The organism is Thermus sp., from assembly GCF_039793865.1.
Lineage (GTDB): Bacteria > Deinococcota > Deinococci > Deinococcales > Thermaceae > Thermus.
On record NZ_JBAMMI010000018.1, the window covers coordinates 1 to 50,685 of the forward strand.

Consider the following 50,685-nt stretch of genomic DNA (forward strand, 5'->3'; position numbering starts at 1 on the left):
AGGACTTTACCAGGGTGGGCTCTGGCTCTGGCAACGCGGTGGGCTTGACCCCTTGAAGGACCGGCTTCTCCGCTTTCGTTGGGGGAAGGAGGTGCGGCGGGTGCGGGGGCACACGCGGCTTCTGGCCCTGATGCGGTGGGATAGGGGGAGGCGGCTGTTGTGGCCCTGGGGTGGGGTGGCCGGGGAGGGCTACGCCCCGGACCCCCGGCTGGGGGGAGAGGTGCTGAGGCGGTTTCCTCCTTCCGGGGGTTGGCTTTTGGCGGACGCGGGGTTTGGGGGGATGAAGGCGCGGCTGGGTGGGGGATACCTTTGGGAGCGGAAGCCTTGGACGGCCATGGCGCGGGCGCTTTTGGAGCTCATCGCCTACGGCCTTAGGGTTCTTCTCACCCTTCTCCCGCCCCCTCCGGGGTACAAGGCGATTTTCTAGGCAAGCCCCCTTAGCCTTGACCCCTTTGGGGCCAACGTGTATAATCCGAGGAACAACGTGCATTTCTTTGCCTACACCAGACCCCCCAAGACCAAAGGAGCCCGAAGATGACCTGGAAGGAAGCCTACCCGGATATCCCCCTAGGGCGGGACGCTTGCGGCATCATCGCCATGGCGGAGAAGAGCGGCAAGCCCTCTCATCGCATCGTGCGGCGTATCCTGGAAAGCCTATACAGAATGGCCCACCGAGCCGGGGCCATCCGCGGCGAGGGGGATGGGACTGGCATCCAAACCGATATTCCCCGGGAGCTTTGGGCCCGGTTTCTGGAGGGGGCGGGGCTGGATCCGGGCCTAGCCTTCAACCCCCGCTTCTTCGTGGGGCACTTCTTCGTGCCCAAAAGCGAGGAGGGGCGGGTAGAGGAGTTCTTTGCCCTGTTGAGCCGGGAGGGGCAACGGCTCGGGGTGCGCCCCTTGCACTTCCGGCGGGGCGAGGTGGTGAGCGAGGTTTTGGGGCCTGTGGGTCGGCGCACGGAGCCCCTCTTCCTCCAGGTGGCGGGGCTTTCCCCGGACGGGGACGCCCCCCTGTGGGAGCTTGGCCTGAGGCTCGAGGCCCTCTTCCCCGTGCACGTGGTCTCCCTGTCCACCCACAGCGTGGTCTACAAGGTGCGGGGAGCGGCGGAGCTTTTAAAGCGCTACTACCCCGAGCTCTCCCGCCCCGAGTTCAAAAGCCGCATCGCCCTGGGCCACAACCGCTACTCCACCAACACCCTCTCCACCTTTGAGCAGGTCCAGCCCTTCGGCCTCCTCGGCCACAACGGCGAAATCAACACCATTGAGCGCCTGAGGCGGGAGATGGACTTCCTGGGCATCCCCCGCACCGGGGGCTCGGACTCCCAGGACCTGAACCGCATGCTGGAGGGGCTCATCTACCGCTTTGGCCTCACCCTCCCCGAGGCCATGGACCTGGTCTTTCCCCCCGTTTTGGGGGAGATCAAGGCCCTGCCCGAGGACCTCCAGGACCTTTACATGGCCCTGCGCCAGCGCTTCGGACCCTTGGCCCAGGGCCCGGCCGCCATCGTGAGCCGCCACGGGGACGAGGCCGTGTTCGCCACCGACGCCATGGGCTTGAGGCCCCTTTGGCAGTTTGAAACCCCCTATGAAATCGTCTTCTCCTCCGAGCGCGGGGTTTTCAGCGCCGAGGAGTTCGTCTCCGAGCCCAAGCCTTTGGCCCCGGGGGAGAAGGTCTACCTCCGCCTCACCTCGGAAGGCCCCAAGGTCCTGCCCTTTGACCGGCACCAGCGCCTGGTGCTGGAGAGGATGGCCGCCCGCACCCCGGTGGAGGGCTACCGGGTGCACCTGGCGGGGCCCCTCCGCGAGGGCCCGCCCCCCCTGGCGGGAGGAAGCGGGGCCGAGGTGGAGGAAAAGCCCGCCCCGCCCCCCCTGGGCCTGGAGCGGGCCTACGGCTGGGACCGCTGGGACCAGGCCTACCTCGAGGCCCTGGCCAAGACGGGCAACGAGCCCATCGGCTCCCTGGGCTACGACGGGCTCCTCGCCGCCCTCAACCCGGAAAAGCCCAACCTTTCCGAGTTCTTCAAGGAAACGGTGGCGGTGGTAACCAACCCCGCCATTGACCGGGAGCGGGAGATCGAGCACTTCTCCACCCGCACCCTCCTCGGCAGAAGGCCCCTTCCCGACGGCCGGGAGGGGGGAAGGGTGGAGGAGCTCCTTCTGCCCCTGGTGCTGGAGGAGGACCAGGCCCTGGCCGAGGCCTTCGGCACCCTGACCCTCTCCGAGGTCCGGGCCCGCTTCAAGACCCAGACCCTCGTCCCCCAGTTCGCCGTGGAGGAGGGGCTCCTTGCGGGGCTCAAGCGCCTGGAGGAGGAGGCGGTGAAGGCCGTGGAGGAGGGGGCCGAGGTCCTCATCCTCTCCGACCGGGAGGCCTTCCAAGGAGGGGTCTGGATTGACATCGGCCTCGCCGTGGCCGCGGTGAACCGGGCCCTCATGAAGCGGGACGCCGAGGGGGTGGCCCTAAGGCGCAGGACCTCCCTCCTCGTCCACTCCGGGGGCGTGCGGAACCTCCACGATCTGGCCTTCCTCCTCGGCCTCGGGGCGGAGGCGGTGGCCCCGTGGCTTCTGGAGGAGAAGGCCCGGGCCCTGGAGGGGAGGAAGGGGGTGGCGAACGCCCTCGAGGCCCTCCGCAAGGGCCTGGAGAAGGTCATCTCCACCATGGGCATCCACGAGCTCAGGGGCTACGGCCGGATCTTCAGCGCCCTCGGCCTCAAGCCCGAGCTCGCCGAGCTCTTCGGCACGCGAAACTTCTTGGGCTCGGAGGGCGCCGGGTACGGCTTTTTGGAGCTGGAGCGTACCCTCCTTGAGCGGGAGGGCTTCCTTAGGGCGGAGAAGGTCATGCCCGCCAAGGACTTCCGCTTCAACCCCAGGATCTACAAGGCGGCCCAGGAGGTGGCCGCGGGCCAGGCCCCTTACGCCCACTTCCAGGAGAAGGTCCGCGCCCTGGAGCGGGAAAACCCCGTGGCCGCCCGCCAGCTTCTGGAGGTGCGCTTCCCCGAAAGGAGCGAGGTGGCCCCGGAGGAGGTGGACCTCTCCGTGGGGGCCCACTCCCTGCCCTTCGTCATCAGCGCCATGAGCTTCGGCTCCCAGGGGGAGGCCTCCTTCCGCGCCTACGTGGAGGCGGCCAAGCGCCTCAACATGCTGTGCATCAACGGGGAAGGCGGGGAGATCCCCGACATGCTGGGCAAGTACACTCCCTGGCGGGGCCAGCAGGTGGCCTCGGGCCGCTTCGGGGTCCACGCCTACATGCTGAACTCCGCGAGCGTCATTGAGATCAAGATCGGCCAGGGGGCGAAGCCCGGCGAGGGAGGGCACCTCCCCGGCAAGAAGGTCTCGCCCAAGGTGGCGGCCGCCCGGAACGCCGTCCCCGGGGTGGACCTCATCAGCCCCTCCAACAACCACGACCTCTACTCCATTGAGGACCTGGCCCAGCTCATTGAGGAGCTGAAGACGGTGAACCCCAAGGCCCTGGTCTCGGTGAAGGTGCCCGTGATCCCCGGCATCGGCACCATCGCCGTGGGCATCGCCAAGGCGGGGGCGGACGTCATCACCCTCTCCGGGTTTGAGGGGGGGACGGGGGCGGCGAGACTCCACGCCCTGAAGTACGCCGGGCTTCCCGTGGAGCTCGGGGTGCGCCGGGCCCACCGGGCCCTGGTGCGGGCGGGGCTTAGGGACCGGGTGGAGATCTGGGCCGACGGGGGCCTCAAGACCGCCTACGACGTCTTGCGCATGGTTCTCCTGGGGGCCGACCGGGTGGGTATGGCCACCATGGCCATGGTGGCCATCGGCTGCACTATCTGCCGCGGCTGCCAGTTGGACACCTGCCACGTGGGCATCACCACCCAGATCGAGACCCTGGAGGAGGCCCTGGCCCACGGCCTCAAGCGCTTCGTCCCCCAGGACCTGGACCGGGCGGTGGAGCAGCTCGTCCGCTTTTTCGGGGCCAAGGGAGAGGCCCTAAGGGAGCTCGTGGCCGCTTTGGGGGCCCGCTCCCTTCGGGAGCTAAGGGGCCGCTCGGACCTCCTCTACCAGCGGGACCACCTGGAGGAGCTGGACCTGGGCTACTTCTTCGCCCCCGTGGAGGAGCCCGACTGGCTCAAGGACACCTCGGCCCACGTCCTCAGGAAGCCCCTGAACCAGCTCACCCGCACCATCACCGAGGTGGTCATGGCCGCCTACGCCGAGGGCAGCAAGCGCCTCGTCTTCCAGGAAGGCCCCGTGGACTCCACCGACCGGGCCCTTGGGGCCCACCTCGCCGGGGAGATCGCCCGGAGGCGCCTTTACGGCAAGGGGTTTGACGCCGAGGTGGAGCTCCGCTTTGACGCCGGGAGCGTGGCCGGAAACGGCCTCGCCGCCTTCAACGTGGAGGGGATGAAGGTGGTGGTGGAAGGCGGGGCCCAGGACGGGGTGGCCAAGGGCGCCTTCGGCGGCACCGTGGCCGTCCTCAAGGGGCGGAACCCCTACGGGGCCTACGTGGACGGCTCCGTGGGCAAGAGCTTCGCCTACGGGGCCATCGGGGGCCTCCTCATCGTGGAGGGGGTGGCGGACAGCCGCTTCTGCATCCGGCTTTCCGGGGCCGACGTGGTCCTGGGCGGCGAGCCGGAAAGGCCCTTAAGGGACGACCTCGGCAACCTCGCCGCCCGGGCCCAGGCCAAGGGCTTCGCCTTTGAGTACATGACCCGGGGGCGGGCCCTGGTCCTCGGGGACCCCGGGCCCTGGATCTGCTCGGGGATGACCGGGGGGCGGGTCTACCTAAGGCACTGGCCGGAGATGGGCCTCACCGAGGAGGCCATGAAGCGCCGGCTGGCCAAGGGGGCCAAGGTGGCGGTGAAGCCCCTGGACGCCCGGGGCGTGGAGGACGTGCGGGAGCTCCTTACCGCCTACCTCCGCGTGCTTAGGGAGGCCAAGCGGGAGGAGAAGGCGAGGCGGCTGGAGACCCTCCTGGAGAACCCGGCGGAGCACTTCCGCATGGTGGAGCCCGCGAACCAGCAGGTGGAGCAGGGGGTGAGCACGGAGTAGCGGCACCCCATGCCGGCGTAAGCACCCCAACGGCATAAGCTCGGCCGGAGGAGGTAGGCCGAGCTTTTCCATCGCCTTCTTGGGCAGAGGGCCCGCACCCCCTGCCTGGAGCCGGGCCCTTTGCCCTAGACGGGAAGAGCCCGGGAAGGGTAGATTTGTCCCGTGGGCCCCGGGGAGCTTTTGCAACTCCTAAAGCGGCGCACGGGCTTCACCGAGGCCCATGCCGCCCTCCTTAGGGAGCTCGGCGAGGTCATGACCTCTATCGCCCACGAGGTGGCCCTGGCCTTCTACGACTACCTGGGGCGGGACCCGGAGCTCGGCGCCATCCTCCACGCCGAGCCGGGGCGGGTGGAGCGGCTTTACCGGACCTTCGCCCGCTGGTACGGCGAGCTCTTCTCGGGGGCGTACGACCGGGCCTACGCGGAAAGGAGGCGGCGCATCGGCCTGGTGCACGCCCGGCTCGGCATCGGTCCCAAGGCCATGATCCCCGCTATGGGCATCGTGCAGGAGCTTTCCCTGGAGCATCTGCGCACCGCCCTCCGTGGCCCCGAGGTCTACAGCGCCGTGGAGGCTTTTGAGAAGATCGTCGCCATAGAGATCGCCCTTATAGAGGAGAGCTACCTCGAGGCCCTCTCCTTAGGCCTTTCCCTGGGGCACCGGGACCTCGCCCGTGCCCTCAAGGAGGGGGCCTCGGCCCTTCTTTCCCAGGCCTAGGGTTCCTTGGCCAGGTCGTTGAAGCGCACGTGCTGGGCGTGGAACTGCAGCTCCACGGTGCCCGTGGGGCCGTTCCTTTGCTTGCCCACGATGATCTCGGCGATGCCCGCCTTCTCCGAGTGGCGGTTGTAGTACTCGTCCCGGTAGATGAACATCACCAGGTCGGCGTCCTGCTCAATGGAGCCCGACTCCCGGAGGTCGGAGAGCATGGGGCGCTTGTTGGGCCTGGCCTCTACCGCCCGGGAGAGCTGGCTTAAGGCGATCACCGGCACGTCCAGCTCCCGGGCCAAGGCCTTAAGCCCCCGGGAGATGGCGGCGATCTCCTGCTGCCGGTTCTCCCCCTTCTGCCCCCCGCCGGGCCCCGACATGAGCTGGAGGTAGTCTATGATGATGAGGCCCACCCCGTGCTGGCTCTTAAGCCGCCTCGCCCGGGCGCGAAGCTCCATGAGGGTGAGGTCGGGGGTGTCGTCAATGAAGATGGGGGCCTCGGAGAGGCGTCCCGCCACGTCCACGAGCCGGGAGAAGTCCCGATCGGAAAGCTGCCCGCGCTGCACCCGGTTCATGTCAATGCGGGCCTCGGAGCACATCATGCGCAAGGCTAGCTGGGCGGCGGGCATCTCCAGGGAGTAGATCCCCACCCCCACCCCTTCCTTCAGGGCGGCGTGCTGGGCGATGGTGAGGGCGAAGGCGGTCTTGCCCATGGCGGGGCGGGCGGCGATGATGTTGAGGGACCCCGGGGCCAGGGTGCCGATAAGCTCGTCCAGCTCCTTGAAGCCGGTGCGGACCCCGGCCACCTCCCCCTTATTTTGGAAAAGGGCCTCAATGTGCTCAAAGGTCTCGTGGACCAGCTCCCGCATGGCCCGGGCCTCGGTCTCGGTCTGGGTGAGGGCCACCTCGAGGATCCGCTTCCCCGCCTGGTCCAGGATCTCGTCCAGGCTCCCCGCCTCCTCGTAGGCGAGGCGCATGGCCTCGCCTGCGGCCTGGATGAGCTTTCTCAGGGTCCACTTCTCCGCCACGATGCGGGCGTAGTGCTCGGCGTAGGCGGCGGTGGGGGTGGCCTCGGAGAGCTGCACCAGGTAGCTCACCCCGCCCACCCCCGCAAGCTCGTCCCGGCGGGAAAGCTCCTCGGCCAGGGTCACCAGGTCCACGGGCTTCCCCTGGGCCCTTAAGGCCTGCATGGCGGCGTAGATCTTGCGGTGGGCTTCCATGTAAAAGGCCTCGGGGGAGGGGAGGAGGCCCTCCAGCTCGTCCATCACGCCGGAATCCAAGAGGATGGACCCGAGCACGCTCTGCTCGGCCTCGAGGCTGTGGGGAGGAATACGGCCTTCCAAACCCATAGACCCCACCAGGCTACGCCCGCCCCCCCTCTTCCCGCCAGGGTCCTTCCCCTGTGGGAAGGATTGGCTCTTTGCCGCCTCTCAGGAGGAGAGAATAAGCTCTAAGGCGTGCGCTGGCTTCTCCTCTTTCTCCTCATCCTCGCCGCCTGCCGGGCCCAGGACCTACCCGGGCCCTACGCCGCCCTGGAGAAGGGCAACGTGGAGGCCCTCCGCCAGGTGGCCCTAGGGGGCGAGGGGTACGCGGGGCTCCTCGCGGGCTGGCTCGTGGTGCGGGAGGAAGACCTCCCTCTTTCCGAGCGGGCGGAGTACGCCTGGCGCTACGCCCTCTTCCTGGAGGAGGTACGGGCCTTTGAGCCGGGCTGGGAGGCGGAGGCGGCCTGGGGGGTGGCGGCCCCCCTCTTGGAGCGGGCGGGGGACGTGAGGGCCTTCTCCGCCTGGGCGAGGCTCCTCCCTAGGGAGGAGGCCGCCCAGGCCCTCCTCCGCCTGGGCCAAGGGGAGAGGCTCTGGGAGGCCCTTTTTAGGGGCCGGGCGTACGAAGCCCTTCTCAAGGCCCTCCCCGAAGGGCAACGGCCCGACCTCCGCGCCCAGGCCCTCTACCGCCTGGGGCGCTACGAGGAGGCCCTGCCCCACTACCGGGCCTGGGCGGAGGCCGACCCCCGGGGCTACCTGGGCCTCGGGTACGCCCTATGGCGGCTTGGAAGGCGGGAGGAGGCCCTAAGGGCCTTCGCCCGCTACGACCACCCGGAAAGCCGCCTGGCCGAAGGCCGCCTCCTAGAGGCCACGGGGAAAGTGGAAGAGGCCCTGGTCCGCTACCGGGAGGGCCCCCCGGAGGGGCTATGGCGGGCCACGGCCCTTCTGGAGCGCCTAGGGAGGAAGGCCGAGGCCCTTCCCCTCTACCTCGCCCTGGCCCGAGGGGAAAGCCCCTACGCCGACGACGCCGCCCTCCGCGCCTACCTCCTCGCCGGGGAGCTCGGGAAAAAGGAGGCGCAGCAGGAGGCCTACGCCCGCCTCGAGGGGGGCCTCGGCCTCCTCGTGGGCAAGGCGCCGAGCCCACCCCCCCAGGCCCCTGGGGCCCCGATGCCGGAGGTGGCTCCCCTGGTGGAGGCCCTGGCCCGGGCGGGAAGGGAGGCCTGGGCCCGGGGAGAAGTGCGCTACGCCCTCTGGCGGAGGCCCGAGGACTGGCCCGCCCTCGTCCCCCTCCTCTACCGCCTGGGGGCCTACCGGGAGGGGATCCGGGCCGCCTGGCCCACCGCCCTCGCCTACCCCCGGGCCTACCGGGCGTGGGTGGAGGGCTACGCGAGGAGGGAGGGCCTGGACCCCGACCTCCTCTTCGCCCTCCTCCACGTGGAAAGCCGCTTTGACCCCAGGGCCGTAAGCGCCACGGGGGCCTTGGGCCTCGCCCAGTTCCTGCGGAGCACCTGGGCGGACGTGGCGCGGATGCTCGGAGAGCCCCCCGCCGACCCCTTGGACCCCGAAAGCGCCATCCGCTACGCCGCCCGCTACCTCCGCTGGCTCATGGAGCGGTGCGCCGCCTTCTCCGGCGTGGAGCAGCTCGCCTGCGCCCTCACCGCCTACAACGGCGGGATCGGCTACACCCTAAGGGGCGTGGCCCGGGAAGGGGGGCTTTTCGCCTTCCTCCGCTTCCAGGAGCGGGACGAGCCCCGGGAGTACCTCGCCAGGGTGCTCTCCGCCTACGCCGCCTACAAGGCTACTCCTTCGCCCCCTTGAGGCCCGCTTCCGCCCAGGGGATGAGAGGCTTTAAGGCGAAGGGGGCGAAGAGGGTGGTGAAGGCCACCATGAAGAGGACGATGGCGTACTCCTCCTCGTTCACCGCCCCCGCCGAAAGGCCCAAGGCGGCCACGATGAGCCCCACCTCCCCCCGGGGGGCCATCCCCACCCCCACGGTGAAGGCGCTCCGCACCCCTTGGGTGAGGGCCCCTAGGAACCCCCCGAGGATCTTCCCCAGGATGGCGATGAGGGTGACCACGGCTCCCGCCGCCAGGACCACGGGGCTCGCCAAGGCGGCGAGCTCCAACCTCACCCCCACCATGGCGAAGAAGAGGGGGGCGAGGAAGCCCTCTATGGCGAAGACGGGCTCCTCGAGGCGGTACTTCTCCCGGACCTCGGAGAGGAGCATCCCCCCGAGGAAGGCCCCCACGATGGGGGCGAGGCCGATGCTGGCCGCCAGGGCCGCCATGCCCACGCCCAAGGCCAGGGCGAAGCCCAAGGGGCTCCCCACGGGAAGCCTCTCCAGGGGCAGGCGGGCCACCCAGGTGGAGAGGAGGACCGCCAGGCCCACGAAGGCCACGGAGAGGAGGACGAGCTTGAGGATGGCCCCCATCTCCACCTGGCCCGTCTTCGCCACCCCGTTCACCACCGCCAGCACCATGAGGCCCAGCACGTCGTCAATCACCGCCGCCCCCAGGATGATGCGGGCGTAGGGGCGGGAGAGGACCCCGAGCTCCTGGAGGACCCTGGCGGTGATGCCCACGCTGGTGGCCACCAAGGAGGTGCCCAGGAAGAGGGCAGGGAGGGTTTGGAAGCCGATTTGCAGGCCGTAGAGGTACCCCCCCACGAAGGGGAAGGCCACCCCCAAAACGGCCACCAAAAAGGCCTCCTTCCCCACGGCCAGGATGTCCTTGAGCCGGGTCTCCAGGCCCACCATGAAGAGGAGGAAGATGGCCCCAAGCTCCGCCAAAAACTCCAGCACCTCCCCCTCGTGCACGAGGCCCAAAAGGGCGGGCCCCACCAGGACGCCCGCAAGCACCTCCCCGATGACCACGGGCTGGTTCAGGCGCCGGAAGAGGAAGGCCATGACCTGGGCCGCGAGGAGAAGGTAGAAGATCTCCAATAGGTGTTCCGCCCCGTGCATCAGCCCCTCCCCAGGATGAGCTTGAGGAAGTCGCTCCGGGTGAGGAGGCCCACCACCCGGTCCTCCCCGTCCACCACCGGGAGGTGGCGGACCTCGCTGGTAAGGAGGATCTCCAAGGCCTTGCCCAAAGGGGTTTCCGGATGGACCCGGGGGAGGTCGGTGCGCATCACCGCCTTTACCGGGGTCTTCTGGTAGCGGCGGTAGATCTCCTGGAGCACCCCCTCGTCCACCCACTCCCCGAAAAGCTGCAGGGCCTCCACATCGGAAAAGGGGACGTTTTCCGGCCTGGGCAGGAGCTCCTCCACCTGCAAAAGCCCGAGGAGGCGGCCCTCCCGGTCCACCACGGGGAAGCTCCCGTAGCGGGTTTCCAGGAGGCGCCGAGCGGCCTCCTCGAGGGTCGCCTCGGGGCCAATGGTCTCGGGGTTTCGGGTCATGACCTCGGCCACCTTCATGGCCTAGAGTCTACCAGCGCCGCCACCTCCGGGCGAAGCGCGGGGCGAGGAGGAGGCCGAAGAGAAAGCCTCCGAGGTGGGCCCACCAGGCCACCCCGGGAAGGCCAAGGAGGCCCTGGAAGAGCTGGAGGATGGCCCAGTAGCCCAGGTAGAACCCGGCGGGAAAGGTGACGAAGAAGGGGAGGACGAAGAAGACCACGGAAACCACATAAGCCCGGGGGAAGAGGACGTAGTAGGCCCCGAGCACGGCAGAGACCGCCCCGCTCGCCCCGATCATGGGCACGGTGGAGCCGGGCATGGCGAGGCCCTGGGCCAAGGCGGCGGCCACCCCCCCGAGGAGGTAGAAGAGGAGGAAGCGCCCGTGGCCCATGCGGTCCTCCACGTTGTCCCCGAAGACCCAGAGGAACCACATGTTGGAGAGGATGTGGAAAAGCCCCCCGTGGAGGAACATGCTGGTGAGGAGGCGGTGGGCCTGCCCCACGGGGTCCTGGAAGAAGAGGGCGGGGACGAAGCCCAGGGCCTCCACCACCCTCTCGGGGCCCGCGGCGAGCTCAAAGAGGAAGGCGAGGGCGTTGGCCAGGACCAGGCCCCGCACCACCACGGCGGGCCGATAGGCCCGGTTCAGGTCGTAGAGGGGGAACACCTACCGCCCCCCTCCTTGGCGGTAGGGGAGGGGCACGTACTGGACGCTCGGCCTCTGTCCCTGGGCCTGGGGGTAGAGGTCCATGAGCTCGTAGACCTCGAGGGGCATCTCCGTGGAAACCCTAAGCCCCATCTCCCGGGCCTGGGCCACGTCAATGGGGTAGTCGTGGGTCCAGGTGCCCTGGGAAAGGAGGGTGGCCACCTCCTCCGCCCTCTCCTCGGGCATGTGCTTCCTTAGGAGGTTCTTCACCGTGGCCTTCACCTGCCTCAGGGCCTTCTCCGCCACGTCGGCGAGGATCAGGGTCTGGTCGTCTATCTCGGAGAGGGGCTTCTTCTCCAGGACCTTGAGAATGCTTGCCGCCGGGTACTGGCCGAGCTGGGGGTCCACCGGTCCCAAGACGGCGTTTTCGTCCATGACGATCTCGTCCGCGGCCAGGGCGATGAGGGTGCCCCCGGACATGGCGTAGTGGGGGACGAAGACCGTGACCTTGGCGGGATGGCGAAGCAAGGCCTCGGCGATCTGCTCCGCCGCCAGCACCAGGCCCCCTGGGGTGTGGAGGATGAGGTCAATGGGCACGTTCTTGTCCGTGAGGCGGATGGCCCTCAGGACCTGTTCGGAGTCGTCTATGTTGATGAAGCGGGAGATGGGGATGCCGAGAAAGCTTACCGCTTCCTGTCGGTGGATGAGGGTGATGACCCGGCTTTGCCGCTTCCTCTCAAGCTCGGCGATCTTCCGGGCCCGGGCCCCGAGGAGCATCTGCTGCTGCAGGTAAGGGCTTAGGGCCGAGAGGATGAAGAAAAGCCAAAAAAGCTGGAAGAAAATCTCCATATGCGCCTCCAAGAGAAGCATACAGGGTCCTTGGCCTCACGGGGAGGCCGGGGGTTTTCCCGGAAGCCGCTTCCTCGAGGCCTCCCGGTAGAGGCGCTGGCCGAGCTCCGGGGCGAAGCGGATGAGGAGGGCTCCCAGGGGGATGGAGACCAGCACCAAGAGGACGGCCACCTGGGCCACCAGGGGGTAGCCTTGGCCTAAGGCCAAAGCCCCCAGCACCAGGTTGAACTCGCCCCGGGGGACCAGGTAGAGGGCGCTGTAGAGGCGCCGCTTCCGCCCAAGCCCCGCCTGGGCCCCGCCCAGGTGGTTGAGGGGAAGCTTGAGGGCGATCCCCATAAGGGCGAGGGCCAGGGCCCAGGGCGTAAGCCCTTGGAGAAGCCCCAGGGCCTGGGCCCCCACCACCAGGAAGAAGAGGGCCACCCCCAGGTCCCGCACGGGGCCGAAGAGGCGCTCAAGCCTCTCCCGAAGCCCGAGGCTTGCGGCGATGACCCCGGAGAGGAAAGCCCCAACGCCCTCCGAGGCCCCCGCGGCGTGGAAGAGGAGGGCGGTGCCCGCGGTGAAGGCCGCCCCGAGGAGAAGGACCAGCTCATCGGAGAACGTTTCCGCGAAGCGCACCATGGGGGGCCCGAGGAAGCGGGCGAAGAGGAGGTAAAGGAGGGCCAGGGCCACTCCACCCAGGAAGCCCGTGGGCCCGTGGCCGCCCAGGAGGGCGAGGAGGAGGGCGACGACCAGGTCTTCCAGGACCAGGACCCCCAGGACCACCTCGCTTTCGGGGTTGGCGGCCCGGCGCAGGTCAACGATGAGCTTGACGATGACCGCGCTGGAGCTCGTGTAGACTACCCCGGCCAAGAGGGCCGCCCCCTTGAGGTCCAGCCCGGCGAGAAGCCCCAGGAGGAGGCCCAAAGGCAGGGCTAAGGCGTCAAAAAGCCCTGCCCTCAGGGCCTTCCCCGAAAGGCTCCTAAGGCGGTCGGGGCCGAACTCCAGGCCCACGGAGAAGAGGAGGAGCAAAAGCCCAAGGGAGGGCAAAGGCTCCAGCTCCTCCACGTTAAGCCTTTCCCCCACGAGGAGGCCCGTGAGGAGGTAGACGGGAAGGGGCGGGAAGCCATAGCGGTGGACCAGGGCTGCCCCCAGGGCCAGAAGCCCCGCGGCCAAGGTGAAGGCCTCCAGGGAAGGGTGCATCAGAGGTTCCTCTTAAAGGCCTCCACCGCCTCCCGGCTCCCCGCCACCACCAGGGTGTCCCCCACCTCCAGGACCACCCCGGGCCCGGGGTGGGGGAGGAGGGGGGCCCCGGGGCGGTCCACGGCCAGGAGGTGGACCCCAGGGGGCAGGTAAAGGTCCTCCACCCGCTTGCCCGCAAGCTTAGAACCGGGCAGGACCTTGATCCACTCAATGACCTTCTCGGAGAGCTTGCTCTGGGTGTCCCCCACCGCCTCGGGGTGGAAGAGGACGCCCGCCAGGATGGCCCCGATCTCCCGGGCCTCCTCGTCGGTGAGGTCTAGGGCCATAGCGGGCTCGTCCTCCTCCCCGGCCTCAAAGTACTGGACCTCCCGCTTCCCCGAGTGGTGGACCACGATGACCAAGCGGTCGCCGCTTTGCACGGTGATGATGAACTTCCGGCCCACTCCGGGCAGGACCACTTCCTCTACCTTCATGCCCTCCTCCTTTCCGGGGGGAAGCGCACGGCCAGGGTGCGCCCGGCCACCATGGCCAGGATTCCCAGGCTCCAAAGAAAGAGATCCGTTCCGGAAATCCGCTCGGCAAAAAGCAAGAGGAGAAGCTCCCTGAGGGCCAGGGCGATGCCCACCTCCAGAAGCACCTCCAGGCGGACCCGCTCAAACTCAAAGTACTCCACGAAGACCCGGACGAGCTCCAGGACGATAACCAGGGAAAGGACGTTGGTGATAAGATCCTTAAGCCCCAGGCGCACCGTGGGCTCCGTGAGGGTGAGGCCGAGTTCCAAGAAGGTGCGCCCCACCCCCGCGAAGAGGCCCACCAAGAGGGCCACCACCACCAGGTTGAAGACAAGTCGCGTGGCCCCCCGGTAAAGGCTTAAAAGCAGGTCCTGGGACATGCTAAATCAGGAGATTGAAGACCCGCTCGGCCCGCTCGTGGTGCTCCGTCCTCGGGTTCTTGAGGGCGGGGTCCAGCTCCTTGAGCACCCGGGCGTAGGCCACCACCAGGGCCCCGGCGAGCTCGGGAAGGAGGTTCCGCACGTCCTCGGCGACCTCGAGGTCCAAGGGCGGGAGGGCCGCCAGGGCGTCCAGCACAGGCTTGAGCTCCAGGGCGGTGTCCATGCGGCGGAACTCCTTTAGGGTCTCCTGGAGGCCCTTGGTGATGGGCAGGTCGGGCTCAAAGATGAGGTCCCTGCCGTTGTAGCGGGCGTTCCGCTCCGCCACCACCAGGAGGTCGTAGAGCTTGTTGCGCAGGAAGTCGGAGAGGCGCTTCAGGTCGTCCTTGTCCACGTCCAGCCCGGCGGCCATTCGGAAAAGCCTTTCAAACTCGGCGACCTTCATCAGCATGGGGTTTCACCTCCCAGGTGAGTGTACCCTTGGCGGGTGCAAAGGGAAACCCCCGCCCGCGGGCGGGGGTGGGGCCTACTCGCCCCGCACGGGAATCTTCAGGGGCGGCGCCTCGGGGCGCTTTTCCCGCGGGATCCGGACCTCCAGGACGCCCCGGGAGAGCCTGGCCTCTATCCCCTCCCTTTTGGCGTCCTTGGGGAGGAGGTAGGCCCGGTAGATCCGGCCGTAGGCGATCTCGGCGAGGTGCTTGGTGCGCTTCTCCTCCCGCTTCTCCCCTTCTATGACCAGCTGGTCCCCTTCCAGGCGCACCTCGAGGTTCTCGGGGCCAAGCCCCGGCACCTCCACCCGGAGGAGGTAGTGGTCCTCGCGCTCCTCGAGCTCGGAGAGGGGCTCCAGCACCCCTCCTGGCTCCTGGAAGACCTTCTCCAGGGCCTCCTCCACGGCTTTGCGGAAGCGGGACCGGCCAAAGGGCCAAAGCTTCTCCAGCATGGCGCACCCCTAGCGCACGTTCCCCGTCTCCAGCTTCCTCGCCTGGAGGTCCAGGAGGCTGTACTCCCCTTCGGAGAGGTCGCCGGGCACCACCACCCAGCTCGCCCCCAGGGTCTCGTGCTTCTGGCCCTTCCCGGCCACCACCACCAGGAGGGGGTTGTGGGTCTTGACGAGGTGGGCCACCTCGTGGGAGCCTCCCTCTCCTGGGCCTTTGTGGTGGGGCATGGTGTGGAAGAGGAAGATCTTGGGGTAGTCCTTGAGCTCCCAGAGGGCCTTCAGGTGGTACTCGGCCACCCAGGCGGGGTAGCGGAGGGCCTCCTTCTCCTCGGGCTCGCCTTCATCGGTGATCTCCCCGCCGATGCCCGCTACCAGGTAAGGGCCTTTCCAGAAGGTGAAGGTCTCGTGGACGTTTCGCATCTCGGGGCGGACCAGCTCAACGTTGGCCGCCTCCCTGAGGTACTCCCAGATGGGAGCGTCCTGGGGTCCGGGGACGTAGGCCGTGGGCAGGTGGGCCTCGGCGAGGACCCGGAAGAAGGCGGCGTAGTCGCGGCTCCTCGCCGTCTTGGGCATGAGGTTCCCGATCAGGGCGATGGCGTCTGCCCCGGTGTCGGGAGCCACCTTGACGAACTTCTCCAGGGCCTCGAGGTCCCCCATGGGGTTGGAGGTGGCCAGGATATAGCGCACCGTCCGGCGCATACCCCACCTCCTCTAGCCTTCCACCTGCACCTGGATCTTCTTGGGCTTGGTGGCCTCGGCCTTGGGCACCTTTAGGTGCAAGACCCCGTGGCGGAAGCGGGCCTCCACCTTGGCGAGGTCGTAGGTGCTCGGGACGTTGAAGCTCCGGGCGAAGGTGCCGTAGGGGCCCTCGAGGCGGTGGTAGGCCACGCCCTCCTTCTTCTCAAAGGGCCTCTCGGCCTTCACCGCCAAGACGCCCTCCTCCGCCACCACCTCCACCTTCTCGGGCTCCACCCCGGGCAGGTAGACCAGGATGTGGAGCCCCTCCCCGTCCTCCAGGATGTCCACGGGCGGCGCGAACACCCTCGGCCCTTGCTGGGGGGCGGCGAAGGTGCGGGCCAGCCTTTCCTGAAGCTCCTCCAGCTCCTTGAAGGGATCAAACCGGATCATTCTGCCTCACCTCCTACCACCTCAAGAGCGCGGCCATGCCGCCACGCTCAAGAAGCCTCCTTTCGGCCTCGCCGCGCACGAACTCCAGCCTGGCGGCGTACCCGGCGGCGAGCTCCGGCGCCACCAGGGCCAGGGGCTTGGCCTGGGGTTGGTCGCAAAGGCCTAAGGCCTCGGCCTCATCGGCGAAGTAAAGGCCCTCGCAGGCGTAGACGCCGCCTTCCAGGTTCCAGGGAAGGACCCAAAGCTCTACCTGGCCTTCCTGCAGGCGGGCCAGCACCTCGGGGCCGAAGGCGGCCTTGGGGTAGGCCTCCTCCAGCCTCTTTAGGAGCTTGACCTCCTCCCGGCGCTCCACCTCCTCCAAGACCGGCTCCAAGCGCTTCAGCACCTCGCCGGGGCTCGCCCCAGGGTGGGGCAGGGAGGGAAGCTCCGCCACCACCCGCTCCCTTAGGCGTCCGGGGAGGTGGGTGAGGAAGAGCTTGGTGTGCTCCTCGGGGCCCATGAGGACGAGGCGGGTGAAGCCCCTTTCTGCCCAGAGCTTTTCCAGGTCGTGGGCTAGGGCTTTGTAGAAGCGCCCCTCCCAGGCCTCGAGGCGCTTGGCGAAGAGGTCCTGCCCCGCCCCGCCCCGGGCGATGCCCCCAAGGTGGAAGCGGCGCCCTGGGGCGTCCAGGGAGAGGCGGCGCCAGGCCTCCGTGTCCAGGGCCAGGAAGGCGTCCTGGACCTCGGCGATCTCCCCCAGGAAGACCTCAAAGACCCGCCACCGCTCCCGGTCCACGTAGACCACGCCGTAGCGCTCGTACTCGTCCAGGGCGTAGACCAGGGGGAGGAGGAAGGGCTCGCCAAAGTGGGCCAAGACCCCGTCGGTGAGGAGGCGGCTTGCCCCTTCGTCCAGGAAGGTGGTCTTGAGGGCGCTCACCAGGGGTAGCTCCACCTGCAAGGGGTAAAGTTCCAGGCGGGCCTCGTCGGCGAAAAGGGCCAGGGTCTTGGCCTGGATGACCTCGTGCCTGAGAAGCTCCAACACCCTCTCCGCCAAGGCCTCGGGCACCCGGAGGGCCTTCATGGCGTCCTTGGCCCTAAGGGCGTAGGCCCGGCCCGCGTTTTCCGGCTTGGCCGGGTTCACGTCCAGGTAGAGGGAGAGGCTTGGGGTCTTCAGGCCTTCCAGGCTTTCCTTGATGCGGCGGATCTCCTCTTTGCCAATCATAGGCTACCTCCTAAAAGGGCGATGGCCTTGCGCACCGCTTCCTGGTTGAGCCTTTCCTCCTGGCCGAGCCGGGTGAAGAGGGCTTCCAGCTCGGGGTCGGGGAGGGTGCTCTCCAGGTAGTAGGCCCGGTCCAGCCCCTCCTCGGAGAGGAGGCGGAGGAGGCTTTCCCACCCCCTCTCCTCGGGCTTGGGGGCGGGGGGAAGGGAGGCCCCGAGGCGGCGGAGGGCCTCGGCCAGGGCCTCGGCGTGGGCCCGCTCCCGCTCGGCCACCTCCTTGAGGAGCTTCTTGAGGTGGGGGTAGGGAATGCCCTCCGCCGCCCTTTCCGCCCTGAGGGCGTCCAGGAGCTCGTCCTGGTAAGCTTTCTGCAGAACCTCCTCTACCCTCATGGCTTCCCCCTTTAGGCCACCAGACGCTCGGCGGTTTGGAAGGTGAGGCCCGTGGGCCCGGCCTCCACCACCACCCGGTCGCCTTCCTTGACCTCTCCCGCCAGAATCTTCTTGGCCAGGGGCGTCTCCAGCTCCCGCTGGATCACCCGCTTGAGGGGCCTCGCGCCGAAGACCGGGTCGTAGCCCCTTTCCGCCAGGAAGTCCTTGGCGGCCTCGGTGAGCTCCAGGGTGATGCGCTTCTCGGCGAGGCGCGGCCGGAGGTAGGAGAGCTGGATCTCCACGATCTCGCGGATCTGCTCCTTGGAGAGGGGCCGGAAGACCACGATCTCGTCCAGGCGGTTCAGGAACTCGGGGCGGAAGTGCTTCTGCAGGACCCCGAAGACCTCGTCCCGGATCCTTTCGTAGGGCCAGCCCTTCTGGATGCCTTCCAGGATGAGGGGGCTTCCCAGGTTGGAGGTGAGGATGATGACGGTGTTGCGGAAGTCCACGGTGCGCCCGTGGCTGTCGGTGAGGCGGCCGTCGTCCAGGATCTGGAGGAGGAGGTTGAAGACGTCGGGGTGGGCCTTCTCAATCTCGTCAAAGAGGATGACCGTGTAGGGCCTCCTCCGCACCGCCTCGGTGAGCTGGCCCCCCTCCTCGTAGCCCACGTAGCCCGGCGGGGCCCCGATGAGGCGGGAGACGGCGTGCTTCTCCATGTACTCCGTCATGTCAATGCGCACCATGGCCTCCTCGGTGTCAAAGAGGGTGGCGGCCAGGGTCTTGGCGAGCTCGGTCTTGCCCACCCCCGTGGGCCCGAGGAAGAGGAAGCTCCCGATGGGGCGGTTCGGGTCCTTGAGGCCGGCCCGGGCCCTCCGGATGGCGTCGGCCACGGCCCTTATGGCCTCCTCCTGCCCCACCACGCGCTTGTGGAGCTCCTCCTCGAGCCTCAGAAGCTTCTCCCTTTCCCCTTCCAGGAGCCTGGCCACGGGGATCCCGGTCCAGCGGGAGACGATCTCGGCGATGTCCTCCTCGGTGACCTCGAGGCGCACGAAGCGGGCGTTCTTCAGCCTCTCGGAGAGGGCCTCCACCTCGGCCTCCAGCCTGGGAAGTTCCCCGTAGCGGAGCTCCGCCGCCCGGTTCAGGTCGTACTGCCGCTCGGCGAGCTCAATCTCCCGCCTCACCTCGTCCAGGCGGTGCTGGGCCTCCCGGAGCTTCTTCAGGACCTCCCTTTCCGCCTCCCACTCGGCCCGGAGCTTGGCGATCTCCTCCGTGAGCTTGGCGATCTCCTCTTCAATGGCCTTGAGGCGCTCCTGGGAGTCGGGGTCCTTCTCCTTCTTGAGGGCCTCCCGCTCAATCTCCAGCTGGAGCTTCTTGCGCTCCAGGGCGTCAATCTCCTCGGGAGCGCTCTCCAGGGCCATCCTCAGGCGGGCCGCCGCCTCGTCCACGAGGTCAATGGCCTTGTCGGGGAGGCGCCTTTCGGGGATGTAGCGGTGGGAGAGGACCGCCGCCGCCACCAGGGCGGGGTCGGCGATGCGCACCCCGTGGTGCACCTCGTACTTCTCCTTGATGCCCCGGAGGATGGAGATGGTTTCCTCCACGCTGGGCTCGTCCACGTAGACGGGCTGGAAGCGCCGCTCCAGGGCGGGGTCTTTCTCAATCTCCCGGTACTCGTCCAGGGTGGTGGCCCCGATGAGCCTGAGCTCCCCGCGGGCCAAGGCGGGCTTCAGCATGTTGCCCGCGTCCACGGCGCCCTCGGCCTTGCCCGCCCCCACCACGGTGTGGAGCTCGTCAATGAAGAGGATGATCTCCCCTTGGCTCCCCACCACCTCCTGGATCACCGCCTTGAGGCGCTCCTCAAACTCGCCCCGGTACTTGGCCCCGGCGAGGAGGGAGCCCATCTGCAAGGAGACGATGCGCTTGCCCTTCAGGCCCTCGGGCACGTCCCCCTTGACGATGCGCTGGGCCAGCCCCTCCACGATGGCCGTCTTGCCCACGCCGGGCTCGCCGATGAGCACCGGGTTGTTCTTGGTGCGCCGGAGGAGGATCTGGATGGTGCGGCGGATCTCCTCGTCCCGCCCGATCACCGGGTCCAACTTGCCCTCGGCGGCGAGCTTGGTCAGGTCAATGCCGTACTGCTCCAAGGCGTTGTAGGTGCTTTCCGCGTGTTCCGTCTGCACGTTTTTCCCTCCTCTCAGTTCCCAAAGGGCCTTCTTTAGCGCTTCCAGGCTGGGTAGCCCAGGGGTGGCCTCCCCCAGGGCCAGCACCAGGGTGTCCACGGCCACGAAACGGTCCTTGAGCTCCTCCATGAGGGCTTCGGCCCGGTTCAGGGCCCCGGAAAGCCGGGGGGTGAGGTACTGGCCGGCCTCGGCCCCCTCCACCCTGGGCAGCCGGGCGAGCTCCTTTTCCTGGAGCTCCCTAAAGGCCTTGGGATCGGCCCCGGCCTTTTCCAGAAGGCGCCAGGCCAGGCTTCCCGGCTCCTTAAGGAGCACCCGCCACAGGTGGGGCAGGTCTATGGCCTGGTGCTTCATCTCCCGGGCCAGGACCTGGGCCTGGGCCAGGGTTTCCCGCGCGGCTTGGGTCCAGCGTTCCAGGTTCATGCCTTCCTGCCCTCCTTTGCTACATCTAGCATATCCATTGATAACGCTATTGTCAAGAGATATGAGTAAGAAAACCCGAGGCGCTGAGTCCGAAGGCGGAGAAGGGGAGCCGCTACCCTGATTGTAGGGGAAGCCGAAGAGGAAAGATGTCCCTAGCCGCTCTCCAGAATCTCCACCACCAAAGCCGCCCCGATGAGGTTGGCTCCCAGGTCCTTGCGGATGCGCTCCGCTTTGGCCATTCTCAGGAGGTCCTTCTCCCGGAAGTACCAGGTGCCCCCCACCTCCAAGGGCTCCACGAAGCCGATCTCCACGTAGGCCCGCACGGCCCCTAGGGAGAGGCCGTACTGGGGGAGGGCCTCGAGGGAAAGCCACTGGCTACGCGCGAGCATAGTAGGCCTCCGCGAGCTTCTTCCAAAGGGCCTCCTCCTCGGGGGTGAGGCGCTCGGGGATGGTGACCCGCACCTCGAGGTAGAGGTCCCCCCGGCCCCCGGGGCCGGGGAAGCCCTTGCCCCTAAGCCTCAGCTTCTTCCCCGCCTGGGTCCTGGGCGGGATGGTAACCTCCACCGGGCCCTCTAGGGTAGGGGCCCGCACCTTCCCCCCCACCACGGCGATGGGGGCGGGGACGTCCAGGGTGGCGTGGAGGTCCTGCCCTTCCAGGCGGAAGACGGGGTGGGGGAGGAGGCGCACGGTGAGGAGGAGGTCCCCCGGGGGCTCGCCACGCTCCCCCATCCCCGGCACCCGGATCACGCTCCCCTCCTGGACCCCAGGAGGGATGCGCACCGTGACCCGCCTTCCCCCCACCTCCAGGACCCGCTCCCCGCCGTGGAAGGCCTCCTCGAGGCTTAGGGGAAGCTCGGCCCTGAGGTCGCGGCCCCGGCGGGGGCCCGACCTGCGCCTGCCGAAGAGTCCGGCCCCGAAGAGCTCCTGGAAGAACTCGGAGAAGTCTTCCACCTCAAAGCCCGAGAAGTCGTACCCGCCAGGGGGTGGGGGCGGGGGCGGGGTGGTGGTGCCGTAGGTGTCGTAGACCCGCCGCTTCTCGGGGTCGGAGAGGACGGCGTAGGCCTCGTTGATCTCCTTGAACGTCTCCTCGGCCTCGGGGCTTTTGTTGACGTCGGGGTGGTACTGCCGGGCCAGGCGCTTGTAGGCCCGCTTGATCTCCTCTTGGGTGGCGTTTTTGGGCACCCCCAGGATGGCGTAGTAGTCCTTCATGGTTTACTCCAGCTCGGCCTCTTCCGGCTTGGCCTCCCCCACCGCCACCCGGGCCGGGCGCACCAGGGCCTCGCCCAGGCGGAAACCCCGCTGGAAGACCCGGGCCACCTTGCCGGGCTCGCCGGGGAGGAGGCCCACCGCCTCGTGGTACCTGGGGTCAAAGGCCTCCCCCTCCCCCGGCACCTCCTCCACCCCAAGGCCCGCCAGGGTGCGGAAGAAGCCGTCCCGGACCGCCTTCACCCCCTGGCGGATGCTCTCGGGGCTCGCCTCGGCGAACTCCAGAGCCCGGTCCAGGTCGTCAAGGACGGGAAGGAGCGCCCTCAAGGCCTTGAGCACGCCCTCCCGCTCCCGCGCCTTGAGCTCCCCCTCCACCCGCTTGCGGTAGTTGTCAAAGTCGGCGAGGAGGCGGAGGTACCTGTCCTTGAGGCCTCTAAGCTCCTCCTCCGCCGCCTTTAGGCGCTCCTCCAGGGCCTGGGCCTCCTGGCCCACGGCCTCTAGGTCCTTCTCCAGGGTGTTCTCGTGGTTCCGCTCCTCCATGGGCCCTCCCCAAAAGGGGCCCCACCCAAAGGGGCGGAGCCCCCTTCCCTCGCCTTACTCCGCGGGCTTGTAGTCGGCGTCGATCACGTCGCCCTGGCCCTTGCCGGAGGCCGCCCCCGAGCCCTCGTAGGCCTGGACCGCCCTGAGGAGCTCCTCGGTGGCCGCCTTGAGCTCGGGGTCGGGGGCGTCCCGCTCCACGAGCTCCTTGGCCTTGCGGATGGCCTCCTCCAGCCGGGCCTTGGCCTCGGGGGCCCCCTGCTTCTCCTGGAGAACCCGCTCCGCCTGGATGCGGGCCGAGTCTAGGGCGTTCTTGAGCTCGGCGTGCTCCTTGCGGCGGCGGTCCTCCTCGGCGTGGCGCTTCGCCTCCTCAATCATCCGCTGGATCTCCTCCTCGGAGAGGGTGGTGGTGTTCTGGATGGTGATGGAGGCCTCGCGCCCGGTGGACTTCTCCTTGGCGGTCACGTGGAGGATGCCGTTGGCGTCTATGTCAAAGCAGACCTCAATCTGGGGGACGCCTGCGGGCATGGGGGGGATGCCCTCGAGGCGGAAGCGGCCCAGGCTCTTGTTGTCCGCCGCCATGGGGCGCTCGCCCTGGAGGACGTGGATCTCCACGGCGGTCTGGTTGTGCTCGGCGGTGGTGAAGATCTCGCACTTGCGGGTGGGGATGGTGGTGTTTCTGGGGATGAGCACCGTCATCACCCCGCCCTTGGTCTCCACGCCCAGGGAGAGGGGGGTGACGTCCAGGAGGACCACGTCCCGCACCTCGCCCATGAGCACCCCGGCCTGGATGGCCGCCCCCATGGCCACCACCTCGTCGGGGTTCACCGAGCGGTTGGGTTCCTTGCCCAGAAGCTCCTTCACCACCCGCTGCACCGCGGGCACCCTCGTGGCCCCGCCCACCAGGATCACCTCGTCGATCTGGGCGGGGGTGAGGCCCGCGTCCTTTAGGGCCTGCTCCACCGGGCCCCTTAGGCGCTTCAAGAGGGGCTCAATGAGCTCCTCAAACCTGGCCCGGGTGAGCTTCTTCTCCAGGTGGAGGGGGGTCTTGCTCGCCGGGTCCAAAGCGATGAAGGGGAGGCTGATGGTGGTCTCCAGGGTGCTGGAGAGCTCAATCTTGGCCTTCTCCGCCGCCTCAATGAGGCGCTGGAGGGCCTGGCGGTCGGCCTTGAGGTCCACCCCGTACTCCCGCTTGAACTCCTCGGCGAGCCAGTTCACGATGGCGTGGTCCATATCCGACCCGCCCAGGTGGGTGTCCCCGGAGGTGGCCTTCACCTCAAAGACCCCTTCGCCGATCTCCAGGATGGTGACGTCAAAGGTCCCGCCTCCCAGGTCAAAGACCAGGACGGTCTCGTTCCCCTTCTTGTCCAGGCCGTAGGCCAAAGCGGCGGCGGTGGGCTCGTTGATGATGCGCAAGACCTCAAGCCCCGCGATCCTCGCGGCGTTGGCCGTGGCCTCCCGCTGGGCGTTGTTGAAGTAGGCGGGCACGGTGATCACCGCCTTGGTGATCTTCTCCCCGAGCTTCTTGGAGGCGTCTTCCACCAGCTTGCGGAGGACCATGGCGCTGATCTCCTCGGGGGTGTAGAGCTTGCCCTTGACCTCCACCCTTACCCCCCCGTCGGGCCCGGGGACCACCTTGTAAGGCACCCGCTTGGCCTCCTCCTCTACCTCCTCAAAGCGGCGGCCGATGAAACGCTTGATCTCAAAGATGGTCCCCTCGGGGTTCAGGACCGCCTGGCGCTTGGCCATGCGGCCCACCAGGGTCTCCCCGTCGCGGAAGGCCACCACGCTGGGGGTGGTCCGCTCCCCCTCGGCGTTCTCCAAAACCACGGGCTTCCCGCCTTCCATCACGGCGATGACGCTGTTGGTGGTGCCCAGGTCAATGCCCACTGCCTTGGCCATAACGCACCTCTCCCTTCTAGCGTAAGCGGCTCGGATTGTTCTTGTCAAGAGAGTTGAGCGCTATTGTATCATGGTGCCCCAGGCTACCCGGGCTTCCCTCTTTTCGTGTACCTTAGGGAAAGACATGTCCCGTTTGCCTTTGAACTTCCTGATCTTCCTCCTCGGCCTTCTCCTCCTGGCGTGGGCCTTCAGCCTGGCGGGAACCACGGGCGGCACCGGGGGTGGGGTGAACTACACCACCTTCCTCGAGGACCTCAAGGCGGGCCGGGTGAAGGAGGTGGTGGTGCGCTCGGGGGAGACCCGCATCCAGGGGACCCTGGTGGACGGCTCCACCTTCACCACCTACGCCGCAAGCCCCCCGGATAGCGCCACCCTCGAGGCCTGGATGCAAAAGGGGGTGAGCGTGCGGGTGGAACCTCCTCAGGGGCAAAGCCCCCTGGGCTTCCTCTGGCCCCTCCTCCTGGTGGGCCTCCTCATCGGGGCCCTCTTCTACTTCTCCCGCACGGGCCGGGCCGGGCCTTCGGACTCCGCCTTCAGCTTCACCAAAAGCCGGGCCCGGGTCCTCACCGAGGCCCCCAAGGTCACCTTCAAGGACGTGGCCGGGGCGGAGGAGGCCAAGGAGGAACTCAAGGAGATTGTGGAGTTCCTCAAAAACCCCGGCCGCTTCCACGAGATGGGGGCCAGGATCCCCAAGGGGGTCCTCCTGGTGGGGCCTCCGGGGGTGGGGAAGACCCACATCGCCCGGGCCGTGGCCGGGGAGGCCCGGGTGCCCTTCATCACCGCCTCGGGCTCCGACTTCGTGGAGATGTTCGTGGGGGTGGGGGCGGCGAGGGTCCGGGACCTCTTTGAGACCGCCAAGCGCCACGCCCCCTGCATCGTCTTCATTGACGAGATTGACGCCGTGGGCAGGAGGCGGGGAAGCGGGGTGGGGGGCGGGAACGACGAGCGGGAGCAGACCCTAAACCAGCTCCTGGTGGAGATGGACGGCTTTGAGAAGGACTCCACTATCATTGTGATGGCCGCCACCAACCGCCCGGATGTGCTGGACCCCGCCCTCCTCCGCCCCGGGCGCTTTGACCGCCAGATCGCCATAGACGCCCCCGACGTCCGGGGCAGGGAGCAGATCCTGAGGATCCACGCCCGGGGGAAGCCCCTGGGCGAGGACGTGGACCTGGCCCTCCTCGCCAAGCGCACCCCGGGCTTCGTGGGGGCGGACCTGGAGAACCTCCTCAACGAGGCCGCCCTCCTCGCCGCCCGGGAGGGGCGGAAGAAGATCACCATGAAAGACCTCGAGGAGGCCGCCGACCGGGTGATGATGGGCCCGGCCAAGAAGAGCCTCGTCCTCACCCCCCGCGACCGCCGCATCACCGCCTACCACGAGGCGGGGCACGCCCTGGCGGCCCACTTCCTGGAGCACGCCGACGGGGTGCACAAGGTGACCATCGTGCCCCGGGGGAGAGCCTTAGGCTTCATGATGCCTAGGCGCGAGGACATGCTCCACTGGTCCAGGAAGCGGCTTCTGGACCAGATCGCCGTGGCCCTGGCGGGAAGGGCGGCGGAGGAGCTGGTCTTTGAGGACGTGACCACCGGGGCGGAGAACGACTTCCGCCAGGCCACGGAGCTCGCCCGCCGCATGATCACCGAGTGGGGCATGCACCCCGAGTTCGGCCCCGTGGCCTACGCCGTGCGCGAGGACACCTACTTGGGAGGCTACGACGTGCGCCAGTACTCCGAGGAGACGGCCAAGCGCATAGATGAGGCGGTGCGCCGCCTCATTGAGGAGCAGTACCAGAGGGTGAAGGCCCTTCTCACGGAGAAGCGGGAGGTCCTGGAGCGGGTGGCGGAGACCCTCCTGGAGCGGGAGACCCTGACCGCCGAGGAGTTCCAAAGGGTGGTGGAGGGCCTGCCCCTGGAGGAGCCCAAGGCCCCGGAGCCCAGGGAGGAAAGGGAGGCCCCCCGGGTGGTCCCCAAGGTCAAGCCCGGCGGGGCTTTGGGCGGGGTTTAGGCGCCATGAAGGGATAACCCGGGGAGGACTTCCTCCCCGGAGGAAGGGAATAGCTTACTTCTTGACCTTGTCCTTGAGGGCCTTGCCCGGCTTGAAGGCGGGGTACTGGGTGGCGGGGATCTTGATCTTCTCCTTGGTGCCGGGCTTCACGCCGGTGCGGGCCTTGCGCTTGCGCACCTCAAAGGTGCCGAAGCCGGTGAGCTGCACCTTGTTGCCCGCCGCCAGGGCCTCCTCCACCTTGCTCAGGAAGGCGTCCACCGCCGCCTTGACGTCTTTCTTCTTGAGGCCCGCAGCCGCGGCCACCTGGTCCACCAGATCCGCTTTGGTTACCGTCTTCTTTGCTGCCATTCTTTACCTCCTTTCCCTTTTCCCTTCCGGGCGGAATATATCACGCTTTAAGGTCCTCGCGCAATACCCCTGCCCATTTCTATACTTGTGTATAGCTATATGTGATAGCGGAAGCATTGACTCTAGCGGTAGCGAGGGGGGAGAAGTTCCCGTACCCGGGCCTCTATTTCCCGGGTGAGGTTTTCCAGCTCCTGGTGGGTGACCTTGCTTTTCCTTGGAACGGGGATGGGTTCCCCGTAGACCACCCGGATAGGGCGGCGGAGCCGGAAGAGCTTTTTCCCCACGGGCCAGGCCTCCTCCGTGCCGATGACCGCCACGGGCACCACCGAGGCGCCCGCGCGCAAGGCGATGGCCGCCACCCCGGTCTTAAAGGGCTGGAGCTTTCCGCTCCGGCTTCTCGTGCCCTCGGGGAAGATGCCGAAGGCCATGCCCTTTTCCAGGGCGCGGATGGCGCTTTTCACGGCGGAGAGGTCTCCTGTGCCCCGCTCCACGGGGATGGCGTAGAGGCGGGGAAGGAGCCAGGAGAGGAAGGGGAGTCGGAAGACATCCGCCCGGGCGAGGAAGCTCACCGGCCGCCGCACCCCTGCCCCTATCGCGATGGGGTCCAGGATGGAGAGGTGGTTGGCCGCCAGGATCACCGGGCCCACCTGGGGAACCCTTTCCGCGCCCTCCACCCGGTAGCCGAAAAGGAGGTGGAGGAGAAACCGGGCCAGGCGCCAGGCCGCCCGGTAGACGGGGTTGGGCTTCGTGGCCTCCACGCCCCTCAGTCTAAGGCCCGGAGGGCGCGGAGGGCCTCCAGGTGGGCGAGCCTCAGGGGCTCGGGAAGGCGGTAGCGGGTGGGAAGGCGCCTCACGAAGGCCAGGGCCTCCTCCAGCCCAGTTCGGTGTCCCGGGGAGACGTAGAGGGGTTTGGCCCCGGCTCGGCTCCGGTAGGCGTAGCCTATGGGCCTGCCATCCGGGGCGAGGAGGCGGACGGCGCTTCCCGCTTCACGAGGGAGAGGCCTCTCCAGGCGGCCAAAGAGGAGGCTTTTGGCCACGCCGATGCTGGGTAGGTCCAGGTGGACCCCCAGGTGGCTGGCGATGCCTAGGCCCCTAGGGTGGGCGATGCCCTGCCCGTCCACGAGGAGGGCCTCCGGGGCCTCGGGGAGGGCCTTCAGGGCCAGGAGGTAGGCGGGGGCCTCCCGGAAGGAGAGAAAGCCCGGGATGTAGGGGAAGAGCTCCGCCTCGGGGAGGAGGCCTTTCCCCACGAAGAGGGGCCCCCTTTCCAGGTGGTAAAGGACGGCCACGGCCAAGAGGGGCTTCCCCCGCTTGTGGGAGGCGTCCAGGGCGGCGATGCGTTTTACCCCCTCGAGGCTCCCCTCCACCCTCACCCGGGCGGCGAGGGCCTTCTGGAGCCTTGCCGCCTCCTCTAGGCTCCCGGGGCGGGGAAAGGGGGGAATGTCCACGCCTAGCTCGCCTCCCGGAGCCTCTCCAGCACCTCCTGGTCCGAAGGGTCCACCCCGTAGAGGAGGGCGAGGTAGTAGGCGGTCCAGGCCAGGCGGTACCAGAGGGCCATGGCCTGGGCGAGGCGGCTCCCCTCCGGGGCGGGCACCTCGGCGAGAGCGTCCACCCGGGTCTCCAGGATCTCCTTGGCCAAGGAGGCGGCCTCCCCCCCTCCTAAGAGGACCGCCGCCAGGGGGTCCCCCTGCTCGTGGCGGGCCTCGAGGCCCGTGAGGAAGAACTCCAGGGCGCTAAAGGGCGGGGTCAAGGAGAGGTTCTTGCCGATGCGGGCGAAGAGGCTTTGGGCGGCCCCCTCGAGGGGACGAAAGAAGGGGCTATAGAAGAGGGGAAGCCGTTCCAGAAGGGTGTAGGCCAGGAACTTGGCCGGGTTCTCCTCCAGGGGCACCTCGGGGGCGAGGCGCCGCCTTTCCCGGAGGAGGGCCTGGTCCACTTCCTCCAGGGCCTCCTCCCTTCCGGTGGCGAGGAGGAGGAAGCGGAGGTAGCGGTAGGGGCTTAAGGGGCTGGGGGCCAGGTAGACCTCTCCGCCCTCCCGGAAGCCCACCCGCACCACCCGCGCCCTTCCCGACTCCGCCAGGAGGCCCATGGCCGCGGCCTCCCCCAGGTCGTACCCCCCTTCCAGGAGGAAGAGGGTGCCCTCCTCCACCCACTCGGGGAGGGAGAGGAGCTGGGCGGCGAACCACCCCTCCCCGTAGGCCAGGACCCCGTGGGGGCCGGGGTAGGCTTCGGGGGGCACGGGGCCCGTGCTCACCAGGTCCCGAAGCTCCAAGGCCAGGCCCCGGCGGTCGGCCAGGTAGTTTTCCTCCCGGTCCAGGTCGCGCATACCCCTTATGCTAAACCCCGTGCGCCTCTTCGCGCCCAAACCCGTGGCCCGCATCTGGGGAGGAAGCGCCCTGGGCTTCGGCCCGGGGATCGGGGAGGTGTGGCTCTGCGAGGAGCCGCTTCTCGTGAAGCTCCTGGACCCGGCGGAGTGGCTTTCCGTCCAGGTGCACCCGCCCCACGCCTACGCCCTAAGGGTGGAGGGGAAGCCGGGCAAGTACGAGGCCTGGTACGTCCTCTCCTCGGGGGAGATCGTTTACGGCTTTGGCCAGCCCGTGGCCCGGGAGGAAGCGCTGAGGCGGGCGGAGGAGGGCCGCCTGGAGGAGGTCCTCCGGCGGGTGCGGGTGGAGCCCGGCCAGGTGGTCTACCTGCCCGCGGGGGTGGTGCACGCCCTGGGCCCGGGCACCCGGGTCTACGAGGTCCAAACCCCCTCGGACATCACCTACCGCCTCTACGACTACGGCAGGCCCCGGGAGCTCCATCTGGAGAAGGCCCTGGAGGTGGCCCTCCTGGAGCCCACCCCTCTTCCCGAGGCGAGGCCCGAGCCCGTGGAGGGAGGGGAGAGGCTCCTTTCCACCCCCTACTTCTGCCTCTACCGCTATCCCCTAAAGAGGCGGCTTGCCCTGAGGCCGGAGGCTCCCCTGATCCTCACCCTCCTAGAGGGGGAGGCTCGCCTAGGGGAGAGGGTTTTGCGGCCCTTCGCCACCTTTCTTCTGGAGGCCAAAGAGGAGGCCCTCCTGGAAGGGGAAGGGCTCGTCCTGGGGGCTAGCCCAAGAGGCGCCTGAGGAGGGCCTCTACCCTAGGGGAAGGTTTTTCGCCAAGCTCCTCCCAGAGCCGCTTCCGGTAGCGCTCCAGGTGGGCTTGGGCCCGGGCCCGCTGCCCCCGGGCCAGGCACCCCTCCACCAGGGGGAGGAGGGCCTCCTCGTCCAGGGGGTCCAGCTCCAGGAGCCGCTCCAGATAGCGCGCCTCCCCGCGCTTGAGGAGAAGGGCCCGCACCCGGTGGAAGACCTCCTCCCGCTTCCGGTCCAGGAGGGGGTGGTCCAGACCGGGGAAGAGGGGCTCTTGGTAAAGGGCGTAGACCTTCTCTGCGTCCCTCTGCTTTAGGGCCTCCTCCAGGGCGTGGAGGTCGCAGTCCACCCGCCTCAGGCCTTCCTCGCCCAAGTAGGTGGGGACACCCCAGGGCTCGAGGGCCTTCCTGAGACGGTTCAGCCAGACGTAGAGGTTGTTCAGGGCGGCCTCCTCGGAGAGGTCGGGCCAGAGGGCGAAGGCCACCTCCTTCCGGGGAAGCCCCAGGAGGAGGAGGGCGAAGACCGCCTGCTCCTTGCCCTTGAGCTCCACCCCGCCCAAAGGGTTCCTCACCCGGAAGGTTCCCAGGACCTCCACCTGGAGAGGGGGGATTTCGGCGAGCCTCAGGGCCACGGCCTCCTTCCAGCCGCTCCTCAGGACCTCCCCCAGGGGGTAGGCCCGGGCGAGCTCCGGGCGCTTCCGGGGGAGGAGCCCTAGGGGGACGAGGCCCGGGAGGACCCGCTCCCTGGCGTCGGTTAGGGAGAGGAGGGCCTCGAGGTCTTCCTCCTCCTGAAGGAGGCGGTAGCGGGCGGCGTGCCAGTGGAGGCGCTCCTCCCGCTCCTCGGGGTAGGGAGGGAGGAGGGCGGGGTCCTCGAGGAGGAGGGCCCGGGCGAGGGCGGGGAGGAAGCCCTGGAGGCCCTGGAGGAGGCCCGGGTCCCGGCGGAGCCCGGCGAGGAGGGCCCGCCCCCGCGCCACCAGGTAGGGGTTCTCCAAGAGCTCCGCCTGGGCCACCAGGCGGGAAAGCCCTTCGGCGTCTTCCTCCAGGTGGGCGAGGAGCATCCGGGCCTCGAGGGCGGCCAGGGGGTGGCCCTCGGCCTCCTGGGCCCTTTTCAGGCGCTCCCGGGCCTTCTCCCTCTCCCCGAGGAGGAGGTAGAGCCGCCCCAGGTCCCGGAGGTGCCCCGCCAGGTTGGCGGGCCCGAGGGGCCCGAGGCGTTCCACCGCCTCCTCCAAGGCGGCGATCCGCCCGAGGAGGCTTCCTTCCCGCTCAAAGCGAAGGAAGGCCAGGTTGATGAGGGGGGCGAGGCGGTAGGGGCTTTCCAAGGGAAGCCGCCTCAAGGCCTCCTCCAAGAGGGCCTCGGCTTCCAGGAGCCTCCCCTCCTCGTAGGGGACGCGGGCCGCGTCGTTGAGGAAGCGGCCCGCGAGCTCGGGGGGGACCCGGTCCAAGAGGGCCAGGCCCCGTTCCAGGTGGGCCCGGGCCGCCCCTAGGTCCTGGCCCAGAAGGGGGTCGGCCAGGTAGTAGGCCAGGTGGCCGGAGGCCGTGAGGGCCACGCCGGGGTCCGGGGATGCGGCCAGGGCCTCGAGGAGGGCGAACCCCTCCCGCCTTCCCACCTGGAGCAACGCCTCCCCCAGGCGGAGCCGGGCCCGGGGGCCGCCCCGGCGCAACACGCCCTCCCAGGCCACGAGCCTCTCGGCGGGGATGGGGAGAGGGATGGGCTTCTCCAAGAGCTCAAGGAGCTCCTCCTCAAGCCCCGCCCCGAAGAGGGCCTCGGCCAGAAGCTCCGGGGGAAGCCGGCCCTCGGCCCCCCGCACCGCCTCCCGGACCTCCTCCCCCAGGGTCCTGAGGGCCATCCCCCGGAGGAGGGGGTGGAGGCGGTAGCCCGCGGGAACCTGCTGGAGGAGGCCCTTCTGGAAGAGGCCCTCCGTGACGGGGAGGGCGTGAGCGGAGGGGAGGAGGGGGAGGGCGGCGAGGAGGAGGCCTTCCCGGAACTCCTCCTCTGAAAGGCTTTCCCTTAAGCCCTGGAGGAGGGCCTCGGGCTCGGGGGACCTTCCGGTGAAGGCGGAGAGGAAGAGGGGAAGGGCCCAGCCCCCCGTGGCCCGGTGGGCCTCCCGCCACCCCTCCCGCCCGCCGAAGAGGGCCTCCGCCTCCTCCTCGGTGAAGGCGAGGTCTGGGGCCTGGAGGTGGACGAGCCTTCCCTCGGCGAGGAGCTTGGGGAGCTCGGGGTAGGGGAGGGGTTTGCGGCTCGCCAGGACCAAGAGGCAAGGTAGGGTGCGGAGGAGGGGGGAGAGGGCCTCCTCCCCGGTGAGGTCCTCGAGGACCACGAGGGAGGGCGCCTCCCCTAAAGCGGCCACCACCGCGTTCCAGTGGGCCTCCCGGGGAAGGCCCAGGGCCTCGGCCAGAAGGGCCCTCGGCTCCCCCAAAAGGGCGCTCGCCCAGAGGGCGCGGAGGCCAAGCCTGGCGGCGAGCTGACCGGCCAGGACGCTTTTGCCGAAGCCCGCCGGGGCCTCGAGCCAGACGCAAAAGCCCGGCTCCTCGGGGAGGAGGTCTAAAAGCCTTTTCCTCTCCAGGTAGACCGGGCTTGACCAGGCCAGGGCCATGCTTGGCTTCTATTCTAGCCAAGGTCCGCCCTTGACCAGACCCCCTCCCCGCCCCGAGACTATGAAGTCATGGACCGGCCCTTTCTGGACCTCCCTCCCTGCGGCCCTCTGCGGGGGGTCTTGCGGGTTCCCGGGGACAAGTCCGTCACCCACCGGGGCCTCATGCTCTTGGCCTTGGCCGAGGGGGAGGGAAGGCTCCTTTACCCCTTGAAGGCGGGGGACACCCTCTCCACGGCCCGGGTCCTTAGGGCCCTCGGGGCGGAGATCGTAGAGGAGGGTCCCCACTTCCTCGTGCGGGGGCGGGGCCTCCGCCTGGAGGAGCCGAAGGACGTCCTGGACTGCGGCAACGCCGGGACCCTCATCCGCCTCCTCCTGGGCCTTCTCGCCGGGCAGGAGGGGCTTTTCGCTGTGCTCACCGGGGACGCCTCCTTGCGCCGGAGGCCCATGGGGAGGGTGGCGGAGCCCCTTCGGGCCATGGGGGCGAGGGTGGACGGGCGGGAGAGGGGGGAGAAGGCTCCCCTTGCGGTGCGGGGCCAGGCCCTGAGGGGCATCCGGTACGCCCTCCCCGTCCCCAGCGCCCAGGTGAAGAGCGCCCTCCTCCTCGCCGGCCTCTTCGCCGAAGGGATGACGGAGGTGGAGGAACCCCTACCCACCCGGGACCACACGGAAAGGCTCTTCCGCCACTTCGGCCTGCCCCTGGAGGTGGAGGGCCGGCGGGTGCGCACTTGGCGCACGGGCCCCTTTCCCGCCAAGGACCTCGTGGTCCCCGGGGACTTCTCCTCGGCGGCCTTCTTTTTGGTGGCGGCCCTCCTTACCCCGGGCTCGGAGGTGGTGGTGGAGGGGGTGGGCCTCAACCCCACCCGAACCGGCCTCCTCCGGGTCCTCAGGGCCATGGGGGCCGACCTGGAGTGGCAGGTGCTGGAGGGGGAGGCGGGGGAGCCCGTGGGGTGGGTGCGGGCCCGGTATAGCCCCTTAAAGGGGGTTTCCGTGGACCCTTCCCTCATCCCCCTCATGGTGGACGAGGTGCCCATCCTGGCCGCCGCCGCCGCCTGGGCGGAAGGGGAGACCCATATCCCGGGCCTGTCCGAGCTCCGGGTGAAGGAGTCGGACCGCCTTTCGGCCATCGCCAGGAACCTCCGGGCCCTCGGGGTGGAGGTGGAGGAGGGCCAGGACTGGCTCAGGATCCGGGGCGGGGGAGTGCGGCCCGGGGAGGTGGAGCCCTTCCACGACCACCGCATCGCCATGGCCTTCGCCGTGGCGGGCCTGCCCGTGGGGGTTAGGGTCTGGGATCCGGAGTGGGCCGAGATCTCCTACCCCGGCTTCTTCCAGGACCTGAAGGGGCTATGCGCGGCATCGTGACCATAGACGGACCCTCGGCCTCCGGGAAGAGCTCCGTGGCCCGGCGGGTGGCGGAGGCCCTGGGGGTGCCCTACCTCTCCAGCGGCCTCCTCTACCGGGCGGCGGCCTACCTGGCCCTCAGGGCGGGGGTGGACCCGGGGGACGAGGGGGCCCTTCTCCGCCTCCTGAAGGCGCGTAGGGTCCGGCTCCTAGCGGAGAGGGCGGGCAACCGGGTTCTCGCGGAAGGGGAGGACCTCACCCCCTTCCTCCACACCCCGGAGGTGGACCGCGTGGTCTCGGAGGTGGCCCGGCTTCCCGGGGTGCGGGCCTGGGTGAGCCAGAGGCTCAAGGAGGTGCCGCCGCCCTTCGTGGCCGAGGGCCGGGACATGGGCACCCGGGTCTTCCCCGAGGCGGACTACAAGTTTTACCTTACGGCGAGCCCCGAGGTGCGGGCCTTGAGGCGCTCCCGGGAAAGACTCCAGGACTACGAGGAGGTGCTCCGCGACCTCCTTCTGCGGGACGAGAAGGACCGGGACCAGAGTGCCCCGGCTCCCGATGCCCTCCTCCTGGACACCGGGGGCCTCACCCTGGAGGAAGTGGTGGCCCTGGTCCTTGCCCACCTCGGGAGGTAGGCGTGGTCCCCGGGGCCAAGGAGAGGCCGGTCCAGGAGTTCTTGAACCTGGTCCTCTACCGCCCCCTGGCCCACCTTGTGGTGCGCCGCCTCCTCCCCACCCCGGTGCGGCCCCACCACCTGGTCCTCTTCCACACCCTCCTCGCCCTCCTCGCCGCTCTTCTCGCCTACCGGGGGGAGGGGCTTGGGGCGGCCCTCCTCCTCCAGCTCAAGACCGTTCTGGATAACGCCGACGGCCAGCTCGCCCGCCTCCGGGGGGAGGTCACCGAGCTCGGCCGCTACCTGGACACGGAGCTGGACTTTCTGGGCAACCTCGCCCTCTTTTGCGCCCTCGGCCTGCGCACGGGGGAGGTGGGTAAGGCCCTCCTGGCCTTTTTGGTCTTCACCCTGGTCCAGTCCTACGACTTCAACCTGGAGAGGCTCTACCGCCTTCACCGGGGGCTCGCCCTTCCCCAGGGGCCCCTGGACCCCGAAACCCCCCTCCTCCGCCTCCTCCGGGGGATTTACCGCCTCCTCTTCCTGCCCCAGGACCGGGGCATCGCCGCCCTGGAGGCGGGCTTGGCGGGCCGGCTTGGCCTGGACCCCCGCCGCTTTTGGGACGAGGGGACCCTGGCGGGGGTGGTGAACCTGGGCCTCACCACCCAGCTCTTCTTCCTAGGAGTGTTTCTCGTCTTCCGCCAGCCTGGCGCCTACCTCACCTTCGTCCTCCTCCAAGGCGGGTATCTTGGCCTTTGGTACCTATGGAGGATCGCCCGCAGTATCCCATCCCCACGGTAGGGGCCTTGGTGGAGAAGGAAGGCCTTGTGCTCTTGGTGCGCACGGCCAAGTGGCGGGGGCTTTGGGGGGTGCCCGGGGGGAAGGTGGAGTGGGGAGAGGCCCTGGAGGAGGCCCTGAGGCGGGAGTTCAGCGAGGAGGTGGGCCTCGCCCTTTCCCGCATCCGCTTCGCCCTTTTGCAGGAGGCCATCTTCAGCCTCGAGTTTTACAGGCCCACCCACATGCTCCTCTTCAACTACTTCGCCCGGGCGGAAGGGGAGGTGCGCCCGAACGAGGAGATCCTGGAGTGGGCCTGGGTGGAGCCCGAGGCGGGGCTCGCCTACCCCTTGAACACCTTCACCCGGGCCCTTCTGGAGCGCTACCTGGAGGAAGGATGAGGACCGCTTTGGTGACGGGAAGCGCTAAGGGCATCGGGAGGGCCATCCTCCTCGCCCTCGCCCGGGAGGGCTACGCCGTGGCCGTCCACTACCGCGCCTCCGAGGCCCTCGCCGAGGCCACCCGGGAGGAGGCGGAGGCCCTCGGGGTGAGGGCCATCAAGGTCCAGGCCGACCTCACCCGGGAGGAGGAGGTGGCCCATTTGGTGGAAGAGGTGCGCTACCACTTAGGGGGCGTGGGCGTTTTGGTGAACAACGTGGGGGACTACCTCTACAAGCCCATAGAGGAGGTGAGCCTGGAGGAGTGGCGCTGGATCCTGGACACCAACCTCACCGCCACCTTCCTCCTCACCCAGAAGGTCCTCCCCCTCATGGTGGAGCAGGGCTATGGCCGCATCGTGAACCTGGGCTACGCCGGGGCGGGCAACCTCCTCGCCCGGACCCACATCACCCCCTACGCCATCGCCAAGACCGGGGTGATCCTCTACACCAAGGCCATCGCCAAGCGCTTCGCCCAAGCGGGCATCACCGCCAACGTGGTGGCCCCCGGGGTGGCGGAGAACTCGGTTTCCAAGCCCCTCCACGAGATCCCCATGGGGCGGCTCGCCCTTCTTGAGGAGATCGCCCAGGCGGTGCTCTTCTTCGTGCGCGAGCCCTACCTCACGGGCCAGGTGCTGGAGGTGGCGGGGGGGTGGAACCTTTAGCCCATCATGATGTGCTAAACTGTGTCCATGGGCCGGAACCTTACCCTGAGGCTTCCTGAGGACCTAGTACGCCGAGCCCGGGAGGAGGCGCTGCGCCGGGGGAAGAGCCTAAACGCCTTTGTGGAGGCCCTTTTGCGGGAGGCCGTGGGAGAGGAAGAGGGTGAGGCCTTCGCCCGTCAACTCTCTTGGATGCGTAGGGGACTTTACCGTACCGGGGGTGGAGCCTTGCCTTCCCGGGAGGAGCGGCATGCCCGTGGGGCTTGAGTTCGTGGATACCAACGTCTTGGTCTACGCCTACGATCTTTCCTCTCCGGAGAAAAGGACACGGGCCATCGCCCTTCTGGAGCCCCTTCTTTTGCAGAGAAGGCTAGCCCTCTCTTTGCAGGTGCTCCAGGAGTTCTACGTGGTGGTGACCCGCAAACTCCCAGAGCCTTTAGATGGGGAAACTGCCAGGCAGATCCTGGGAGATCTGGGGAAAGCCCGCCTGCACCTACCGACCTTGGAGGATGTCCTCTCCGCCTCCCTCCTCTCGGAGCGCTACCGCCTTTCCTTCTGGGACGCCATGGTCCTGCAAAGCGCGAAGGCTTTGGGGGCCAAGGTGGTGTGGAGCGAGAACCTCCACCCCGCTTCCTACGGGGGGGTGCGGGTAAAGAACCCTTTTGCGTGATACCTTAGCTTCGTGGACGGAAACGCCCCTGAACCCCAGTACTGGGACAAGATGCGCCTGGTGGCCGAGGTCTTGAAGGCGGTGGAGGGCCCCGTTTATATCGCCACCCACGTGGACCCGGACGGGGACGCCATCGGGAGCTCCTTGGGGCTTTATAGGGCCCTCAAGGCCCTGGGCAAGGAGGCCTACTGGGTGGCCGAGCCCCCGAGGTTCCTCCGCTTCCTCCCCAAGGAGGAGGAGTACTCCGACCCCGTGGATAAGCTCCCTCCGGGGGCCACCTTGGTGGCCCTGGACAGCGCCGAGCCTTCCCGGGTCGTGGGGGTCCCCGTGGAGGGCTTCGTCATCAACATTGACCACCACGGCACCAACCCCCGCTTCGGCCACCTCGCCGTGGTGGACCCCTCCAAGGCGGCCACCGCCCAGATGGTGAAGGACCTCATTGACCTTTTGGGCGTGGGGTGGACGGCGGAGATCGCCACCCCCGTCCTCACGGGCATCCTCACCGACACCGGCAACTTCCGCTTCGCCAACACCACGCCCGAGGTTCTTCGGGTGGCGGCGGAGCTTTTGGGCTACGGGGTGAGGCTCGCCGAGCTCACCGACCGCCTCCAGTTCCGCCCCCCTTCCTACTTCCGCCTCATGGGGCAGGTGCTTTCCACCGTGGCCTTCCACTTCGGGGGGCTTCTCGTCACCGCCCACCTTCCGGAAGGGGCCCAGCGGGAAGAGGAGGACTCCGACGACTTCGTGGGCCTCATCCGCTACGTGGAGGGGAGCGTGGTCTCGGTCTTCCTCCGCAAGCGGGAAGAGGGGGTGAAGGTCTCCATCCGCTCCCGGGGCGGGGTCTCGGCCCAGAACATCGCCCTGAGGCTCGGGGGCGGGGGGCACGTGCCCGCCGCCGGGGCTACCCTGAAGGGCCTGGACCTGGACCAGGCCTACGAGGTGGTCCTCGAGGCCGTCCGGGAGGAGCTCACGCGGGCGGGGTACCTCTAGGGGGGTTCCAGAGCAGGGGAGGATGGGATAGGAGGAGGGGGGCGATCTCCTCCCCCGGCTCCAAAAGGAGGCGGTGGCGGTAGTGGCTCCCCCGGGGTTCCCGGTACGCCTCCAGGTTGCCCCCTTCCTCCACCAACCACACCTCGGGGATGCCGCTTTGGGCGTAGAGGGTGAGCTTCTTAAGGTCCACCTCCCGGGTGGAGAAGCTGACCTCCACCACCAGGAGGACGTCCTCGGGCTCGGGGAGCTTCGCCCGGTAAAAGTCCTCCCGGGGTTTGAGCAAGGCCAGGTCCGGCTGGGGAAGGGAGTGGGGGGAGAGATGCAATGGGTTTTGCACGTAGACCAAGGCCCGGTCCCCGTAGAGCCTTTCCAGCTGCTTGGCCAGGTAGGTCACCAGGCTGGCGTGTCCACTGCCGATGGGAGCCATCTCGTAGACCTCACCCTCCAGAAGCTCCAGGTGGAGCCCTTCCGGGGCCTTCTCCAAGAGGCCCTGGAACTCCTCGAGGCTCAGGCGGTGGCGGATCATCTTCCCAGTTTTAGGCCCCGTACTTGAGGAGCTTCCCCGCGTGGGCGAGGAGGAGGGGCATGAGCTCCACCCCCCGGAGGTGGCCGAGGCTTCCCCTTAGGGCCTCCCCTTCCGTGAAGCGCCTCGCCCCGTCGGCCCGCAGGTAGGGGGCCTTCAGGAGGAGGGGCACGGGGTGCCAGGAGTGGGCCTTGAGGAGGGCGGGGGTGGAGTGGTCCCCCGTGATGGCGAGGACGTCCGGGCCCAGGGCCAGGATCTCGGGGAGGAGGGCGTCAAAGAGCTCAATCTTCTCCACCTTCCCCCAGAAGTTCCCGTCCTCCCCCATGGCGTCCGTCTTCTTCACGTGGAAGTAGAAGAAGTCGTACCGGTCCCAGTTCTCCCTCAGGGCCTCGAGCTTTCCCTCCAGGGCGTCCCCCTCCCCCTCCACGGGGAGGACCTCCATGCCCACCAGGCTGGCCAGGCCCTTGTACATGGGGTAGCTGGCGATGGCGGCGGGGGTAAGCCCGTAGACCTCCCCCATCCTGGGGAAGCTCGGTTTCTTGGAGGCTCCCCGGAAGAGGGCCCCGTTCATCCGGGGCTCGTCCTTGAGGACCTCCTGGATCCTCTGCGAAAGCAGGTTGACGATACGGGCCGTCTTCTCCGAGGCCGGGTCCAGGGCCTGGGCCCTTAGGGGGGGTAGGCCCGGCTTCTGGGGGTCGGTGTCCGTCACCTTGTCCTCTAGCCCTTCCCCCCTGAGGATCACCAGGAAGCGGTGCTCGCTTTCGGTGTAGAAGTGGACCTCCACGTCCTCTAGGCGGGGGATGGCCTCCTTGAGCCTGGCGACGACCCTTTGGTTCTCCTCGGTGCTGGGCCTTCCCGCCCTCCGGTCCACCACCTTGCCCTCGGCGAGGGTGGCGAAGTTCCCCCTTAAGGCCACGTCCCCCTCCCGGAAGTCGGCCCCGAGGCCCAAGGCGGAAAGCGCCCCCCGGCCCACCACGTAGCGGAAGGGGTCGTAGCCGAAGAGGGCCAGGTGGCCGGGGCCGGAGCCGGGAGCGAGGCCGGGGTAAACCGGGGTGAGAAGGCCTAAGGCGCTCTCCTCCGCCAGGCGGTCTAGGTTTGGGGTCTTGGCGGCCTCGAGCTCCGTGGGGCCCCCCGGCTCCAGGGGAAGCCCCCCCACGCCGTCTAAGACGATGAGGAGGACCTTGCTCGGGGTCTTCTGGGCGAGCTCCTTGAAGACGGGGAAGAGGTCCATGGGGCCATTTTACTGGGGTAAGATGGGCGGGTATGGCGAAGGAGAAGGGCCTAACCCCCCAGAGCCAGGACTTCAGCGAGTGGTACCTCGAGGTCATCCAAAAGGCCGAGCTCGCCGACTACGGGCCCGTGCGGGGGACCATCGTGGTCCGCCCTTACGGGTACGCCCTTTGGGAGAACATCCAGGGGGTTCTGGACCGCATGTTCAAGGAGACGGGCCACCAGAACGCCTACTTCCCCCTCTTCATCCCCATGAGCTTCCTCAAGAAGGAGGCCGAGCACGTGGAGGGCTTCTCCCCCGAGCTCGCCGTGGTCACCCACGCCGGGGGCGAAGAGTTGGAGGAGCCCCTGGCGGTGCGGCCCACCTCGGAGACGGTCATCGGCTACATGTGGTCCAAATGGATCAAGAGCTACCGCGACCTGCCCCAGCTCCTCAACCAGTGGGGGAACGTGGTGCGCTGGGAGATGCGCACCAGGCCCTTCCTCCGCACGAGCGAGTTCCTCTGGCAGGAGGGGCACACCGCCCACGCCACCCGCGAGGAGGCGGAAGAGGAGGTGCGGCGGATGCTCTCCATCTACGCCAAGCTCGCCCGGGAGTACGCCGCCATCCCCGTGATTGAGGGCATGAAGACCGAGAAGGAGAAGTTCGCGGGGGCGGTCTACACCACCACCATTGAGGCCATGATGAAAGACGGCAAGGCCCTCCAGGCGGGCACGAGCCACTACCTGGGGGAGAACTTCGCCCGGGCCTTTGACATCAAGTTCCAGGACAAGGACCTCCAGGTGAAGTACGTGCACACCACGAGCTGGGGCCTCTCCTGGCGCTTCATCGGGGCCATCATCATGACCCACGGGGACGACCGGGGCCTTATTTTGCCCCCACGCCTCGCCCCCATCCAGGTGGTCATCGTCCCCATCTACAAGGAGGAAAGCCGCGAGCGGGTTCTGGAAGCCGCCTGGGGCCTCCGCCAGGCCCTCCTCGCCCAAGGCCTCCGCGTCCACCTGGACGACCGGGACCAGCACACCCCGGGCTACAAGTTCCACGAGTGGGAGCTCAAGGGGGTGCCCTTCCGCGTGGAGCTCGGGCCCAAGGACCTGGAAGGGGGCCAGGCGGTGCTGGCGAGCCGCCTTGGGGGCAAGGAGACCCTGCCCCTCGCCGCCCTCCCCGAGGTGTTGCCCAAAAAGCTTGAGGCCTTCCACGAGGAGCTCTACCAAAGGGCCCTCGCCTTCCGGGAGGCCCACACCCGCAAGGTGGACACCTACGAGGCCTTCAAGGAGGCGGTGCAGGAGGGGTTCGCCCTGGCCTTCCACTGCGGGGACAAGGCCTGCGAGAAGCGCATCCAGGAGGAGACCACCGCCACCACCCGCTGCGTGCCCTTTGAGGCCGAGCCCGAGGAGGGCCCTTGCGTCCGTTGCGGCAGGCCCTCTCCTTACGGCAAGCGGGTGGTCTTCGCCAAGGCCTACTAGGCCATGCCCCGGGTCCTGGGCCGCAGGATCTACTGGCGCTGGTACGGGGAGGTCCTCCTTTCCGGGGGGGTCCTCCTCAGGATGTCGGGGGACGCCGCCAAGTGGCTGAGGCTGGGGGAGCGGGTGAGGCTTCGCACCGAGCTCAAGAAGCCCTTCCTCGGCTTTGAGGAGTACGCCCTCGAGGCCGCCTTCCCCCTCTGGCCCCCCTTCGCCAAAACCCTGGAGCACGTTCGGGAAAGCCCCTTGGGGGGCGAGGCCTACCGCTACCGCCTTAGGGCGCGGGAGGCCACCTACGAGGGAGATTACGAGGCCATCGCCGAGCTGGAGCAGTTCCACTACGCCTCGGAGAAGGAGGTGGTGGCCCTCTGGGTCTGCACCCGGTGCCGCAAGACCCTTCCCGCCAACGCCAAGCCCCTCTGCGACTGCGGCGGGGAGGCCAGGCTCAAGGAGATCCGGGGCTCCACACCGGCGAGCCGCTTCCTGGTGCTGGAGCTCGTGGAGCGCCTCCCCTTTGAGCCCCGGATCCTCGGCTACCTGCGCCTAGACCCCCCCATCCCCCGCATGCACCGGAGGACCCCCGAGGGCGTGGAGCGGGATATCCGGGAGAAGATCTTCCCCAGGGACTGGTTCCACCCCACCTACGAGGGCGGGGCGGACTGGGAGAAGGTCCTGGACCGGGTGGAGACGGCCGCCGCCCGCATCGCCCGGGTGGTGGTCCACCCCGACTACCGCTCCGAGGGCTTCGGGGCGCTTCTCGTGCGGGTGGCCCTGGAGTGGGCGAGGGAGCGGGGGGCCCCCGAGGGGAGGCGGGAGAAGCACCTCGTCTACACCATCGCCCAGATGGCCCGCTACCACCCCTTTTTTGAGAAGGTGGGCTTCCGCTACCTCTTTGACACCGCCTCGGGAAGGCCCGTCCTCTTCTACCCCCTCACGGAGGAGGCCGAGGCTTACCTGGAGCGATTCCTCCAGGAAGACCCCTACGCCCGTGCCCACGGGGGGCGGCTCTATAGGCCCCGGTTCGGGCGGGTTTCGGGGCTAAAGGGCCCCATCCGCCTTGCCGGGGTCCACAAGGCCTACCGGAGCCACCTGGACCTTTCGGGGCTTTCCGAGGAGGTGCGGGAGGCCCTCCTCGCCTTCGGGGTGAAGGCGAGGCGGTTGGAGCGGGCGGTTCTCAAGGGCGTGGACCTGGAGATCCCCCCGGGAAGCCTCGTGGTCCTGGCCGGGGCGAGCGGGGCGGGGAAGACCACCCTTTTGCGCCTCCTCCTGGGGGAGGCCCCGGACCTCGGGGAGGTGGCGGTCCCTCCGGGAAGGCGGGTGGCCTACATCCCCGGGGAGGTGGAGGTGGACCTGGGGGAGGCGCCCATCCTCGAGGCCGTCTACCGGAGGCTAGGGGACGTGGGGGCGGCCATAGAGGTGCTGAACCGGGTGGGGCTTTCCGACGCCGTGCTCTACCGGGCGAGGCCCAAAGAGCTTTCCACCGGGCAAAGAGAGCGCTTCCGCCTCGCCCTCCTCCTCGCCGAGCGCCCCGACCTCCTCCTCATAGACGAGTTCGCCGCCCACCTGGACGTGCCCACGGCGAGGCGGGTGGCCCTGGGCCTGGGGAAGCTCTGCCGGGAGGCGGGGATCACCCTGGTGGCCGCCACCCACCGGCCCGAGGTGGTGGCCGCCCTGGACCCGGACCTTCTCGTCTACGTGGGCTACGGGGGGCTCACCACCGTACCCCGGAGAGGTCCACGAACATGACCCGCCCGGGCTTTTTGGGGACGTAAAGGGGCTTTTCATAGCGGAAGGCGTTCTCCAGGACCCAGGCAAAAAGGGGTCCTTCCCCGGCGTAGGCCCGGAGGAAGGCCTCCTCCGCCCGGTGCTTCTCCCGGTGGGCGAGGAGCTCCTCCACGCTGAAAGGCCCCTCCACCCCCACCAGGTCCGCCTGGCCGATGAGCCTCCCCCCGGTGACGATGCCCAAGGGGCCCCGGTGGTGGGCTTTCCGCTTGCGGATCTCCCAGACCTTCTTCCCGTCCACGATGAGGCTGGCGTAGGGTTCCCGGACGATGAGGCCGAGCTTGGGCCTTTCCACCTCCTCATTGTAGAGTGGAGGGCGTGGCGTGCCCGGAGGAGGGCAAAAGGGAGAAAAGGGCCCGGGCCCAAAGGATCCTGGAGGCCCTGGAGAAGGCCTACCCTGGGGCCCGCACCGAGCTTAGGCACGAAAACCCCTTCCAGCTCCTCGTGGCCACGGTCCTCTCCGCCCAGGCCACCGATAAAAGCGTGAACGAGGCCACCCCGGCCCTCTTCGCCCGCTTTCCCGACGCCAAGGCCCTGGCGAAGGCCACCCCGGAGGAGGTGGAGCCCTACATCCGGAAGATCGGCCTCTACCGCACCAAGGCGAAGAACCTGGTGGCCCTGGCGAGGAGGCTCGTGGAGGAACACGGGGGAGAGGTGCCCAGGGACAAGGAGGCCCTGATGCGCCTTCCCGGGGTGGGGTGGAAGACGGCCACCGTGGTGCTGGGGGCGGCCTTTGGGGTGCCGGGGATCGCCGTGGACACCCACGTGGCCCGCCTCGCCCGGAGGCTCTGCCTCTCGGAGGCCAAGGCCCCGGAGAGGATCGGGAAGGACCTCGAGGCCCTCTTCCCCAAGGAGCGGTGGGTCTTCGTCCACCACGCCCTGGTCCTCCACGGGCGCTACGTGTGCACCGCAAGGAGGCCCCGCTGCGGGGCCTGCCCCCTCGCGCCCCACTGCCCAAGCCGCGAGGTCTAGCGCCACCCCACGCGGGCTTGGGCCGGCGTGGGGGGCTATTTGGGGATTTCTGAGGCCGGGCGCGAGAAGGGGCATAAGAAAGGAGACGCTTTGCGCGAACCCTCTCCCGCTTACCGCTTTCTCTTGGCAGGCTTCCTCTGGTCCTTCGGGGGGAACCTGGTCTACTTCTTCCTCAACTTCCACCTCGAGGCCCTGGGCTTCTCCCGCCAGGCCATCGGCCTGGCCCAGGCGGTGGTCCTCCTCTCCGGGGTGGCCTTCGCCCTGCCCCTGGCCTACCTCATCCCCCGCCTGGGCTACCTGAAAAGCCTCTACCTGGCCTTTTTCCTCGCCGTGGGGAGCGGGTTCCTTCTGGGCCTGGGGCTTTGGGTCTTCCCCTCCCTGGCGGGCTACGGCCTGGCGGGGGCCCTCCTGCAGGGGGCCTCGGCCCCTCTCCTCGCCCAGCTTGTCCCCGAGGGGAAGCGGGTGGCCTTCTTCAGCCTCCAGGCCGCCCTCACCACGGCGAGCGGCTTCTTCTCCACCCTGCTTGCGGGCTACCTCTCGGACCTCCTCGGGGCGCGGTGGGTCCTCCTCTTCGCCCTGCCCTTCTTCTTCCTGGGCCTTCCCCTGGTGCGGGGCCTGCCCGCTGGAGTGGGGGAGGGCAGGCCCCCCCGCTTCCTGGGCCGGGTCCGGGCGTGGCTCAGGCTCCTTTTGCCCCAGGTGCTCATCGGCTTCGGGGCGGGGCTCGTCATCCCCTTTCTGAACCTCTTCCTCAAGGAGAAGTTCGGCCTCACCTACGGGACCACGGGGCTGGTCTTCGCCCTCTCCTCCCTGGCCACGGGGGCGGCCATGCTCCTCCAGCCCCTTCTTGCGCGAAGGCTTGGGCGGCTTGGGGCCATCGTCTTCGTCCAGGCCCTCTCCCTTCCCTTCCTCGCCGCCCTGGCCTGGGCTCCCTGGCTTCCCCTGGTCACCCTGGCCCTCCTCATCCGGGGGGCCCTGATGAACGCCGCCGGGCCCGTCTACGCCGCCTTGGTCATGGACTACCTGGCCGAGGAGGAGCGCCCCGGCTTCTTCCTCCTGGAAAGCGCCCTCTGGAGCCTCCTCTTCGCCCTGGCGAGCGCCCTTTCCGGGGCGGTGCAGGGGGCCTTGGGCCTTAGGGCCTTTGACCTCCTCTTCGGGGCCACCCTCGCCCTCTATACCTTGGGCATCGCCCTCTGGCCCTGGGCCTTCCGGGGGCTAAAGCGGGTAGACTGAGGTGCGATGCGGACGAACCTCTCCGTGGAGGAAGCCCTGGAGGTGGTCCTCGAGGCGGCTCAGGGAAAGCTTCCCGTGGAGGAGCTTCCCCTCAAGGAGGCCTTCGGCCGGGTGCTGGCGGAAGACCTCGCCTCCCTGGTGGACCACCCCGACCAGGACGACACCGCCATAGACGGCTACGCCTGCCGGTCGGAAGACACCTTAGGGGCCTCCTTAGAGCGCCCGGTGCGCCTCAAGGTCATCGGGGAGTCCCCGGCGGGGAGGCCCTTCCCCGGCGAGGTGGGGCGGGGCGAGGCCGTGGCCCTCTACACCGGGGCCCCCATCCCCAAGGGGGCGGACGCGGTGGTCCGGGTGGAGGACACCAGGCGGAAAGGAGATGAGGTCCTCCTCTTCGCCCCCGCTTCCCCCAAGGACATCCGCCCCAAGGGGGATGACCTCAGGCGGGGAGAGGTCTACCTGAGGCGGGGGGACCTCCTCACCCCGGGAAGGCTCGGCCTGGCGGCGGCCATGGGCCACCCCCGCCTCAGGGTCTTCCGGAGGCCCCGGGTGGGGGTCCTCTCCACCGGGGACGAGGTGGTGGAGCCGGGGGAGCCCCTGCCCTATGGCGGGGTCTACAACTCCAACGCCTACAGCCTCATGGGGCTGGTCCTCGAGGCGGGGGGGGAGCCCGTCCTCTTAGGTAAGGTCCCGGACGAGCCGGAGGCGGTGCTCGCCAAGCTGGAGGAGGCGGGGCCTTTGGACCTCCTCCTCACCTCGGGGGGCGTGTCCATGGGGGAGTACGACGTGGTGCGCAAGGTCCTGGAGCGCCACGGGGAGGTGGTCTTCTGGAAGGTGAGGCAGCAGCCCGGGGGGCCTCTCCTCTTCGCCAGGCTCGGGGGGCTTCCCGTCCTCGGCCTTCCCGGCAATCCCGTCTCCAGCATGGTCACCTTCTTCCTCTACGGGAGGCCCTTCCTCTTTAGGCTCCTTGGGCGCACCGACCCCCCCTACGGCCGCATGCGGGCCCGGGCCCTCACCCCCTTCAAGGGGGCCAAGGGGAAGAAGGTCTTCCGCCGGGGGGTGCTCTCCGTGGCCGAGGGGACGGTGCGGAGCACGGGGAACCAAAGCAGCGGGGTCCTCCGCTCCATGGCCTTCGGGAACGCCCTGGTGGTCCTGCCCCCCGACCAGGACGCTTCCGAGGGGGAGGAGGTGGAGGTCATCCCCTTGACTTTCGTGCCCTAGTTCACTAAACTGGAAAGGTTTACGGGCGCTACCTCCCTTTTCGGGCGCAGGTGGGCCCGGAAAGGCAGAGCATGGAGTTCAAAGACTTTCCCCTGAAGGAAGAGATCAAGGAAGCCCTCCTCAAGCGGGGCATCACCGCCCCCACCCCCATCCAGGCGGCGGCCCTGCCCTTGGCCCTGGAGGGCAAGGACCTCATCGGCCAGGCCCGCACCGGCACGGGCAAGACCCTGGCCTTCGCCCTCCCCATCGCCGAAAGGCTCGCCCCGAGCCGGGAAAGGGGAAGAAGGCCCCGGGCCCTGGTCCTCACCCCCACCCGGGAGCTCGCCCTCCAGGTGGCCTCGGAGCTTTCCGCCGTGGCGCCGCACCTTAAGGTGGTGGCGGTCTACGGGGGCACGGGCTACGCCAAGCAGAAGGAGGAGCTTGCCCGGGGGGCGGACGTGGTGGTGGCCACCCCGGGGCGGGCCCTGGACTACCTGAGGCAAGGGGTCTTGGACCTCTCCCAGGTGGAGATCGCCGTCTTGGACGAGGCCGACGAGATGCTCTCCATGGGCTTTGAGGAGGAGGTGGAGGCCCTGCTTTCCGCCACGCCCCCTTCGCGCCAGACCCTCCTCTTTTCCGCCACCCTCCCCTCCTGGGCCAAAAGGCTCGCCGAGCGCTACATGCGAAGCCCGGTGGTCATCAACGTGGTGCGGGAGGAGGGGGTGACCTACGAGGAGGAGGCCATCCTGGCGCCTTCCGACCGCCTGGGGCTCCTCTCCGACCTTCTTTACGTGAAGGCCCCCAAGCGGGCCATCGTCTTCACCCGGACCAAGGCCGAGACCGAGGAGGTGGCCGCGGGGCTCCTCCGCCTGGGCCACGCCGCCCGGGCCATCCACGGGGACCTGTCCCAGTCGGACCGGGAAAGGGTCATGCGGGCCTTCCGTGAGGGGGAGGTGCGGGTCCTGGTGGCCACGGACGTGGCCGCCCGGGGGCTGGACATCCCCGAGGTGGACCTGGTGGTGCACCACCGCCTCCCCGACAAACCCGAGACCTACCAGCACCGCTCCGGGCGCACGGGCCGCGCGGGCCGGGGGGGAGAGGTGGTCCTCCTCTACGGCCCCCGGGAAAGGCGGGAGCTTTCCGAGCTGGAAAAGGCCGTGGGCCGCGCCTTCAAGCGGGTGAACCCGCCCACCCCGGAGGAGGTCCTCGAGGCCAAGTGGCACCACCTCCTGGCCCGCCTCGCCCGGGTGCCGGAGAAGGACTACCGCCTCTACCAGGACTTCGCCGCCCGCCTCTTCGCCGAGGGCCGGGTGGAGGTGGTGGCCGCCCTCATGGCCCTCCTCCTGGGGGGCGCCCCCAAGGAGAAGAGCCTCCTCACCGGGGAGGAGGGCTGGCGCACCCATAAGGCCACGGGGCCGAGGCTCTCCTTGCCCAGGCTCGTGGCCCTTCTCAAGGAGCAAGGCCTCGAGGTGGGCAAGGTGGCCGAGGCCGAGGGGGGCTTCTACGTGGACCTCCGCCCCGAGGCCCAGGCCGAGGTGGCGGGCCTCCGCCTGGAGCCCGTAAGGAGGGTGGAAGGCCTCCTGGAGACCCCTTCCCGCCCGAGGCGCCCGGCCCGGGCGTGAGGCCCCCCACGTGGGCTTGCGCCCGCATGGGGTGGTATAAGGCCCCGCCAGGGGCGGGGCCTTGGGGTCTGGTGCGCCCGGAGGGATTCGAACCCCCGACCTAGGGCTTAGGAAGCCCCCGCTCTATCCTGCTGAGCTACGGGCGCCCACGCCTAAGGGATTCTAGCACTCCCAAAGGACCAAGGCAACACCCGCTTTCGCGGGTATAGTCTTTCCCGGGGGAAGGGGGCTTTCCATAAGCGCTCCTTTATCCTCTGGGGCCTCGAGGCCACCTTGTGCCCGGCTTCACGGGAGCGTACCTTGGAGGGAACCATGACCGAGACCAAGGACCTCACCGCCCTTTCGGTGAACGCCATCCGCTTCCTGGCCGTAGACGCCGTGGAGAAAGCGAAAAGCGGCCACCCCGGGATGCCCATGGCCATGGCGCCCTTGGCCTACCTCCTCTTCCGGGAGGTCCTGCGCCACAACCCCTTAGACCCCGCCTGGCCCGACCGGGACCGGTTCGTCCTCTCGGCGGGGCACGGGTCCATGCTCCTCTACGCCGTCCTCCACCTCACGGGCTACGACCTCCCCCTGGAGGAGCTGAAAGGCTTCCGGCAGTGGGGCTCCAAGACCCCGGGCCACCCCGAGCGCGGCCACACCCCGGGGGTGGAGGTGACCACGGGGCCTCTGGGCCAGGGGATCTTCACCGCCGTGGGGCTTGCCCTGGCGGAGAGGAAGCTCGCCGCCGAGTTCAACCGCCCGGGGCACCCCGTGGTGGACCACTACACCTACGTCCTGGCCTCGGACGGGGACCTGATGGAGGGGGTCTCCGGGGAAGCGGCCTCCTTGGCGGGGCACTGGGGGCTTTCCAAGCTCATCGTCTTCTGGGACGACAACCGCATCTCCATTGACGGCCCCACCGACCTCGCCTTCACCGAGGACGTCCTCGGGCGCTACCGGGCCTACGGCTGGCAGACCCTGCGCGTGGAGGACGCCAACGACCTCGAGGCCCTCCGCAAGGCCATCAAGCTCGCCAAGCTGGACGAGCGCCCCACCCTCATCGCCGTGCGGAGCCACATCGGCTTCGGCTCCCCCAAGCAGGACTCCCCCAAGGCCCACGGGGAGCCCTTGGGCCTTGAGGCGGTGGAGGCCACCCGGAAGGCCCTCGGCTGGCCCTACCCGCCCTTCGTGGTGCCCGAGGAGGTCTACCGCCACATGGACCAGAGGGAGCGGGGAAAGGCGCTTAAGGAAGAGTGGGAGCGGCGCCTAAAGGCCTACGCCCGGGCGTACCCGGACCTTTACCAGGAGCTCGTGCGGCGCCTAGAAGGGGAGCTTCCGCCCCTGCCCGAGGCGCCCCCGGCCTTTGACAAGCCCATCGCCACCCGGGCGGCGAGCGGCCGGGTCCTAAGCCTTCTCGCCCCCCGCATGCCCGAGCTTTTGGGGGGAAGCGCCGACCTCACCCCCTCCAACAACACCCAGGCCGAGGGGATGGAGGACTTTTCCCGCGAGAACCCCTTAGGCCGCTACCTCCACTTCGGGGTGCGGGAGCACGCCATGGGGGCCATCCTGAACGGCCTCAACCTCCACGGGGGGTACCGGGCCTACGGGGGGACCTTCCTCGTCTTCTCCGACTACCTGCGCCCCGCCATCCGCCTCGCCGCCCTCATGGGAACCCCCACGGTCTATGTCTTCACCCACGACTCCATCGCCCTCGGCGAGGACGGCCCCACCCACCAGCCCGTGGAGCACCTCATGAGCCTTCGGGCCATGCCGAACCTCTGGGTCATCCGCCCCGCGGACGCCTATGAGACCTTCTACGCCTGGCAGGTGGCCCTAAAGCGCAAGGAGGGCCCCACCGCCCTCGTCCTCACCCGCCAGGCGGTGCCGCTTCTTTCCCCGGAGAAGGCCAAGGGGCTTTTGCGGGGAGGCTATATTCTAGAGGACGCCGAAAAGCCCCAAGGGGTCCTCGTGGCCACGGGGAGCGAGGTGCACCTGGCCCTGAAGGCGAGGGCCCTCCTCCGGGAGAAGGGGGTAGGGGTGCGGGTGGTGAGCCTCCCCTCCTTTGAGCTCTTCGCCGCCCAGCCCGAGGCCTACCGGAGGGAGGTCCTCCCCCCCGGGCTTCCCGTGGTGGCGGTGGAGGCGGGGGCCAGCCTGGGGTGGGAGCGGTACGCGAGGAAGGTGGTGGGCCTGGACCGCTTCGGGGCCAGCGCCCCCTACCCCGAGGTCTACGAGCGGCTCGGCTTCACCCCGGAGAGGGTGGCGGAGGCCCTCCTTTCCCTGCTTTAGCCATGCTGGCCACCTTGCGGGAGGTGCTCCCAGGAAAGGGCCGGGCCGTGGGGGCCTTTGACGTGGTGGGTCTGGAGTGGGCCGAGGCCGTTTTGGAGGGGGCCGAGACCTTGGGCCTTCCCGTGGTCCTCAGCGTGGCCCCCCACCTGGGGGGACCTCCCCTGCCCGCCCTTGCCCCGGCCTGAGGTTCCTGGCCGAAAGCGCCCGGGTGCCCGTGGCCCTGCACCTGGACCACGGGGAGAGCCTTTCCCAAGTGGCCGAGGCCTTGCGGCTGGGCTTCACCAGCGTGATGCTGGACGGGAGCCACCTGGCCCTGGAGGAGAACATCCGCAAGACCCGCCTAGCGGTGGAGGTGGCCCGGGCCTTTGGGGCCACGGTGGAAGGAGAGGTGGGGGCGGTGCCCGGGGGGTATGGCGGGGAGGTGGACCTGGGCCCCGTGGCCTACACCGACCCCGAGGAGGCTTGGCGCTTCCTGGAGGAGACCGGGGTGGACGCCTTGGCGGTGAGCATCGGCACCCGCCACGGCCTGCACAAGGGTCCGGTCCGCCTCAACCTGGCCCTCTTGGAGGAGCTTTCCCGCCTTCCGGTCCCCCTGGTTCTCCACGGGGCCTCGAGGCTTTCCCCGGAGGAGTACCGGGCGGTGGTGGAGCGGGGGATTCGCAAGATCAACCTCTACGCCGACCTGGCCCTTAAGGCGGCGGAGACCCTCAAGGAGGGGGAGGGGGAGGACTACCTCGCCCTGGTGGCCGGGATGAAGGAGGCCCTCAGGGGGCTTGCAGAGGCCCGGATGCGGCTATGGTGGGATTGAAGGCCCTCTTCTTTGACCTGGACGGCACCCTGGCGGAGACGGAGGAGCTCCACCGGGAGGCCTTCAACCGGGCCTTCGCCGAGGCGGGACTTCCCTTCCGCTGGGACCGCGCCCTCTACGGGGAGCTCCTTTGGACCACGGGGGGCAAGGAGCGCATCGCCGCCTTCCTAAGGCGGTGCGGGGACTGCCCGGGGCTTTCCCCCGAGGCCCTGGCCCGGCTCCACGCCAGGAAGAACGCCCTTTACCACGCGCTTTTGCGGGAGGA

The 50,685-nt window shown here is 68.9% G+C and carries 50 protein-coding genes, 1 tRNA gene and 1 pseudogene; 24 read left to right on the top strand and 28 right to left on the bottom strand.

The features are described 5' to 3' along the window. From ABJK26_RS01530 to ABJK26_RS01540, 3 genes and pseudogenes are all read left to right on the top strand, one after another. A pseudogene (locus ABJK26_RS01530) lies at nt 1-427 on the top strand (hypothetical protein); the annotation flags it as partial. A gap of 107 nt (nt 428-534) precedes the next feature. Beyond that, the gene (locus ABJK26_RS01535) at nt 535-5,013 is read left to right on the top strand and encodes a glutamate synthase-related protein (RefSeq protein WP_347240441.1); all 4,479 of its coding nucleotides are present in this window, start codon (nt 535-537) and stop codon (nt 5,011-5,013) included. A 162-nt stretch (nt 5,014-5,175) separates the two neighbouring features. Further along, nucleotides 5,176-5,727, top strand: a complete 552-nt coding sequence (locus ABJK26_RS01540; RefSeq protein ID WP_347240442.1) for a protoglobin domain-containing protein — start codon at nt 5,176-5,178, stop codon at nt 5,725-5,727. Here the strand turns inward: ABJK26_RS01540 and dnaB are convergent. Beyond that, entirely contained in the window at nt 5,724-7,058 is a 1,335-nt protein-coding gene (dnaB, locus tag ABJK26_RS01545) for a replicative DNA helicase (RefSeq protein ID WP_347240499.1), read from the bottom strand. The genes ABJK26_RS01540 and dnaB overlap by 4 nt on opposite strands. 114 nt (nt 7,059-7,172) lie before the next feature. Here dnaB and ABJK26_RS01550 point away from each other — a divergent pair, with 114 nt between their 5' ends. Continuing rightward, entirely contained in the window at nt 7,173-8,792 is a 1,620-nt protein-coding gene (locus ABJK26_RS01550) for a transglycosylase SLT domain-containing protein (RefSeq protein ID WP_347240443.1), read from the top strand. On the opposite strand, the gene ABJK26_RS01555 is transcribed toward ABJK26_RS01550, so the two are convergent. The 18 genes from ABJK26_RS01555 to dnaK form a co-directional block, all read right to left on the bottom strand. Further along, entirely contained in the window at nt 8,773-9,936 is a 1,164-nt protein-coding gene (locus ABJK26_RS01555; protein WP_347240444.1) for a cation:proton antiporter, read from the bottom strand. The two genes, ABJK26_RS01550 and ABJK26_RS01555, sit on opposite strands and share 20 nt — an antisense overlap. Then, nucleotides 9,936-10,388 (bottom strand): CBS domain-containing protein, encoded by a 453-nt coding sequence (locus ABJK26_RS01560; RefSeq protein WP_347240446.1) that lies wholly within the window; start codon nt 10,386-10,388, stop codon nt 9,936-9,938. The genes ABJK26_RS01555 and ABJK26_RS01560 overlap by 1 nt, the downstream gene beginning before the upstream one ends. A gap of 10 nt (nt 10,389-10,398) precedes the next feature. Further along, nucleotides 10,399-11,031 carry a rhomboid family intramembrane serine protease gene (locus ABJK26_RS01565; protein WP_347240447.1) on the bottom strand — a complete coding sequence of 211 codons (633 nt, stop codon included), beginning with the start codon at nt 11,029-11,031 and terminating at the stop codon, nt 10,399-10,401. Continuing rightward, a complete protein-coding gene (locus ABJK26_RS01570) occupies nt 11,032-11,859 on the bottom strand; it encodes an ATP-dependent Clp protease proteolytic subunit (protein WP_347240448.1) in 828 nt (275 codons plus the stop codon). A 36-nt stretch (nt 11,860-11,895) separates the two neighbouring features. Next, nucleotides 11,896-13,038 (bottom strand): cation:proton antiporter, encoded by a 1,143-nt coding sequence (locus tag ABJK26_RS01575; RefSeq protein ID WP_347240449.1) that lies wholly within the window; start codon nt 13,036-13,038, stop codon nt 11,896-11,898. Continuing rightward, nucleotides 13,038-13,511: a TrkA C-terminal domain-containing protein gene (locus ABJK26_RS01580; RefSeq protein WP_347240450.1), complete on the bottom strand. Its 474-nt coding sequence runs from the start codon at nt 13,509-13,511 to the stop codon at nt 13,038-13,040. The genes ABJK26_RS01575 and ABJK26_RS01580 overlap by 1 nt, the downstream gene beginning before the upstream one ends. Next, nucleotides 13,508-13,930 (bottom strand): phosphate-starvation-inducible PsiE family protein, encoded by a 423-nt coding sequence (locus tag ABJK26_RS01585; RefSeq protein WP_347240451.1) that lies wholly within the window; start codon nt 13,928-13,930, stop codon nt 13,508-13,510. Before ABJK26_RS01585 ends, ABJK26_RS01580 begins: the two co-directional genes overlap by 4 nt. A gap of 1 nt (nt 13,931) precedes the next feature. Beyond that, nucleotides 13,932-14,378, bottom strand: a complete 447-nt coding sequence (locus tag ABJK26_RS01590) for a DUF1931 family protein (RefSeq protein WP_347240452.1) — start codon at nt 14,376-14,378, stop codon at nt 13,932-13,934. Nucleotides 14,379-14,453: 75 nt separating this feature from the next. Beyond that, nucleotides 14,454-14,867, bottom strand: coding sequence for an Hsp20/alpha crystallin family protein (locus ABJK26_RS01595; protein WP_347240453.1), 414 nt, complete (start codon nt 14,865-14,867; stop codon nt 14,454-14,456). Nucleotides 14,868-14,876: 9 nt separating this feature from the next. Continuing rightward, the gene (locus ABJK26_RS01600) at nt 14,877-15,563 is read right to left on the bottom strand and encodes a heat-stable protein (protein WP_347240454.1); all 687 of its coding nucleotides are present in this window, start codon (nt 15,561-15,563) and stop codon (nt 14,877-14,879) included. A 12-nt stretch (nt 15,564-15,575) separates the two neighbouring features. Then, on the bottom strand, nt 15,576-15,992 hold the full coding sequence (locus tag ABJK26_RS01605; RefSeq protein WP_347240455.1) for an Hsp20/alpha crystallin family protein: 417 nt from the start codon (nt 15,990-15,992) through the stop codon (nt 15,576-15,578). A gap of 13 nt (nt 15,993-16,005) precedes the next feature. Beyond that, nucleotides 16,006-17,190 (bottom strand): VLRF1 family aeRF1-type release factor, encoded by a 1,185-nt coding sequence (locus ABJK26_RS01610; RefSeq protein WP_347240456.1) that lies wholly within the window; start codon nt 17,188-17,190, stop codon nt 16,006-16,008. Continuing rightward, nucleotides 17,187-17,576, bottom strand: coding sequence for a ferritin family protein (locus tag ABJK26_RS01615; protein ID WP_347240458.1), 390 nt, complete (start codon nt 17,574-17,576; stop codon nt 17,187-17,189). Before ABJK26_RS01615 ends, ABJK26_RS01610 begins: the two co-directional genes overlap by 4 nt. A gap of 11 nt (nt 17,577-17,587) precedes the next feature. After that, the gene (gene clpB, locus ABJK26_RS01620; protein ID WP_347240460.1) at nt 17,588-20,152 is read right to left on the bottom strand and encodes an ATP-dependent chaperone ClpB; all 2,565 of its coding nucleotides are present in this window, start codon (nt 20,150-20,152) and stop codon (nt 17,588-17,590) included. A gap of 152 nt (nt 20,153-20,304) precedes the next feature. Further along, nucleotides 20,305-20,541, bottom strand: coding sequence for a chaperone modulator CbpM (locus ABJK26_RS01625; RefSeq protein ID WP_347240461.1), 237 nt, complete (start codon nt 20,539-20,541; stop codon nt 20,305-20,307). After that, nucleotides 20,528-21,361 (bottom strand): DnaJ C-terminal domain-containing protein, encoded by an 834-nt coding sequence (locus tag ABJK26_RS01630; RefSeq protein ID WP_347240462.1) that lies wholly within the window; start codon nt 21,359-21,361, stop codon nt 20,528-20,530. The genes ABJK26_RS01625 and ABJK26_RS01630 overlap by 14 nt, the downstream gene beginning before the upstream one ends. A 3-nt stretch (nt 21,362-21,364) precedes the next feature. Beyond that, nucleotides 21,365-21,898: a nucleotide exchange factor GrpE gene (gprE, locus tag ABJK26_RS01635; RefSeq protein ID WP_347240463.1), complete on the bottom strand. Its 534-nt coding sequence runs from the start codon at nt 21,896-21,898 to the stop codon at nt 21,365-21,367. Nucleotides 21,899-21,952: 54 nt separating this feature from the next. Next, a complete protein-coding gene (gene dnaK / locus ABJK26_RS01640) occupies nt 21,953-23,797 on the bottom strand; it encodes a molecular chaperone DnaK (protein ID WP_347240464.1) in 1,845 nt (614 codons plus the stop codon). A 124-nt stretch (nt 23,798-23,921) separates the two neighbouring features. Here dnaK and ftsH point away from each other — a divergent pair, with 124 nt between their 5' ends. After that, complete coding sequence (ftsH, locus tag ABJK26_RS01645; RefSeq protein WP_347240465.1) at nt 23,922-25,802, top strand: ATP-dependent zinc metalloprotease FtsH; 1,881 nt, start codon at nt 23,922-23,924, stop codon at nt 25,800-25,802. Nucleotides 25,803-25,856: 54 nt separating this feature from the next. Here ftsH and ABJK26_RS01650 read toward each other — a convergent pair whose 3' ends face one another. The 4 genes from ABJK26_RS01650 to ABJK26_RS01665 form a co-directional block, all read right to left on the bottom strand. Next, on the bottom strand, nt 25,857-26,150 hold the full coding sequence (locus tag ABJK26_RS01650; RefSeq protein WP_347240466.1) for an HU family DNA-binding protein: 294 nt from the start codon (nt 26,148-26,150) through the stop codon (nt 25,857-25,859). A gap of 122 nt (nt 26,151-26,272) precedes the next feature. Further along, entirely contained in the window at nt 26,273-26,908 is a 636-nt protein-coding gene (locus ABJK26_RS01655) for a lysophospholipid acyltransferase family protein (protein ID WP_347240467.1), read from the bottom strand. Between the two features lie 5 nt (nt 26,909-26,913). Continuing rightward, nucleotides 26,914-27,594: an endonuclease V gene (locus tag ABJK26_RS01660; RefSeq protein WP_347240468.1), complete on the bottom strand. Its 681-nt coding sequence runs from the start codon at nt 27,592-27,594 to the stop codon at nt 26,914-26,916. A 2-nt stretch (nt 27,595-27,596) separates the two neighbouring features. Next, complete coding sequence (locus ABJK26_RS01665) at nt 27,597-28,469, bottom strand: SIS domain-containing protein (protein ID WP_347240469.1); 873 nt, start codon at nt 28,467-28,469, stop codon at nt 27,597-27,599. Nucleotides 28,470-28,488: 19 nt separating this feature from the next. On the opposite strand from ABJK26_RS01665, the gene ABJK26_RS01670 reads away from it, so the two are divergent. After that, nucleotides 28,489-29,250: a class I mannose-6-phosphate isomerase gene (locus tag ABJK26_RS01670; protein WP_347240470.1), complete on the top strand. Its 762-nt coding sequence runs from the start codon at nt 28,489-28,491 to the stop codon at nt 29,248-29,250. Here ABJK26_RS01670 and ABJK26_RS01675 read toward each other — a convergent pair. Continuing rightward, complete coding sequence (locus ABJK26_RS01675) at nt 29,231-31,846, bottom strand: BTAD domain-containing putative transcriptional regulator (RefSeq protein ID WP_347240471.1); 2,616 nt, start codon at nt 31,844-31,846, stop codon at nt 29,231-29,233. The two genes, ABJK26_RS01670 and ABJK26_RS01675, sit on opposite strands and share 20 nt — an antisense overlap. A gap of 69 nt (nt 31,847-31,915) precedes the next feature. On the opposite strand from ABJK26_RS01675, the gene aroA reads away from it, so the two are divergent. Genes aroA through ABJK26_RS01715 form a run of 8 tightly spaced genes read left to right on the top strand, consistent with a single transcriptional unit; the run spans nt 31,916 to nt 37,324 of the window. Continuing rightward, a complete protein-coding gene (aroA, locus tag ABJK26_RS01680) occupies nt 31,916-33,205 on the top strand; it encodes a 3-phosphoshikimate 1-carboxyvinyltransferase (protein ID WP_347240473.1) in 1,290 nt (429 codons plus the stop codon). Next, nucleotides 33,190-33,816 (top strand): (d)CMP kinase, encoded by a 627-nt coding sequence (cmk, locus tag ABJK26_RS01685; RefSeq protein WP_347240474.1) that lies wholly within the window; start codon nt 33,190-33,192, stop codon nt 33,814-33,816. Before aroA ends, cmk begins: the two co-directional genes overlap by 16 nt. Before the next feature lie 2 nt (nt 33,817-33,818). Then, nucleotides 33,819-34,592, top strand: coding sequence for a CDP-alcohol phosphatidyltransferase family protein (locus ABJK26_RS01690; protein ID WP_347240475.1), 774 nt, complete (start codon nt 33,819-33,821; stop codon nt 34,590-34,592). Further along, nucleotides 34,556-34,966 (top strand): NUDIX domain-containing protein, encoded by a 411-nt coding sequence (locus ABJK26_RS01695; protein WP_347240476.1) that lies wholly within the window; start codon nt 34,556-34,558, stop codon nt 34,964-34,966. Before ABJK26_RS01690 ends, ABJK26_RS01695 begins: the two co-directional genes overlap by 37 nt. Further along, on the top strand, nt 34,963-35,667 hold the full coding sequence (gene tmpR, locus ABJK26_RS01700) for a bifunctional dihydropteridine reductase/dihydrofolate reductase TmpR (RefSeq protein ID WP_347240477.1): 705 nt from the start codon (nt 34,963-34,965) through the stop codon (nt 35,665-35,667). The genes ABJK26_RS01695 and tmpR overlap by 4 nt, the downstream gene beginning before the upstream one ends. A 27-nt stretch (nt 35,668-35,694) precedes the next feature. Further along, nucleotides 35,695-35,931: a DUF6364 family protein gene (locus tag ABJK26_RS01705; protein ID WP_347240478.1), complete on the top strand. Its 237-nt coding sequence runs from the start codon at nt 35,695-35,697 to the stop codon at nt 35,929-35,931. After that, nucleotides 35,915-36,334, top strand: coding sequence for a PIN domain-containing protein (locus ABJK26_RS01710; RefSeq protein ID WP_347240479.1), 420 nt, complete (start codon nt 35,915-35,917; stop codon nt 36,332-36,334). The genes ABJK26_RS01705 and ABJK26_RS01710 overlap by 17 nt, the downstream gene beginning before the upstream one ends. Before the next feature lie 12 nt (nt 36,335-36,346). Further along, the gene (locus ABJK26_RS01715; RefSeq protein WP_347240480.1) at nt 36,347-37,324 is read left to right on the top strand and encodes a bifunctional oligoribonuclease/PAP phosphatase NrnA; all 978 of its coding nucleotides are present in this window, start codon (nt 36,347-36,349) and stop codon (nt 37,322-37,324) included. On the opposite strand, the gene ABJK26_RS01720 is transcribed toward ABJK26_RS01715, so the two are convergent. Then, nucleotides 37,302-37,850, bottom strand: a complete 549-nt coding sequence (locus tag ABJK26_RS01720; protein WP_347240481.1) for a Uma2 family endonuclease — start codon at nt 37,848-37,850, stop codon at nt 37,302-37,304. The genes ABJK26_RS01715 and ABJK26_RS01720 overlap by 23 nt on opposite strands. A gap of 10 nt (nt 37,851-37,860) precedes the next feature. Beyond that, entirely contained in the window at nt 37,861-39,078 is a 1,218-nt protein-coding gene (locus ABJK26_RS01725; RefSeq protein ID WP_347240482.1) for a 2,3-bisphosphoglycerate-independent phosphoglycerate mutase, read from the bottom strand. A gap of 32 nt (nt 39,079-39,110) precedes the next feature. Here ABJK26_RS01725 and proS point away from each other — a divergent pair, with 32 nt between their 5' ends. Both proS and ABJK26_RS01735 read left to right on the top strand, forming a co-directional pair. Next, entirely contained in the window at nt 39,111-40,544 is a 1,434-nt protein-coding gene (gene proS / locus ABJK26_RS01730) for a proline--tRNA ligase (RefSeq protein ID WP_347240483.1), read from the top strand. Between the two features lie 3 nt (nt 40,545-40,547). Beyond that, nucleotides 40,548-42,287 carry a GNAT family N-acetyltransferase gene (locus ABJK26_RS01735; RefSeq protein WP_347240484.1) on the top strand — a complete coding sequence of 580 codons (1,740 nt, stop codon included), beginning with the start codon at nt 40,548-40,550 and terminating at the stop codon, nt 42,285-42,287. On the opposite strand, the gene ABJK26_RS01740 is transcribed toward ABJK26_RS01735, so the two are convergent. Then, the gene (locus ABJK26_RS01740) at nt 42,253-42,618 is read right to left on the bottom strand and encodes an ASCH domain-containing protein (protein ID WP_347240485.1); all 366 of its coding nucleotides are present in this window, start codon (nt 42,616-42,618) and stop codon (nt 42,253-42,255) included. The genes ABJK26_RS01735 and ABJK26_RS01740 overlap by 35 nt on opposite strands. A gap of 14 nt (nt 42,619-42,632) precedes the next feature. On the opposite strand from ABJK26_RS01740, the gene nth reads away from it, so the two are divergent. The 4 genes from nth to ABJK26_RS01760 all read left to right on the top strand — a co-directional run bounded on the left by nth (nt 42,633) and on the right by ABJK26_RS01760 (nt 47,344). Continuing rightward, a complete protein-coding gene (gene nth / locus ABJK26_RS01745; RefSeq protein WP_347240486.1) occupies nt 42,633-43,295 on the top strand; it encodes an endonuclease III in 663 nt (220 codons plus the stop codon). A gap of 90 nt (nt 43,296-43,385) precedes the next feature. Further along, a complete protein-coding gene (locus tag ABJK26_RS01750) occupies nt 43,386-44,525 on the top strand; it encodes an MFS transporter (protein WP_347240487.1) in 1,140 nt (379 codons plus the stop codon). Nucleotides 44,526-44,531: 6 nt separating this feature from the next. Beyond that, nucleotides 44,532-45,743 (top strand): gephyrin-like molybdotransferase Glp, encoded by a 1,212-nt coding sequence (gene glp, locus ABJK26_RS01755; protein ID WP_347240488.1) that lies wholly within the window; start codon nt 44,532-44,534, stop codon nt 45,741-45,743. 71 nt (nt 45,744-45,814) lie between these two features. Continuing rightward, nucleotides 45,815-47,344, top strand: coding sequence for a DEAD/DEAH box helicase (locus ABJK26_RS01760; protein ID WP_347240489.1), 1,530 nt, complete (start codon nt 45,815-45,817; stop codon nt 47,342-47,344). A gap of 69 nt (nt 47,345-47,413) precedes the next feature. Here ABJK26_RS01760 and ABJK26_RS01765 read toward each other — a convergent pair. Continuing rightward, nucleotides 47,414-47,490, bottom strand: a tRNA-Arg gene (locus tag ABJK26_RS01765). Between the two features lie 166 nt (nt 47,491-47,656). Here ABJK26_RS01765 and tkt point away from each other — a divergent pair. From tkt to ABJK26_RS01785, 4 genes are all read left to right on the top strand, one after another. Further along, nucleotides 47,657-49,612, top strand: coding sequence for a transketolase (tkt, locus tag ABJK26_RS01770; protein ID WP_347240490.1), 1,956 nt, complete (start codon nt 47,657-47,659; stop codon nt 49,610-49,612). A gap of 2 nt (nt 49,613-49,614) precedes the next feature. Continuing rightward, nucleotides 49,615-49,797 carry a hypothetical protein gene (locus tag ABJK26_RS01775; RefSeq protein ID WP_347240491.1) on the top strand — a complete coding sequence of 61 codons (183 nt, stop codon included), beginning with the start codon at nt 49,615-49,617 and terminating at the stop codon, nt 49,795-49,797. A gap of 23 nt (nt 49,798-49,820) precedes the next feature. Continuing rightward, nucleotides 49,821-50,420, top strand: a complete 600-nt coding sequence (locus tag ABJK26_RS01780; RefSeq protein ID WP_347240492.1) for a class II fructose-bisphosphate aldolase — start codon at nt 49,821-49,823, stop codon at nt 50,418-50,420. Further along, the coding region (locus tag ABJK26_RS01785; RefSeq protein WP_347240493.1) for an HAD family hydrolase at nt 50,408-50,685 on the top strand (278 nt) is incomplete at its 3' end. The genes ABJK26_RS01780 and ABJK26_RS01785, both read left to right, overlap by 13 nt.

Coding starts and splice junctions, on each gene's coding strand:
- dnaK (WP_347240464.1), bottom strand. CDS start 23,797: ATGGCCAAGGCAGTGGGCATTGACCTGGGCACCACCAACAGCGTCATC.
- glp (WP_347240488.1), top strand. CDS start 44,532: ATGCGGACGAACCTCTCCGTGGAGGAAGCCCTGGAGGTGGTCCTCGAG.
- clpB (WP_347240460.1), bottom strand. CDS start 20,152: ATGAACCTGGAACGCTGGACCCAAGCCGCGCGGGAAACCCTGGCCCAG.
- ABJK26_RS01675 (WP_347240471.1), bottom strand. CDS start 31,846: ATGGCCCTGGCCTGGTCAAGCCCGGTCTACCTGGAGAGGAAAAGGCTT.
- proS (WP_347240483.1), top strand. CDS start 39,111: ATGGCGAAGGAGAAGGGCCTAACCCCCCAGAGCCAGGACTTCAGCGAG.
- ftsH (WP_347240465.1), top strand. CDS start 23,922: ATGTCCCGTTTGCCTTTGAACTTCCTGATCTTCCTCCTCGGCCTTCTC.
- ABJK26_RS01725 (WP_347240482.1), bottom strand. CDS start 39,078: ATGGACCTCTTCCCCGTCTTCAAGGAGCTCGCCCAGAAGACCCCGAGC.
- ABJK26_RS01665 (WP_347240469.1), bottom strand. CDS start 28,469: ATGCGCGACCTGGACCGGGAGGAAAACTACCTGGCCGACCGCCGGGGC.
- ABJK26_RS01735 (WP_347240484.1), top strand. CDS start 40,548: ATGCCCCGGGTCCTGGGCCGCAGGATCTACTGGCGCTGGTACGGGGAG.
- tmpR (WP_347240477.1), top strand. CDS start 34,963: ATGAGGACCGCTTTGGTGACGGGAAGCGCTAAGGGCATCGGGAGGGCC.
- ABJK26_RS01595 (WP_347240453.1), bottom strand. CDS start 14,867: ATGCTGGAGAAGCTTTGGCCCTTTGGCCGGTCCCGCTTCCGCAAAGCC.
- ABJK26_RS01600 (WP_347240454.1), bottom strand. CDS start 15,563: ATGCGCCGGACGGTGCGCTATATCCTGGCCACCTCCAACCCCATGGGG.
- ABJK26_RS01705 (WP_347240478.1), top strand. CDS start 35,695: ATGGGCCGGAACCTTACCCTGAGGCTTCCTGAGGACCTAGTACGCCGA.
- ABJK26_RS01590 (WP_347240452.1), bottom strand. CDS start 14,378: ATGCTGATGAAGGTCGCCGAGTTTGAAAGGCTTTTCCGAATGGCCGCC.
- aroA (WP_347240473.1), top strand. CDS start 31,916: ATGGACCGGCCCTTTCTGGACCTCCCTCCCTGCGGCCCTCTGCGGGGG.
- ABJK26_RS01605 (WP_347240455.1), bottom strand. CDS start 15,992: ATGATCCGGTTTGATCCCTTCAAGGAGCTGGAGGAGCTTCAGGAAAGG.
- ABJK26_RS01570 (WP_347240448.1), bottom strand. CDS start 11,859: ATGGAGATTTTCTTCCAGCTTTTTTGGCTTTTCTTCATCCTCTCGGCC.
- ABJK26_RS01630 (WP_347240462.1), bottom strand. CDS start 21,361: ATGAAGGACTACTACGCCATCCTGGGGGTGCCCAAAAACGCCACCCAA.
- gprE (WP_347240463.1), bottom strand. CDS start 21,898: ATGGAGGAGCGGAACCACGAGAACACCCTGGAGAAGGACCTAGAGGCC.
- ABJK26_RS01650 (WP_347240466.1), bottom strand. CDS start 26,150: ATGGCAGCAAAGAAGACGGTAACCAAAGCGGATCTGGTGGACCAGGTG.
- ABJK26_RS01615 (WP_347240458.1), bottom strand. CDS start 17,576: ATGAGGGTAGAGGAGGTTCTGCAGAAAGCTTACCAGGACGAGCTCCTG.
- ABJK26_RS01585 (WP_347240451.1), bottom strand. CDS start 13,930: ATGTCCCAGGACCTGCTTTTAAGCCTTTACCGGGGGGCCACGCGACTT.
- ABJK26_RS01710 (WP_347240479.1), top strand. CDS start 35,915: ATGCCCGTGGGGCTTGAGTTCGTGGATACCAACGTCTTGGTCTACGCC.
- ABJK26_RS01560 (WP_347240446.1), bottom strand. CDS start 10,388: ATGAAGGTGGCCGAGGTCATGACCCGAAACCCCGAGACCATTGGCCCC.
- ABJK26_RS01610 (WP_347240456.1), bottom strand. CDS start 17,190: ATGATTGGCAAAGAGGAGATCCGCCGCATCAAGGAAAGCCTGGAAGGC.
- ABJK26_RS01760 (WP_347240489.1), top strand. CDS start 45,815: ATGGAGTTCAAAGACTTTCCCCTGAAGGAAGAGATCAAGGAAGCCCTC.
- ABJK26_RS01720 (WP_347240481.1), bottom strand. CDS start 37,850: ATGATCCGCCACCGCCTGAGCCTCGAGGAGTTCCAGGGCCTCTTGGAG.
- cmk (WP_347240474.1), top strand. CDS start 33,190: ATGCGCGGCATCGTGACCATAGACGGACCCTCGGCCTCCGGGAAGAGC.
- ABJK26_RS01575 (WP_347240449.1), bottom strand. CDS start 13,038: ATGCACCCTTCCCTGGAGGCCTTCACCTTGGCCGCGGGGCTTCTGGCC.
- ABJK26_RS01625 (WP_347240461.1), bottom strand. CDS start 20,541: ATGCTCGCGCGTAGCCAGTGGCTTTCCCTCGAGGCCCTCCCCCAGTAC.
- tkt (WP_347240490.1), top strand. CDS start 47,657: ATGACCGAGACCAAGGACCTCACCGCCCTTTCGGTGAACGCCATCCGC.
- ABJK26_RS01775 (WP_347240491.1), top strand. CDS start 49,615: ATGCTGGCCACCTTGCGGGAGGTGCTCCCAGGAAAGGGCCGGGCCGTG.
- ABJK26_RS01535 (WP_347240441.1), top strand. CDS start 535: ATGACCTGGAAGGAAGCCTACCCGGATATCCCCCTAGGGCGGGACGCT.
- ABJK26_RS01580 (WP_347240450.1), bottom strand. CDS start 13,511: ATGAAGGTAGAGGAAGTGGTCCTGCCCGGAGTGGGCCGGAAGTTCATC.
- ABJK26_RS01555 (WP_347240444.1), bottom strand. CDS start 9,936: ATGCACGGGGCGGAACACCTATTGGAGATCTTCTACCTTCTCCTCGCG.
- ABJK26_RS01695 (WP_347240476.1), top strand. CDS start 34,556: ATGGAGGATCGCCCGCAGTATCCCATCCCCACGGTAGGGGCCTTGGTG.